At 67.1% G+C, this 54,399-nt stretch carries 62 protein-coding genes (1 of these 62 only partly in view); 30 read left to right on the top strand and 32 right to left on the bottom strand.

What is annotated here, in order from left to right:
* The 4 genes from A5699_RS09465 to A5699_RS09450 all read left to right on the top strand — a co-directional run.
* On the top strand, positions 1-1,199 hold the 3' portion of the coding sequence (locus A5699_RS09465; protein WP_067768509.1) for an acyl-CoA carboxylase subunit beta. The gene continues 430 nt to the left of window position 1, outside the view; only the last 1,199 of its 1,629 coding nucleotides appear in the window; its start codon lies off the left edge, out of view; the stop codon is at positions 1,197-1,199.
* A complete protein-coding gene (locus tag A5699_RS09460) occupies positions 1,196-1,468 on the top strand; it encodes an acyl-CoA carboxylase subunit epsilon (protein WP_067768508.1) in 273 nt (90 codons plus the stop codon). The genes A5699_RS09465 and A5699_RS09460 overlap by 4 nt, the downstream gene beginning before the upstream one ends.
* Positions 1,469-1,479: 11 nt before the next feature.
* Entirely contained in the window at positions 1,480-2,118 is a 639-nt protein-coding gene (locus A5699_RS09455) for a nucleoside triphosphate pyrophosphatase (RefSeq protein ID WP_067768506.1), read from the top strand.
* 78 nt (positions 2,119-2,196) lie between these two features.
* Positions 2,197-2,424 (top strand): acyl carrier protein, encoded by a 228-nt coding sequence (locus tag A5699_RS09450; protein WP_067768504.1) that lies wholly within the window; start codon positions 2,197-2,199, stop codon positions 2,422-2,424.
* A 20-nt stretch (positions 2,425-2,444) separates the two neighbouring features.
* On the opposite strand, the gene A5699_RS09445 is transcribed toward A5699_RS09450, so the two are convergent.
* Positions 2,445-3,551 (bottom strand): alpha/beta fold hydrolase, encoded by a 1,107-nt coding sequence (locus tag A5699_RS09445; RefSeq protein WP_067768502.1) that lies wholly within the window; start codon positions 3,549-3,551, stop codon positions 2,445-2,447.
* A 137-nt stretch (positions 3,552-3,688) separates the two neighbouring features.
* On the opposite strand from A5699_RS09445, the gene A5699_RS09440 reads away from it, so the two are divergent.
* Positions 3,689-4,528 carry an SDR family oxidoreductase gene (locus A5699_RS09440; RefSeq protein WP_067768500.1) on the top strand — a complete coding sequence of 280 codons (840 nt, stop codon included), beginning with the start codon at positions 3,689-3,691 and terminating at the stop codon, positions 4,526-4,528.
* 10 nt (positions 4,529-4,538) lie between these two features.
* On the opposite strand, the gene A5699_RS09435 is transcribed toward A5699_RS09440, so the two are convergent.
* A complete protein-coding gene (locus A5699_RS09435) occupies positions 4,539-6,179 on the bottom strand; it encodes an ATP-dependent DNA helicase RecQ (RefSeq protein ID WP_067768498.1) in 1,641 nt (546 codons plus the stop codon).
* Positions 6,180-6,531: 352 nt separating this feature from the next.
* On the opposite strand from A5699_RS09435, the gene A5699_RS09430 reads away from it, so the two are divergent.
* The 3 genes from A5699_RS09430 to A5699_RS09420 are packed head-to-tail and all read left to right on the top strand — an operon-like array spanning position 6,532 to position 8,111.
* Positions 6,532-6,759, top strand: coding sequence for a hypothetical protein (locus A5699_RS09430; RefSeq protein WP_231965657.1), 228 nt, complete (start codon positions 6,532-6,534; stop codon positions 6,757-6,759).
* A gap of 39 nt (positions 6,760-6,798) precedes the next feature.
* The gene (locus A5699_RS09425) at positions 6,799-7,695 is read left to right on the top strand and encodes a sulfurtransferase (RefSeq protein WP_067768495.1); all 897 of its coding nucleotides are present in this window, start codon (positions 6,799-6,801) and stop codon (positions 7,693-7,695) included.
* Positions 7,692-8,111 carry a SufE family protein gene (locus A5699_RS09420; protein WP_067768492.1) on the top strand — a complete coding sequence of 140 codons (420 nt, stop codon included), beginning with the start codon at positions 7,692-7,694 and terminating at the stop codon, positions 8,109-8,111. Before A5699_RS09425 ends, A5699_RS09420 begins: the two co-directional genes overlap by 4 nt.
* A 12-nt stretch (positions 8,112-8,123) precedes the next feature.
* Here A5699_RS09420 and A5699_RS09415 read toward each other — a convergent pair whose 3' ends face one another.
* Positions 8,124-8,849: a DUF6199 family natural product biosynthesis protein gene (locus A5699_RS09415; RefSeq protein WP_067768490.1), complete on the bottom strand. Its 726-nt coding sequence runs from the start codon at positions 8,847-8,849 to the stop codon at positions 8,124-8,126.
* Positions 8,850-9,050: 201 nt separating this feature from the next.
* Between A5699_RS09415 and A5699_RS09410 the strand changes: the two genes are divergently transcribed.
* Together A5699_RS09410 and A5699_RS09405 are read left to right on the top strand one after the other, a co-directional pair.
* The gene (locus A5699_RS09410; protein WP_067768488.1) at positions 9,051-10,847 is read left to right on the top strand and encodes an acetyl/propionyl/methylcrotonyl-CoA carboxylase subunit alpha; all 1,797 of its coding nucleotides are present in this window, start codon (positions 9,051-9,053) and stop codon (positions 10,845-10,847) included.
* Between the two features lie 83 nt (positions 10,848-10,930).
* The gene (locus A5699_RS09405) at positions 10,931-11,263 is read left to right on the top strand and encodes a hypothetical protein (protein ID WP_067768486.1); all 333 of its coding nucleotides are present in this window, start codon (positions 10,931-10,933) and stop codon (positions 11,261-11,263) included.
* Positions 11,264-11,294: 31 nt separating this feature from the next.
* Here the strand turns inward: A5699_RS09405 and A5699_RS09400 are convergent, their stop codons facing one another.
* Complete coding sequence (locus A5699_RS09400; RefSeq protein ID WP_067768484.1) at positions 11,295-11,852, bottom strand: NTP transferase domain-containing protein; 558 nt, start codon at positions 11,850-11,852, stop codon at positions 11,295-11,297.
* A gap of 212 nt (positions 11,853-12,064) precedes the next feature.
* On the opposite strand from A5699_RS09400, the gene A5699_RS09395 reads away from it, so the two are divergent.
* The gene (locus A5699_RS09395) at positions 12,065-12,487 is read left to right on the top strand and encodes an STAS domain-containing protein (RefSeq protein WP_067768482.1); all 423 of its coding nucleotides are present in this window, start codon (positions 12,065-12,067) and stop codon (positions 12,485-12,487) included.
* Here A5699_RS09395 and A5699_RS09390 read toward each other — a convergent pair.
* Positions 12,458-13,180, bottom strand: a complete 723-nt coding sequence (locus tag A5699_RS09390; RefSeq protein ID WP_231965661.1) for an RNA polymerase sigma factor SigF — start codon at positions 13,178-13,180, stop codon at positions 12,458-12,460. The genes A5699_RS09395 and A5699_RS09390 overlap by 30 nt on opposite strands.
* A gap of 26 nt (positions 13,181-13,206) precedes the next feature.
* On the bottom strand, positions 13,207-13,641 hold the full coding sequence (locus tag A5699_RS09385; protein WP_067768480.1) for an ATP-binding protein: 435 nt from the start codon (positions 13,639-13,641) through the stop codon (positions 13,207-13,209).
* A 202-nt stretch (positions 13,642-13,843) separates the two neighbouring features.
* Here A5699_RS09385 and A5699_RS09380 point away from each other — a divergent pair, with 202 nt between their 5' ends.
* Positions 13,844-14,407, top strand: coding sequence for a DUF6328 family protein (locus tag A5699_RS09380; RefSeq protein ID WP_067768479.1), 564 nt, complete (start codon positions 13,844-13,846; stop codon positions 14,405-14,407).
* Here A5699_RS09380 and A5699_RS09375 read toward each other — a convergent pair.
* Entirely contained in the window at positions 14,375-15,361 is a 987-nt protein-coding gene (locus A5699_RS09375; RefSeq protein WP_067768478.1) for an LLM class F420-dependent oxidoreductase, read from the bottom strand. The two genes, A5699_RS09380 and A5699_RS09375, sit on opposite strands and share 33 nt — an antisense overlap.
* A 51-nt stretch (positions 15,362-15,412) precedes the next feature.
* Here A5699_RS09375 and A5699_RS09370 point away from each other — a divergent pair, with 51 nt between their 5' ends.
* Positions 15,413-15,757: a hypothetical protein gene (locus A5699_RS09370; RefSeq protein WP_067768563.1), complete on the top strand. Its 345-nt coding sequence runs from the start codon at positions 15,413-15,415 to the stop codon at positions 15,755-15,757.
* 75 nt (positions 15,758-15,832) lie between these two features.
* Here the strand turns inward: A5699_RS09370 and usfY (A5699_RS09365) are convergent, their stop codons facing one another.
* The 4 genes from usfY (A5699_RS09365) to A5699_RS09355 all read right to left on the bottom strand — a co-directional run bounded on the left by usfY (A5699_RS09365) (position 15,833) and on the right by A5699_RS09355 (position 17,014).
* Positions 15,833-16,141 (bottom strand): protein UsfY, encoded by a 309-nt coding sequence (usfY, locus tag A5699_RS09365; protein WP_067768477.1) that lies wholly within the window; start codon positions 16,139-16,141, stop codon positions 15,833-15,835.
* A gap of 164 nt (positions 16,142-16,305) precedes the next feature.
* Positions 16,306-16,563, bottom strand: a complete 258-nt coding sequence (locus tag A5699_RS09360; RefSeq protein ID WP_067768561.1) for a Rho termination factor — start codon at positions 16,561-16,563, stop codon at positions 16,306-16,308.
* A 54-nt stretch (positions 16,564-16,617) separates the two neighbouring features.
* On the bottom strand, positions 16,618-16,773 hold the full coding sequence (locus A5699_RS29055) for a DUF6131 family protein (RefSeq protein ID WP_139335220.1): 156 nt from the start codon (positions 16,771-16,773) through the stop codon (positions 16,618-16,620).
* Positions 16,774-16,780: 7 nt separating this feature from the next.
* Positions 16,781-17,014, bottom strand: coding sequence for a hypothetical protein (locus A5699_RS09355; protein ID WP_076196506.1), 234 nt, complete (start codon positions 17,012-17,014; stop codon positions 16,781-16,783).
* A gap of 246 nt (positions 17,015-17,260) precedes the next feature.
* On the opposite strand from A5699_RS09355, the gene A5699_RS09350 reads away from it, so the two are divergent.
* Positions 17,261-17,689 carry an STAS domain-containing protein gene (locus tag A5699_RS09350; protein ID WP_067768476.1) on the top strand — a complete coding sequence of 143 codons (429 nt, stop codon included), beginning with the start codon at positions 17,261-17,263 and terminating at the stop codon, positions 17,687-17,689.
* A 12-nt stretch (positions 17,690-17,701) separates the two neighbouring features.
* On the opposite strand, the gene A5699_RS09345 is transcribed toward A5699_RS09350, so the two are convergent.
* A complete protein-coding gene (locus A5699_RS09345; RefSeq protein ID WP_157561171.1) occupies positions 17,702-18,043 on the bottom strand; it encodes an anti-sigma factor in 342 nt (113 codons plus the stop codon).
* A 235-nt stretch (positions 18,044-18,278) separates the two neighbouring features.
* Between A5699_RS09345 and A5699_RS09340 the strand changes: the two genes are divergently transcribed.
* Entirely contained in the window at positions 18,279-19,298 is a 1,020-nt protein-coding gene (locus tag A5699_RS09340; protein ID WP_067768475.1) for a DNA topoisomerase IB, read from the top strand.
* A 13-nt stretch (positions 19,299-19,311) separates the two neighbouring features.
* Here A5699_RS09340 and A5699_RS09335 read toward each other — a convergent pair whose 3' ends face one another.
* Genes A5699_RS09335 through A5699_RS29535 form a run of 9 tightly spaced genes read right to left on the bottom strand, consistent with a single transcriptional unit; the run spans position 19,312 to position 29,313 of the window.
* The gene (locus A5699_RS09335) at positions 19,312-20,604 is read right to left on the bottom strand and encodes a UDP-glucose/GDP-mannose dehydrogenase family protein (RefSeq protein WP_067768473.1); all 1,293 of its coding nucleotides are present in this window, start codon (positions 20,602-20,604) and stop codon (positions 19,312-19,314) included.
* The gene (locus A5699_RS09330; protein ID WP_082957637.1) at positions 20,601-21,596 is read right to left on the bottom strand and encodes a glycosyltransferase family 9 protein; all 996 of its coding nucleotides are present in this window, start codon (positions 21,594-21,596) and stop codon (positions 20,601-20,603) included. The genes A5699_RS09335 and A5699_RS09330 overlap by 4 nt, the downstream gene beginning before the upstream one ends.
* On the bottom strand, positions 21,566-22,252 hold the full coding sequence (locus A5699_RS09325; RefSeq protein ID WP_067768472.1) for an SDR family oxidoreductase: 687 nt from the start codon (positions 22,250-22,252) through the stop codon (positions 21,566-21,568). The genes A5699_RS09330 and A5699_RS09325 overlap by 31 nt, the downstream gene beginning before the upstream one ends.
* 15 nt (positions 22,253-22,267) lie before the next feature.
* Positions 22,268-23,632 (bottom strand): D-glycero-beta-D-manno-heptose 1-phosphate adenylyltransferase, encoded by a 1,365-nt coding sequence (rfaE2, locus tag A5699_RS09320; RefSeq protein WP_067768470.1) that lies wholly within the window; start codon positions 23,630-23,632, stop codon positions 22,268-22,270.
* Positions 23,625-24,221 carry an SIS domain-containing protein gene (locus A5699_RS09315; protein WP_067768467.1) on the bottom strand — a complete coding sequence of 199 codons (597 nt, stop codon included), beginning with the start codon at positions 24,219-24,221 and terminating at the stop codon, positions 23,625-23,627. Before A5699_RS09315 ends, rfaE2 begins: the two co-directional genes overlap by 8 nt.
* 5 nt (positions 24,222-24,226) lie before the next feature.
* A complete protein-coding gene (locus tag A5699_RS09310; RefSeq protein ID WP_067768465.1) occupies positions 24,227-25,252 on the bottom strand; it encodes a glycosyltransferase family 9 protein in 1,026 nt (341 codons plus the stop codon).
* 10 nt (positions 25,253-25,262) lie between these two features.
* Positions 25,263-26,750 carry an HAD-IIIA family hydrolase gene (locus A5699_RS09305; RefSeq protein WP_067768463.1) on the bottom strand — a complete coding sequence of 496 codons (1,488 nt, stop codon included), beginning with the start codon at positions 26,748-26,750 and terminating at the stop codon, positions 25,263-25,265.
* Complete coding sequence (locus A5699_RS09300) at positions 26,747-28,360, bottom strand: carbamoyltransferase C-terminal domain-containing protein (RefSeq protein ID WP_067768461.1); 1,614 nt, start codon at positions 28,358-28,360, stop codon at positions 26,747-26,749. Before A5699_RS09300 ends, A5699_RS09305 begins: the two co-directional genes overlap by 4 nt.
* 8 nt (positions 28,361-28,368) lie before the next feature.
* Positions 28,369-29,313: an NAD-dependent epimerase/dehydratase family protein gene (locus A5699_RS29535; RefSeq protein WP_067768459.1), complete on the bottom strand. Its 945-nt coding sequence runs from the start codon at positions 29,311-29,313 to the stop codon at positions 28,369-28,371.
* Between the two features lie 40 nt (positions 29,314-29,353).
* Between A5699_RS29535 and A5699_RS29530 the strand changes: the two genes are divergently transcribed.
* Positions 29,354-30,256: a glycosyltransferase family 2 protein gene (locus tag A5699_RS29530; RefSeq protein ID WP_197508244.1), complete on the top strand. Its 903-nt coding sequence runs from the start codon at positions 29,354-29,356 to the stop codon at positions 30,254-30,256.
* Between the two features lie 5 nt (positions 30,257-30,261).
* Here A5699_RS29530 and A5699_RS09285 read toward each other — a convergent pair whose 3' ends face one another.
* Complete coding sequence (locus A5699_RS09285) at positions 30,262-31,485, bottom strand: glycosyltransferase (protein ID WP_067768458.1); 1,224 nt, start codon at positions 31,483-31,485, stop codon at positions 30,262-30,264.
* Positions 31,486-31,502: 17 nt separating this feature from the next.
* Positions 31,503-32,474: a glycosyltransferase gene (locus A5699_RS09280; RefSeq protein ID WP_067768456.1), complete on the bottom strand. Its 972-nt coding sequence runs from the start codon at positions 32,472-32,474 to the stop codon at positions 31,503-31,505.
* Positions 32,475-32,528: 54 nt separating this feature from the next.
* Here A5699_RS09280 and A5699_RS09275 point away from each other — a divergent pair, with 54 nt between their 5' ends.
* From A5699_RS09275 to A5699_RS09250, 6 genes are all read left to right on the top strand, one after another.
* Positions 32,529-32,759 (top strand): hypothetical protein, encoded by a 231-nt coding sequence (locus tag A5699_RS09275; protein ID WP_231965656.1) that lies wholly within the window; start codon positions 32,529-32,531, stop codon positions 32,757-32,759.
* A gap of 52 nt (positions 32,760-32,811) precedes the next feature.
* On the top strand, positions 32,812-33,234 hold the full coding sequence (locus A5699_RS09270; RefSeq protein WP_142253775.1) for a hypothetical protein: 423 nt from the start codon (positions 32,812-32,814) through the stop codon (positions 33,232-33,234).
* Positions 33,234-34,463 carry an Nramp family divalent metal transporter gene (locus A5699_RS09265; protein ID WP_067768452.1) on the top strand — a complete coding sequence of 410 codons (1,230 nt, stop codon included), beginning with the start codon at positions 33,234-33,236 and terminating at the stop codon, positions 34,461-34,463. Before A5699_RS09270 ends, A5699_RS09265 begins: the two co-directional genes overlap by 1 nt.
* The gene (locus A5699_RS09260) at positions 34,460-34,825 is read left to right on the top strand and encodes a hypothetical protein (RefSeq protein ID WP_067768450.1); all 366 of its coding nucleotides are present in this window, start codon (positions 34,460-34,462) and stop codon (positions 34,823-34,825) included. Before A5699_RS09265 ends, A5699_RS09260 begins: the two co-directional genes overlap by 4 nt.
* The gene (locus A5699_RS09255; RefSeq protein ID WP_067768448.1) at positions 34,812-35,150 is read left to right on the top strand and encodes a PRC-barrel domain-containing protein; all 339 of its coding nucleotides are present in this window, start codon (positions 34,812-34,814) and stop codon (positions 35,148-35,150) included. Before A5699_RS09260 ends, A5699_RS09255 begins: the two co-directional genes overlap by 14 nt.
* 226 nt (positions 35,151-35,376) lie before the next feature.
* Positions 35,377-36,408: an iron-containing redox enzyme family protein gene (locus tag A5699_RS09250; protein ID WP_067768447.1), complete on the top strand. Its 1,032-nt coding sequence runs from the start codon at positions 35,377-35,379 to the stop codon at positions 36,406-36,408.
* Here the strand turns inward: A5699_RS09250 and A5699_RS09245 are convergent.
* Together A5699_RS09245 and A5699_RS09240 are read right to left on the bottom strand one after the other, a co-directional pair.
* Complete coding sequence (locus A5699_RS09245; protein WP_067768446.1) at positions 36,388-36,603, bottom strand: CDGSH iron-sulfur domain-containing protein; 216 nt, start codon at positions 36,601-36,603, stop codon at positions 36,388-36,390. The genes A5699_RS09250 and A5699_RS09245 overlap by 21 nt on opposite strands.
* Positions 36,600-37,274, bottom strand: a complete 675-nt coding sequence (locus A5699_RS09240) for a HemK2/MTQ2 family protein methyltransferase (RefSeq protein ID WP_067768444.1) — start codon at positions 37,272-37,274, stop codon at positions 36,600-36,602. Before A5699_RS09240 ends, A5699_RS09245 begins: the two co-directional genes overlap by 4 nt.
* Before the next feature lie 151 nt (positions 37,275-37,425).
* Here A5699_RS09240 and A5699_RS09235 point away from each other — a divergent pair, with 151 nt between their 5' ends.
* On the top strand, positions 37,426-37,668 hold the full coding sequence (locus A5699_RS09235; protein ID WP_067768443.1) for a CsbD family protein: 243 nt from the start codon (positions 37,426-37,428) through the stop codon (positions 37,666-37,668).
* A gap of 68 nt (positions 37,669-37,736) precedes the next feature.
* On the opposite strand, the gene usfY (A5699_RS09230) is transcribed toward A5699_RS09235, so the two are convergent.
* The 3 genes from usfY (A5699_RS09230) to A5699_RS09220 form a co-directional block, all read right to left on the bottom strand.
* A complete protein-coding gene (usfY, locus tag A5699_RS09230; RefSeq protein WP_067768549.1) occupies positions 37,737-38,045 on the bottom strand; it encodes a protein UsfY in 309 nt (102 codons plus the stop codon).
* Positions 38,046-38,058: 13 nt separating this feature from the next.
* The gene (locus tag A5699_RS09225) at positions 38,059-38,676 is read right to left on the bottom strand and encodes a flavodoxin family protein (protein WP_067768441.1); all 618 of its coding nucleotides are present in this window, start codon (positions 38,674-38,676) and stop codon (positions 38,059-38,061) included.
* A gap of 80 nt (positions 38,677-38,756) precedes the next feature.
* A complete protein-coding gene (locus tag A5699_RS09220; protein ID WP_067768436.1) occupies positions 38,757-39,440 on the bottom strand; it encodes a PAS and ANTAR domain-containing protein in 684 nt (227 codons plus the stop codon).
* Between the two features lie 73 nt (positions 39,441-39,513).
* On the opposite strand from A5699_RS09220, the gene A5699_RS09215 reads away from it, so the two are divergent.
* The gene (locus A5699_RS09215; protein WP_157561170.1) at positions 39,514-40,089 is read left to right on the top strand and encodes a restriction endonuclease; all 576 of its coding nucleotides are present in this window, start codon (positions 39,514-39,516) and stop codon (positions 40,087-40,089) included.
* Here the strand turns inward: A5699_RS09215 and lat are convergent.
* Entirely contained in the window at positions 40,067-41,401 is a 1,335-nt protein-coding gene (lat, locus tag A5699_RS09210) for an L-lysine 6-transaminase (RefSeq protein WP_067768434.1), read from the bottom strand. The two genes, A5699_RS09215 and lat, sit on opposite strands and share 23 nt — an antisense overlap.
* Positions 41,402-41,453: 52 nt before the next feature.
* A complete protein-coding gene (locus A5699_RS09205; RefSeq protein ID WP_067768432.1) occupies positions 41,454-41,918 on the bottom strand; it encodes an Lrp/AsnC family transcriptional regulator in 465 nt (154 codons plus the stop codon).
* A 53-nt stretch (positions 41,919-41,971) separates the two neighbouring features.
* Here A5699_RS09205 and A5699_RS09200 point away from each other — a divergent pair, with 53 nt between their 5' ends.
* Positions 41,972-43,522, top strand: a complete 1,551-nt coding sequence (locus A5699_RS09200) for an aldehyde dehydrogenase family protein (protein ID WP_067768430.1) — start codon at positions 41,972-41,974, stop codon at positions 43,520-43,522.
* Between the two features lie 9 nt (positions 43,523-43,531).
* Positions 43,532-44,335: an SDR family NAD(P)-dependent oxidoreductase gene (locus A5699_RS09195; RefSeq protein WP_067768429.1), complete on the top strand. Its 804-nt coding sequence runs from the start codon at positions 43,532-43,534 to the stop codon at positions 44,333-44,335.
* On the opposite strand, the gene A5699_RS09190 is transcribed toward A5699_RS09195, so the two are convergent.
* Both A5699_RS09190 and A5699_RS09185 read right to left on the bottom strand, forming a co-directional pair.
* Positions 44,315-45,739, bottom strand: coding sequence for a lipase maturation factor family protein (locus A5699_RS09190; protein ID WP_067768428.1), 1,425 nt, complete (start codon positions 45,737-45,739; stop codon positions 44,315-44,317). The two genes, A5699_RS09195 and A5699_RS09190, sit on opposite strands and share 21 nt — an antisense overlap.
* 79 nt (positions 45,740-45,818) lie before the next feature.
* The gene (locus A5699_RS09185) at positions 45,819-47,177 is read right to left on the bottom strand and encodes a cytochrome P450 (protein ID WP_067768426.1); all 1,359 of its coding nucleotides are present in this window, start codon (positions 47,175-47,177) and stop codon (positions 45,819-45,821) included.
* 71 nt (positions 47,178-47,248) lie between these two features.
* On the opposite strand from A5699_RS09185, the gene A5699_RS09180 reads away from it, so the two are divergent.
* The 4 genes from A5699_RS09180 to A5699_RS09165 form a co-directional block, all read left to right on the top strand.
* Positions 47,249-47,902, top strand: coding sequence for a TetR/AcrR family transcriptional regulator (locus A5699_RS09180; RefSeq protein ID WP_067768424.1), 654 nt, complete (start codon positions 47,249-47,251; stop codon positions 47,900-47,902).
* 35 nt (positions 47,903-47,937) lie between these two features.
* Positions 47,938-52,464, top strand: coding sequence for an ATP-dependent helicase (locus tag A5699_RS09175; protein WP_067768422.1), 4,527 nt, complete (start codon positions 47,938-47,940; stop codon positions 52,462-52,464).
* A gap of 12 nt (positions 52,465-52,476) precedes the next feature.
* Positions 52,477-53,229 (top strand): endonuclease VIII Nei2, encoded by a 753-nt coding sequence (gene nei2, locus A5699_RS09170; RefSeq protein ID WP_067768420.1) that lies wholly within the window; start codon positions 52,477-52,479, stop codon positions 53,227-53,229.
* Between the two features lie 382 nt (positions 53,230-53,611).
* On the top strand, positions 53,612-54,399 hold a 788-nt coding region (locus A5699_RS09165; RefSeq protein ID WP_157561168.1), incomplete at its 3' end, for a DUF222 domain-containing protein.

The following is a 54,399-nucleotide window of genomic DNA, read 5'->3' as shown; positions in this document are numbered from 1 at the left end:
ACGGCGCCGGCGCCCGCATCCAGGAGGGTGTGGTCTCCCTCGGTCTGTACAGCCGGATCTTCCACAACAACATCAAGGCCTCGGGCGTGATCCCGCAGATCTCGCTGATCATGGGTGCGGCGGCCGGTGGCCACGTGTACTCCCCCGCCCTGACCGACTTCGTCATCATGGTCGACCAGACCAGCCAGATGTTCATCACCGGCCCGGACGTCATCAAGACCGTCACCGGCGAGGACGTCACCATGGAGGAGTTGGGCGGCGCCCACACCCACATGGCCAAGTCCGGCACCGCGCACTACGTCGCCTCCGGCGAGCAGGACGCCTTCGAATACGTCCGCGACCTGTTGAGCTACCTGCCCCCGAACAACTACGCCGAGCCGCCGCATTACCCGGTGGCTCCGGTCGAAGGGGCGATCGAAGACACCCTCACCGACGAGGACATCGAGCTCGACACGCTGATCCCGGACTCGCCGAATCAGCCGTACGACATGCATGAGGTCATCACCCGCATCCTCGACGACGATGAGTTCCTCGAGGTGCAGGCCGGTTACGCGGGCAACATCGTGGTCGGCTTCGGCCGGGTCGACGGCCGCCCGGTGGGCATCGTGGCCAACCAGCCGACCCAGTTCGCCGGCTGCCTGGACATCAACGCCTCGGAGAAGGCCGCCCGGTTCATCCGGACCTGCGACTGCTTCAACATCCCGATCGTGCTGCTGGTCGACGTCCCCGGCTTCCTGCCCGGCACCGACCAGGAGTACAACGGCATCATCCGCCGCGGCGCCAAGCTGCTCTACGCCTACGGTGAGGCCACGGTCGCCAAGGTCACCGTCATCACCCGTAAGTCCTACGGCGGCGCGTACTGCGTGATGGGTTCCAAGGACATGGGCGCCGATGTGGTGGTCGCCTGGCCGACGGCTCAGATCGCCGTGATGGGCGCCTCGGGCGCGGTGGGCTTCGTGTACCGCTCCGAGCTCAAGAAGGCTGCCGCCGAGGGCCAGGATGTCGACGCGCTGCGCCTGGAGTTGCAGCAGACCTACGAGGACACCCTGGTCAACCCATACATCGCGGCCGAGCGCGGCTACGTCGACGCGGTCATCCCGCCCTCGCACACCCGCGGTTATGTGGCCAACGCGCTGCGGCTGCTGGAGCGCAAGATCATCCAGATGCCGCCGAAGAAGCACGGGAACATTCCACTGTGAGCGCCGAGGCGCAGGCCGACGTCGTCACCGACGAGGCACAGACCGAGCAGAAGGCCGACCACGAGGCACACATCAAGGTGCTGAGCGGTCAGCCCACCGACGAGGAGATGGCCGCGCTGATGGCCGTCCTGAGCACGGCCGGCGGCGGCGCTGCCGAGCCGGCGCTGCGCGATCGCAACATGTGGGGCCACCCGGTCGACAAGCTGCGGTACTCGATCTTCAGCTGGCAGCGGGTCACGCTCCTGGAGCGCACCCACATGCGGCGCTAGTGAGGATCTGAATGACCCGGGTCGTCCTGGGTTCGGCATCGACAGGCCGGCTTGGCGTTCTGCGCCAGGCCGGCCTCGATCCGTTGGTGGTGGTTTCGGGTGTCGACGAGGACGCCGTCATCGCGTCGTTGGCCGACGCCCCGCCCGAGCAGGTGGTCAGCGGGCTTGCCGCGGCCAAGGCCGACGAGGTGCTCGCTCACCTGCCCGCAGCGGTCGCTGCAGACTGCGTCGTCATCGGCTGTGACTCGATGCTGTTTCTCGACGGGCGACTGTGCGGAAAACCCGGCGACGTCGATACCGCGCGGCGGCAATGGCAGGCGATGTCGGGACGGACTGCTCATCTCTACTCGGGCCATGCGGTGCTCGTCGTCCATGACGGAGCCGTCACCCATCGCCTTGCCGATACCGGGATCACCGCGGTGCATTTCGGCTCGCCGTCCGAGGCGGATCTGGAGGCCTACCTCCAAAGTGGCGAACCCCTCGGGGTCGCTGGCGGTTTCACGCTCGACGGACTCGGTGGCTGGTTCATCGACGGCATCGACGGCGACCCGTCCAATGTGATCGGGCTGAGCCTGCCGCTACTGCGCCGGATGTTGTCCGAGGCCGGGCTGTCGGTCGCACAGCTGTGGGAAGGTTCGGCGCGGCCCTGAGGCTGCGCAGTCTGTTTGACGACGCCCCCACTGGGTAGTACCGCGACATCCGACAGAGCGTTCACGATTGGAGTTGCCATGGCCACCGGAGAAACCGGGTTCAGCGACGTGATGTTCGATTTGATCTCGGTGCAATACCACTCACTGAAGGCCGGTCACGACTACGGCCAGTACGTCCGCGATGCTCGCAATGCCGGCCTCGACGACGTCGCATCCTTCTTCGAACAGGTGATGTCCGAAGATTCTCAGCGCGCGAAGTACTGCCACGAGTTACTCAGCAAGCTGCAGGGTTCGCCGGCCGCCTGACCGGTATCGGCATACGAACCTCACGCGGTACGCGGAACCCGCGTTCGTGCCGCCGGGCGGGCCGAGGCGATGTGCGTCACCGTCTTTGACTGCCTGGTCCGTCGGAAGAGTTCCATCTCGACGCGCCGGGGTTTGTCGGCGCCGACCGTCTTGGCGCCGGCACTGAGCCGACGCAGCCAGGCACCCGGTTCGATCAACGTCTCTTCCCACGCCTGCGCGTCGCGCCAGTCCTCGATGCCGATCGACACTGCCGTATCGCGCAAGACGTCACCGAGTTCGCGCTCGAGAAGTTGACGTACCGCGTCGGCTCCGCGCCATGGATCGTTGATGAGCCAGGAGTGGTACGCGTCGGGTATCCGGTACAACGTCGCGTCGGCCTCGTCGGCCAGTTCGAGGGCACAGTCGAACGGCACGATGCCGTCACTTCCGCCGTGCAGCACCATGGTCGGGATCTCCCGTTCCCGCAGCGCCCGAAGCAGCGCGGCGCACTCGCCCGAGCGCATGAGGGCCTGCGCCGCACCGACGAACCCGCTGGGCGGCAGGAACCTGCCCATCGACGCCGCCGTCAGCATCCGCAGATACCGGTTGGCCGCGGCCATCTTCATGCGGAGCGGGTCGCGGTACATGTCGCAGACCGCGCCGAAGATCGTGCGGGCCATCTGCAGCGGAGAGCGCATCACGGTCTCAAGGGCAGCGTCGAACGATGCCCCTGCGGCCGCATCGAACAACAGCGCCGCCAGCACACGATCGGGCGCGGTCGCGGCCAGTTGAATTGCCATCCGGCCGCCCATCGAATGGCCGGCGAAGACCGCTCGCCGGATGCCGAGCGCATCGAGCGTACGCATCACCAGATCAGCCCGGTCATCCAATTCGGCTGCGTCGCAAGGAAGGTCGCCGGTGTCACCATGACCGGCGACGTCGACGGCCACCACGAGAAACCCGAGTGCGGCGATCCGGTCGAGCACGCGGAGATAGTGACGCCGGTTCAGTCCGAGGCCGTGCAGGAACACCATCGGCACACCGTGCCCACCGATCGAAACCCCTACCCGATGCCCGTCGTCGAGGTCGAGCACGTGGTGCGCGAACCGCACTCTCCGGCCCGCCAGATCGGTTGCCACCGCGTTCATCCCGGCTCCTTCATTTCGCAAGCGGTATACCCGGCTGGCGCGGTGGTAAACAGCGCAGGTCGACGGCACGTTTCGGCTGCCAGTGCCGGGGTACTCCGCGCGCGAAACCACGCGAAACCATATGGAGGGAGCAGCGCATGGGCTTTCCCGATCAACAACAGTCGGTGCCCGGCCTACAGAGCCGGATGAACCCGGTACCCGATTGTGGTGAAAGCAGCTACCGCGGTTCCGGCAAGCTCGCCGGCAAGAAAGCCGTCATCACCGGCGGTGACAGCGGGATCGGCCGGGCCGTGGCCATTGCTTACGCCCGGGAAGGGGCCGACGTGGCGATCTCCTACCTCAACGAGGACGAGGACGCCGAGTCGGTGGCGCAACTGGTGAAGGAAGAAGGACGAACCTGCGTCCTGATCCCCGGTGATCTGTCTGATCCCGAGCACTGTCGTACGGTGATCGCCCGCGCGGTGGAGGAACTGGGCGGCATCGACATTCTCGTCAACAATGCGGCGTATCAGATGACGCACGAGACGTTGGAGGAAATCGACGATCAGGAATGGGATTACACGTTCAAGGTGAACGTGGGCGCCTACTTCCACTTGGTCAAGGCGGCATTACCTCATCTGGCACCCGGCTCGTCGATAATCGGTAGCTCGTCGGTCAATTCGGACATGCCCTCACCGACGCTGGCCCCGTACGCCGCCACCAAGGCGGCGATCGCGAACTTCTCCGCGAGCCTCGCGCAGCTTCTGGGAGACAAAGGTATCCGGGTGAACAGTGTTGCGCCGGGGCCGATCTGGACTCCGCTCATTCCGTCGACCATGCCGTCGAAGAAGGTCCAGTCGTTCGGCGACGACACCCCGCTCGGCCGCGCCGGGCAGCCGGCCGAATTGGCCCCTACCTACGTGCTGTTGGCTTCCGACGACGGCAGTTACATCTCCGGTGCCCGGGTGGCGGTCACCGGCGGTCGGCCGATCCTGTAGCGCTCGGCGCTCAGGGGTCGTGTCGGCGGCTGAGCACCTGGTTCTCCCGGATCACCGACAGCGACAAGGTCCGATAGCCGTATCGGTCGAACAGTACGGTGAGCGTGTCACGGTCACCGCCCATCACGACGCCGGCGCCCCACTGAGCGTGTTCCACCGGGGTGTCGATCGGCACCGGCGAACTCCCGGCGTCCACTTCAGCTTCGGGCTGCTCGGTGCACCGGTCGCAGTTACCGCAGGGCTGCGCCAGTTCTTCGCCGAAGTAGCCGAGCAGGTTTTGACGCCGGCAGTTCCTGGTTTCGGCATAGCCGCGCATCATCTCGACCCGGCTCCGGTCGACCCGCTCACTACTGTCGGCGATCTCCACAGCGCGACCGACCGCCGTCGCGACATCCTCACTACCCACGCGAAAACCCTTGCGCCCCGCCGTCACTGCGCGTGCCTGCTCCAATAGATTGACGGCGGTGGTCAGCCTTCTACCGCGGATGCCGAGTTCGGCCCGCAGATCTTTCAACCGTTTCGGTTTGTTTCCCAGGGCGCGGTACACCGCGGACAGCAAAGCCTCATCCGGATGATGCGTGCTGAAGAATCGGCCGAGGGACAGGTCCTCCGGTCGGTAGAACAAGCGGGCACAGGCCACCTCGCCGTCGCGGCCGGCCCGGCCGATCTGCTGATAGTAACTGTCTACCGAATCCGGCACCGATGCATGTATCACCGTGCGCACGTTGGGTTTGTCGATACCCATGCCGAACGCCGATGTGGCGGCGACGACGTCGATCTCGTCGTCGATAAACTGCCGATGTACCCGATCACGTTCACCGGCCCGCAACCCCGCGTGGTAGGCCGCGACCGCGAGCCCGCGGCGTTCCAACTCGTCGGCGTACCGTTGCGTATCGGCTCGCGTCGAGGTGTAGAGCAACACCGGTTTGTCCAGTGCCACAACACAGGACAGGACGGCGTCCCTCTTGTCCTCATCGCTCGTGTGCCGCTCGACCTCCAGCCGTAGGTTTTCCCGGTCGAAACCGCTTGCGATGACCAGTGCGTCGCGCAGCCGCAACCGTTCGACGATCTCTCGGCGCACCATCGGTGAGGCCGTTGCCGTCAAGGCCGCGACCACCGGACGGCCCAGTCGCTCGATCACATCACCCAGACGCAGGTAGTCGGGGCGGAAATCATGACCCCAGGCCGAGACGCAGTGCGCCTCGTCGACCACGATGAGTGAGACATCCACTGCGCCAAGGCGCGACAGCGTCTCTTCCTTGGCCAACTGCTCCGGCGACAAGAAGACGTACTCGACTTGCCGGTGTTCGACGGCCTGCCAGTTTCTGTCGGTCTCCCCCGCGGACTGACGGGAATTGATCGCGACCGCCCGGGGCGCGTCGGCATCGGCGAGATGGTCGATCTGATCGCGTTGCAGCGAGATCAGCGGCGAGATCACCACGGTGACGCCCTCCTTCAGCACCGCGGGAACCTGGTAGATCGCCGACTTCCCGGCCCCGGTCGGCAGCACCGCGAGAACGTCACGCTCAGACATGATGGCTTCCATCGCGGCCAGCTGTTCGGGACGCAGTTCGGACCAGCCGAACACGCGCCCGGCGACGTCCTCGAGCCGGCCCCGAACCGTGTTATCCACCAAGGGTTTCTTGCGCATGGGCCTGCCATCGCCGCTGTTGCCGGGTTTTCGCCCACGTGCTTGTCCAGGCCAGCACCCAGCCCGCGTCCGCTGCCGCGTCAAGGAGATACCTGCGGCCGAGCCGACACGCCTGGCGGGCAGCGACGGAGTCTGCGGGAGTGGACAGTTGCGTGGCTCCGTGCAGCCGTGCCAACCTCGCCGCGGCGAAAGCTTCGCTCATCCCGAGGGGCATACCCGGCAACGGACCGCACAAACGCCCGGCCCGAGAGCCGGTGCGGTACGCGGCGTGTCCGGATCGCAACACAACCGCAACCCGCCCGCGCCGGACCGGTTGCCCGGAACCGGCCCGCGGTCGGCGGACACTCGCTGCATGCCAGTCGAAGAAACAATGTGGGATGTTCGCGTGGCACGCGACTTCGAAACATGCGATCTGGAGCGGTTGCGCGCCGCATTTGCCGACATCATCACCAAGCGCCTGTCGCCGGGTAAGCGTCTGCTGCGGGTGGTGACGTGGTCCCAGAACGGGGGCTCGCTGTTCCGCGCGAACAACGGTGCCCGCCGCTACGCGGTGGCCTACGAGGTGGCGTTCACCGCATAGGCGCAGCGTCGGCTACCGGGCCGACGGTAGGCTCATGGTGTGCCGCTGCCTGCTGATCCCAGCCCCACCCTCGCCGAGTACGCCCATCCGGAGCGCCTGGTCACCGCCGACTGGTTGGCCAGCAACCTGGGCCGGCCCGGCCTGGCCATCGTCGAGTCCGACGAGGACGTCCTGCTCTACGACACCGGCCACATCCCGGGTGCCGTCAAGATCGACTGGCATCTGGACCTCAACGATCCCAACGTCCGCGACTACATCGACGGCGAGCAGTTCGCCGAGTTGATGGACCGCAAGGGCATCAGCCGCGACGACACCGTCGTGATCTACGGCGACAAGAGCAACTGGTGGGCCGCCTACGCGCTGTGGGTGTTCACCCTGTTCGGCCACCCGGACGTGCGCCTGCTCGACGGCGGCCGCGACCTGTGGGTCTCCCATGGCCGCGACACCACCCTCGAGGTGCCCACCCGCCAGTCCAGCGGCTATCCGGTGGTAGAGCGCAACGACGCCCCGATCCGGGCCTACAAGGACGACGTCCTCGCCATCCTCGGCAAGCAGCCGTTGATCGACGTCCGCTCGCCGCAGGAATACACCGGCGAACGTACGCACATGCCCGACTACCCCGAAGAGGGTGCGCTTCGCGGCGGCCACATCCCCACCGCAAAGTCGATTCCGTGGGCCAAGGCCGCCAAAGACAGCGGTCAGTTCCGCAGCCGCGCCGAACTCGAGGAGCTGTACAGCTTCCTCACGCCCGAGGACGAGACGGTGGTGTACTGCCGGATCGGCGAGCGGTCCAGCCATACCTGGTTCGTACTGACTCACCTGCTCGGCCTGCCGGGGGTGCGCAACTACGACGGCTCCTGGACCGAGTGGGGCAATGCCGTCCGGGTGCCGGTCGCGGTCGGCCCTGACCCAGGTGACGCCCCGGGCGCCTCATGAGTTCGATGCCGACCGCCCTGGCGGAGGTCGTCTCCGACTTCCAGGAGGTGGCCGGCCAGGACAAGCTGCAGTTGCTGCTGGAGTTCGCCAACGACCTGCCGCCATTGCCGACCCACCTCGAAGAGGCGGCGATGGAGCCCGTCCCGGAGTGCCAGTCACCGCTGTTTCTGGACGTCGACGCCTCCGACCGGGGCAATGTGCGGTTGTTCTTCAGTGCTCCCCCGGAAGCCCCGACCACGCGAGGGTTCGCCGCGATCCTGGCCACCGGACTGGACGGACAGTCAGCCGACGACATCCTGGCGGTGCCCGACGACTTCTACACCGCACTGGGACTGGGCGCATTGATCAGCCCGCTGCGGTTGCGCGGCATGTCGGCCATGCTGGCCCGGATCAAGCGGCGGTTGCGCGCAGGCTGAGGACCCCAGCCTTTACCGGTTCGTCCGAAGTTTCGCGGAGAGTTTCGGAACGGAGTTGCCGGGCGTCGCGGGCCGGATCTCGGTTCCGTTTGGATCGATGATGGCTGAGTCGGTGACGACGGTGGTGCCTACCGCAGCATCGTCCACCTGGACTGCACGGACAGCAAGACCCTCGCCAGGTCGACAGGCGCCCACCTTTGACATGTCACCCAATTTCTCTGGCGCCCAAATGAGTTCGGGCGAAACCGTAATCCGCTCCTCGCCAGCCGGATTCACGATGGGCGAGGTGTAACAGGGATAGCTGTCGCCATTCGACATAGAGCGGAAGTATTGGTCCACAGCGATAGCGGGCGCTTGGTAGTACACCGTGATCGTGGCGCCTCGGGCTGTCGGTTCGGCGAAGTATCCGATCACCGGCAAGGGCCCACGCTGCTCCGGCGGCGGCACCACGAAGGCGGCCTCGGCGGCCCGCTGCTGCGCTTCAGCCTCGCGCTGGCGTTTGTCGGCCGCTGACTTCGATATCTCGTCACCGATGAAGACGCCACCGAGAACCAGCGAAACGATGATCACGAAAACCCCACTGGCCCGGGTCATTCCGTAAGCGATGTCGCTGGGTTCGTTCGCTTCTGGGTTCTTGAACTTCCAGGACTGCATGGCCCACCACAGGCGACGGGGTGAGGCCGCGAGGGCCCCACCGACCAACACGCCGACAACGATGACGAAGATCCCCGCGCCCATGGAAGAAGAGTAGTGGGGTGCGACGGCCGGTGAACGCGGCAAATCTGCTCGTCAACAGGAGAGATGGGACAGCTGACAGATCCGTGCAGAAAGCTACTCACCGGTAACCGACACCGGTTTCAGAAGCCTCAAGGTGCGGCGCATAAACTGCCCGCGATAGATTCTTAAAGACGTTTCTTAGAGAACTGCCGAGGAGGCACCGTGGCCAACCACGCCAGCTCAAAGATCTCCAAGGTGCTGGTCGCCAATCGCGGGGAGATCGCGGTCCGGGTGATCCGCGCCGCCAAAGACGCCGGACTGGCCAGCGTGGCCGTGTACGCCGAGCCGGACGCCGATGCACCGCACGTACGACTCGCCGACGAAGCCTTCGCCCTGGGCGGCCAGACTTCAGCCGAGTCGTACCTGGTCTTCGAAAAACTTTTGGACGCCGCCGCCAAGTCCGGCGCCAACGCCATCCATCCGGGTTACGGCTTCCTGTCGGAGAACGCCGACTTCGCCCAGGCTGTGCTCGACGCCGGGCTGATCTGGATCGGGCCGAGCCCCCAGTCCATCCGCGACCTGGGTGACAAGGTCACCGCCCGCCACATCGCCGCCCGCGCCAAGGCGCCGCTGGTGCCGGGTACCCCGGACCCGGTCAAGGACGCCGACGAGGTCGTCGCGTTCGCCAAGGAGTACGGCGTGCCGGTCGCGATCAAGGCCGCCTTCGGCGGTGGCGGTCGCGGCATGAAGGTGGCCCGCACGCTTGAGGAGATCCCCGAGCTGTTCGAGTCGGCGACCCGTGAGGCGATCGCGGCTTTCGGCCGCGGTGAGTGCTTCGTCGAGCGCTACCTGGACAAGCCGCGCCACGTCGAGGCCCAGGTCATCGCCGACACCCACGGCAACGTCGTCGTCGCCGGCACCCGCGACTGCTCACTGCAGCGCCGCTTCCAGAAGCTGGTCGAAGAGGCCCCGGCCCCGTTCCTGACCGAGGCGCAGCGCAAGGAGATCCACGAGTCGGCCAAGCGCATCTGCAAGGAGGCCGGTTACTACGGTGCGGGCACCGTCGAATACCTGGTCGGCCAGGACGGCCTGATCTCCTTCCTGGAGGTCAACACCCGCCTGCAGGTGGAACACCCGGTCACCGAGGAGACCTCCGGCATCGACCTGGTGCGCCAGCAGTTCAAGATCGCCAACGGCGAGGCGCTGGACATCACCGAGGACCCGACCCCGCGTGGACACTCCTTCGAGTTCCGGATCAACGGTGAGGACGCCGGCCGCGGCTTCCTGCCCGCCCCCGGACCCGTCACCCGCTACGACATCCCCACCGGTCCCGGTGTGCGACTGGACTCCGGTGTCGAGGCCGGTTCGGTCATCGGTGGCCAGTTCGACTCGATGCTGTCCAAGCTCATCGTCACCGGCGCCACCCGTGAAGAAGCGCTGGACCGCTCGCGCCGGGCCCTGGCCGAGTTCCACGTGGAGGGTCTGGCCACCGTCATCCCGTTCCACCGCGCCGTGGTCTCCGACCCCGCCTTCATCGGTGACGGCGAGAAGTTCGACGTGCACACCCGGTGGATCGAGACCGAGTGGAACAACACCGTCGAGCCGTTCACCGGTGGCGACCCGATCGAGGAAGAGGACACCGTCCCGCGCCAGACCGTGGTCGTCGAGGTCGGTGGCCGTCGTCTCGAGGTCTCGCTGCCCGGCGACCTGGCGATCGGCGGTGGCGGCGGTGCCGCGGCTCCCGGCGTCGTCCGGAAGAAGCCCAAGGCCCGCAAGCGCGGCGGCGGTGGCGGTGCGGCGGCCTCCGGTGACTCGGTGACCGCGCCGATGCAGGGCACCGTGGTCAAGGTGGCCGTCGAAGAAGGCCAGGAAGTGGCCGCCGGCGACCTCGTCGTGGTGCTGGAAGCCATGAAGATGGAGAACCCGGTGACCGCCCACAAGGACGGCGTCATCACCGGCCTGGCCGTCGAGGCCGGTGCCGCCATCACCCAGGGCACCGTGATCGCCGAGATCAAGTAACACATCCGTCGAGTGGCCACTTACGGCACGGATTCTCGTCAATCCTGTGCCATAAGTGGCCATTCGGCTTTCTTGGAGGTCCCATGGAACCCGTAGAGATCAACAACGGCCAGTGGTACCTGCGTGGGCTGCGCGCCGACGACCGGGTCGACGACCGGCCTGCGCTGGCCGATCTGGGTGAGGACGACCTGGATTACGTGCACGACGCCGCCGACGGCTGGGCCGATGACACCCGCTACACGTGGGCGGTCTGCGAACCGACCACCGGCGAACTACTCGCCGAGGTCATCCTCGATCCCGTCACCGGATACCTGAGCAGCCGCGGGCGCCCGGGCTTCGAGGACGCCGCCGCGATATCGGAAGACACCGTGCGCCGGTACGCCGCGGCCGTACTCGGGCTTGAGGTGCACACCTGAGCGGATACGCGTTCCGCTGACTCCGATCACCTCAACGCTCGTCGACGTCGAGGCCGGTGGCCAGATCACCGCACTCGACGACGGCGACGTCGTCGCGTCCGCGCAGAAACACCCTTGCGCCCTGGTCACCGTGCAGGGTCGCGATGAGCGCCGCAAGATGCCGGCGGGCCACGACAACCGGATGCCCCGGCCGGCCCCCGTAGCCGGCGCGGGCCAGACCGGAACCGCCCGCGCGCGCCGCGCTCAGCACCCGGGCCACCACGTCGGCGCCGATGTCGGGGGTGTCGACGGTATGCAGGACAACCCATTCCGCTGCGCCTGCGGCCGCCACGCCCTCACGCACGGAGGCACTCATGCCCTCGTTCCATTGTTCGGCAATCACCGCGCGTGCCGGTTCAGGCACTCCCACCACTGCCGCACCCAACACCACGATCACATCGTCGCAGCCACCGTCGTCCAACGCGGCTACCGCTCGCTTGAGCCAAACACCGTCCCCGGCAAGGACTTTCGGCATCCCGAACCGGCTCCCCGCGCCGGCGGCCAGGACGATACCGGTGACCGTGGCAGGGTCCGGCTTACCATTCGACATACCGGTAAGTCTGCCCGCGGGAGTCCGGCGACCTGAGCAGGGCTTAAGAATCCGGCCGAACCAATTGGCGGGTGACATGGACAGCGGTAGGGTTCGAGACAGGTTGAGTTCACAGCCGCGGCACGTTGTCGACAGCCCGGGAACTTGCACCATCGTCGACTGACGCCGCACCAACAGTACGAATACATGTATTACGACTGATGGAGCCACACATGTCTGTCATTTCAGGAAACGCCCTGATCAACCACTCCGAGGACTCACCCGCCGCATTCGCCACCCGTCGGTTGCCGCCCGCGACGGCGGTGATCAGCGCCCGAGGCGAAATCGACGCGGCAAACGCCACGGCGTTCGCCGAGTACGCACTGCGGAACAGCGCCGATTCCGAACGGCTCGTGGTCGACCTGGCGAATGTCGATTTTTTCGGTACGGCAGGATTCTCCGCCCTCAGAACCATCGCGGACCACTGCTCGGCCGACGCCGTCGACTGGGTGTTGGTGCCCAGTAAATCCGTGAACCGGCTGCTGCGGATCTGCGATCCCGATTCCGGGATACGCGCGTGCTACAACGTGGCTGCGGCACTGTCCGCACTGAACGGCAAGACGCCGTTACTGCAGCTGGTCACGAAGTCGCGCTAGCGATTTCGCCAGCAGTCGCGATACGTGCATCTGTGAGACGCCGACCCGTTCGGCGATCTGCGTCTGCGTCATGGATTCGAAGAACCGGAGCACCAACACGGTCCGCTCCCGCTCGGGTAGTTGGGCCAGCAACGGGCGCAGAGTCTCCCGGTTATCGATCTGGTCCAGACCGGTATCCATGTCGCCGAGGGTGTCGACGATCGCCGGCGCATCCTCGTCGCCGCCGCCACCGCTGTCGATCGACAGGGTGTTGTACGAGCTGCCCGCGACGAGGCCTTCCACCACCTCTTCACGGTCCATGTCCAGTTCGGCGGCCAGTTCAGAGGCCGTCGGTGCCCGCCCCAACCGCTGGGACAGCTCGGCCGTCGCGGCGCCCAGCCGCAGATGGAGTTCTTTGAGCCGGCGCGGAACTTTGACCGACCAGCTGTTGTCGCGGAAATGACGCCGAACCTCGCCCATGATCGTGGGCACGGCGAACGACACGAAGTCCGACCCGGCTTCGACGTCGAACCGGTTCACCGCGTTGACGAGACCGACACGCGCCACCTGCACCAGGTCCTCGCGGGGCTCCCCGCGTCCGTCGAAACGCCGAGCGATGTGATCGGCCAGTGGGAGGCAGCGCTGCACGATCCGCTCGCGCTGCCGTTCGAATCCCGGCGCGTCCTCGGACAGTTCGCTGAGTTCGCGAAACATGTCGCGAACGTCTGCATATTCCGAACTCACCGCAGCAGGCTCGCTCGTCTCGTCGTCAGACTGATGCCGAACACCCTGCCGGTGTCGGGCCCGTTACCGTCGGCGAACGTCTTGACCTCGTCGGTCAGCGAGCTGAGCACGTGCCAGCTGAAGCTCCCGGGCTCCACCACCGCAGCACCCGCGCAGGTGGCCGAGGCGGTGATCACCACCGCGTCCTCGCCCGGCTCGATCGTCAGTTGCAGATTCGCCTGCGGTAACGCGGCGCGGATCAACGCCGTGCAGGCCTCGTCCACGGCCAATCGCAGATCCGCGACGACGTCGAAGTCGAGGTCTTCGAAGGTTGCCACCGCGGCCACCAACGTGCGCACCACGGCCAGGTTCTCCAGCCTGGCGGCAACCCGAATCTCGACCGACCGCTCCGTGCGGTTCGTCTGCTTCAGTTGGCCTGGTTCGTCGGCCATCTCACCTCCCGGCGTCTCGGAGCGACAGTATCGTAGGCGGGACGTTCGGCTCACGACGGCATCCGATGACACGACTTCGATCTCGACTTCTGCACTGCGGCACTTTCTCCTGCACCCTAGCCTCATCCCACACAGATTCCCGCCAGGGATGCCCATCCGTTCGCTACCGGAAACCTGTTCACGACGTGGGATTATCGAAGGTATGGATCCGGACCGTCCCGACGTGGATCAGCGCTGGGACCGAACGGCCCGCCACGAGACGGAAGCCGAACGGCTCGACCGCAACTGGACCAGTTTGCTCCAGGAGCTGCGGGTCGTGCAGACCGGTGTGCAGTTGCTCACCGGCTTCCTGTTGACCCTGCCCTTCCAGGAGCACTTCCCGATGCTCGACCGGCCGATGCGGGTGGTCTACCTCGTGACGGTCGCCTGTTCCGTGGCTGCCACCGGGCTCCTGATCGCTCCGGTCGGCATGCACCGCCTGCTGTTTCGCCGGCACCGGGTGAACCTGTTGGTCGCCGCCGCCCACCGATGCGCGTTCGCCGGGTTGTTGTTGCTCGGTCTGGCCATGGCCGGGGTCGCCGAGTTGATCTTCGACACCGTCGCCGGCCGCGAGGCCGGCATCATCGCCGGCACGCTCGCGCTGCTGTTGTTCGTCAGCATGTGGCTGGTGGTGCCCTTGACAATGCGGCGTGGTGAGCCGATGCGGCTGGGCGAACCGATGTCGACGGGGCCCTCAGTCCAACTCGGCACGCAACGCGGCGAGTAGCGGCTTGGCGGCCTCGTCGAGGAATCGCTGTTGCCCCTCGTCGCCGATCTGCACCAGGGCGATGTCGGTGAACCCCGCCTCGCGGTAGGGCGCAACGGCTGCGACGATCGCGTCCAGGTCGGGACCACACGGGATGGCCTCGGCCACGTCCTCGCGACGCACGAACCGGGTCGCCGCGGCAAAGCCCGCGGGCGTCGGCAGATCCGCATTGACCGACCAGCCGCCGGCGAACCAGCGGAACTGGTCATATGCCCGTTCCACCGCGGCGTCGCGGTCGGGATCCCAGCACACCGGAATCTGGCCGATCACCTTTCCCTCGGGCAGCAGGCCGGTCGCCTGACGGCGTTGTTGCCAGCCGTCGACGATGTCGGCGTCAGGGGCGACGTTGATCAAGTGGTCGGCAGCCAACGACAGCTTCTCGACGGCTCTCTCACCGGCCATCGCCACCGCGATGGTGAGCGGCACTTCGGGGAGGTCCCAGATCCGCGCGGAGCTCACCTCGAAGAATTCGCCACGGAAGTCGATGAGATCGCCGGTGAGCAGTTCACGGATCAGCTTGATCGCCTCGGCGAGCATGTCGTGACGACGGTCAACCGTGGGCCAGCCCCGGCCCACCACGTGTTCGTTGAGGTTCTCGCCGCTGCCCAGTCCCAGGGTGAAGCGGCCGTCGGACAGGATCTGCACGGTGGCCGCCTGCTGAGCGACGATCGCCGGGTGATACCTGATCGTCGGGCAGGTCACGTAGGAATACAGCTGCACGCTACTGGTGGCGTGCGCCACCGCGCCCAGCACCGGCCACGCGTTGGGGGCGTGACCTTGGCTGGCCAGCCACGGACTGTAGTGGTCGCTGCAGACCTCGAAGTCGAAACCTGCCTGCTCGGCTGCCATCGCGTAGTCGACGAGCTGACGGGGTCCGCTCTGCTCGGTCATTAGGGTGTATCCGAATCTGGCCATGCCACCTGGGTAACCCGTGCAGAACGGGACAAAACTGGGTATGCGATGGCCATGACCGAATCACAGACGGTGCAGGCACCGCCCGGCGACGAGCGGCCGGCACGTACTTCGATGACCTGGGTACTGGCCATACTGACCATCCCCGCCGCCATCGCGGTGTTCCTCTACGGCATGGGTGCGGTGATGAGCATGGCCGGCTGCACCGGTGAGGTGTGCGCCGACAAGGGACCGGGAGAATTCTGGTTCGGGGTGTTGTTCTACGGAGCGCCCGTGGTGCCGGTGGTGGTGATCCTGTTGACGATGTTCATCTCGCGTTGGCGCTACAGCGTGCTGGTGCCGATCGTCGGGTTGGCCCTTCTGGCAATCGATTTCGCCGTCCTTGCGGCTACATTCTGAGACCGCGCCGAAGCCCAGCCGACAGCGAGACACCGACCCGGCCGTGCAGGCGGCCGGGTTGGCGCGCGTCCGGGTTCAGCTGCTGGGGTGCTGCCTCATGACGCCGGGATGGTCTGTGTACCAGCGATCCTCGATTCGACGGACCCTCATGTGCTCGATCGCCAGCCACACCGACCCGATGAGGAAACCGGCCGCGGACAGAGCGCCGACGGTGAATCCGACGTCGGAGTTGCCGGTGGCGAACGCGGCCAGGGTGCCGACGAACAACACCAACGCCATCAAGATCAACACCACCGCCGGCATGATGACGTTGTCCTTCATGGACTCACCGGCATGCGGTCGGGTCGTCCGGGCGTGGTCAACTGGATCTTTCGGACCCTTCATGGCTGCTCCTTCCCGCCATTGTCGCCCTACCTGCCGTATCGGGCTGTCTCCACGGTAGATCGCGACGGCTGCTCTGGCCAGGAAATACGGCGATCACCCGGCCCTGGAGTCCGGCAGATAAGAAGACCCCGCCGCCGGTGGCAGCGGGGTCGCGGACAGCTCGATCAGTGATTGCGCAGCATGCCGATCAGCTGACCCTTGTTCTTGTCGGAATATCCTTTGATACCAAGCTCTTTCGCGCGACGCTTGAGATGGTCGACGGTCCAGTCGTCATAGGAGCCGGATTTTCCACCCGAGCGTCCGACGCTCGAACGCCCCCTGGCGGCAGCAGCGTTGGAGATTCGAGCCGCCTTCTCCTTGGAATTACCTTCTTCTCGCAGCTCCTCGTAGAGCTTCTCGTCCTTGATCGACGAATTCGGCATCATGCACCTCCCTTGTTGTCAATGCCAGTTTCGTTGTCAATGCCAGTTTCGTTGTCAATACCAGCTTCGCCGGCCCGCGACCGGGCGCCCGATCATGCCGAGCAGCCAGAACACGGCGCCGATCACCAGCAGGATCACGCCCACCACCCAGAGCAGGTAGACGTCGAGGATCAGGCCGAGAATGAGCAGAATTGCCCCGAGCACAATCATGACAACCTCACTTCACGACGGCGATGGAATCCATCGCACTGGGTTGCGGCAAACGGCATTCGTCCACCTTCGGATTGACGCCCGCATAGTTCAACGGCCCGGCCAGGACCGTGAGTGCAATGGCGCCGGCAGTTGCACAGTTCGTTGATCCACCATGGAAATAGTCGCGCTGCCAGGCCGCGACGACGCCGATCAACAACCAGATGAGCACGAGCGTTCCCAATAATCCACCGATCCTCATGACGCCTCGGTTACCCGATTGACGCCCTGGTCAAACAGCGGTGCCGCGCAAAAGAAGAGGATCCTGAGAAACGCCGAACTTCGATTGTTGCAACTCGTGATCGGGCGTAAAGTCCACTTCAGGTTGAGTGCACAGCCGCCCGGAATCGTCATCGAGTGTCAGGGCCGCCAACTCCCTACACTCAGGGGTTTTGAGCCCACAGAGCCACGTGGCGTGACCACAGTATTTCTACTGAGGGAGTCACAAATGCCGACAATCAGTGTCGCGAGGCGCACTACCACGACACCCAGCGACCACACCCGTGCGCAGTTCGATGCGCAATGGCTCTGGCCGGCCACCACGGTGGTCAACGTCCACGGTGAGCTGGACGCGTCGAATGCCGCCGAGTTGACGGAGTACGGAACTCAGCACGCCCGGCCGAGTGGTCAACTGGTACTGGACATGACGGCGGTGAAATTCTTCGGCGCCTGCTGCTTCGCCTGCCTGCACACGGTCAATGTCCGGTGTGCCGCTGAGAACATCGACTGGGTTTTGATTCCCGGCAGCGCGGTCTCGCGGGTGCTGCGCATCTGCGATCCGGAGGGAACCTTGCCGGTTTCCACCGGCCTACCCGCCGCTCTGACCAAGCTGCGCAGCCAACCGCGACAGCTCGAGTTGGTCGATCTCGAACGCTGACCGCCTGCCGATTCAGCGCCGCACGGTCAGGGCGATGCCGAACAGTGTCCCGGCGCAACGATTGTCACTGCCGTCAATATCTTCGGTGAAGGTCTCGACACCATCAACCAGTGCGTGCAGCACGCGTCGGCTGAAGCCCCCCAGAGTGGGTGGCACCGGATCGTCCACCGCCGCGTCACAGATCGTCGACAGCCGCACCGTCACTTCGCGATCGCGCGGTTCTTCGGTGAGCGTGAGACCCGCACCGGCAGCGGCCATGTCGATCAACACGGTGCAGGCCTCGTCGACCGCCAGGGCCAACTCGGCAGCGGTATCGGTGTCCAACCCCTCGTAGTTGGCCAGCGTGTCCGTCATCGTTCTCACCACCGCCAGCGCGTCCACGTGAGCCGGCACCTTCAGCTCAACAGCTCGAGACCTGGGCGTGTGATCGTATCCGGGGTGGGGTATCCGCTCGCCGTGAACCAGAGTCAAGACCGGCCGCGCGCGACGATGCCGACGGACTTCCTCTTTGCCCGACCGGAAACCGCCCGACAATGACATATTTGCCACGTACCCACCGCACACGGCTACCTAAACCGAGGTGTCGGCAATGAGATTGCGCCGCAGCGTCGTCCGCGGCCCGGGGATACAACGGATACGCCGCGGGCGCGGCTTCAGCTACCGCGACGACACCGGGACCACGGTCACCGACGCCGCCACCCTGCAACGCATCGAGGAGCTGGTGATCCCGCCGGCCTGGAAGAGCGTCTGGATCTGCTCGTACCCGAACGGGCACATCCAGGCGGTCGGCACCGATGTCGCCGGCCGCCGCCAATACCTGTACCACACCCAATGGCAAGAGGAGCGCGGCGAGGAGAAGTTCGACCGCGTGCTGGAAATGTCTGGCTCCCTTGTTGATTGGCGTACCGGTATTGCGACCGACCTGCGCCGTCGTGGGCTGACCCGCGACCGCGTGCTGGCCTTGGGGCTGCGGCTGCTGGACCTCGGCTACTTCCGGGCCGGCGGCGACCAATACGCCGAGGAGAACAACTCGTTCGGCATCGCCACGCTGCTTCGTGAGCACATCACCCTGCGCCCGGATGCGGTCGAGTTCGATTACCCGGCCAAGAGCGGGGTACGGCGGACCCTGCGCGTCGAGGACCCGGCCGTGGCCCGCGCCGTCCGCTCACTGCAACGGAGCCGGGCCGACGGCGAACGCCTGTTGGCCTACCGGCGCTCGTCCGAGTGGATCGACGTGCATGCCGAGGATCTGAACGTCCGGTTCAAAGAGATGGTCGGCGACGACTACACGGTGAAGGATCTGCGGACGTGGCACGGCACGGTGCTGGCCGCCGAGGCGTTCGTCGACGCCGATCCGCCGGTCGACGACAAGGTGATCAAGCGCGTGGAATCGGCGGTGATGCGCGAGGTTTCCGAGTCGCTGGGCAACACCCCGGCGGTGGCCCGCAGCGCCTACGTCGATCCGCGGGTGGTAGAGGCCTACCGCGACGGGATGACCATCGCCGCCGGGGTACGGCGGGCGGCGCGTGTGCGCGACAGTGACAAACGGCAGGCGATCCTGGAGGGCAGCACTGCCCGGATGATCCGAAAGGTGGGCCGACGGAAATGACCGAGCCGACCGGTCAGAATCCGTTCGGTCGCCCGTTGCCGAGGTAGCGCAGGCCGGCTTCGGTCACCTGCTGCGGATCGAGCACGTTGCGGGTGTCGACCACCACCGCCGACGGGGCCTGTTCGGCGATGCGGGGCCAGTTCAGGCCGACGAACTCCGGCCATTCCGTGAACACCACGATCGCATCGGAATCCTTGGTGGCCAGGTATGGATCATCGGCCGTGGCGATCCCGGCCCGGCGCACGGCGCGTAGGTCCAGGGCGGCCAGCCGTGGGTCGTATCCGGTGAGCTGGGCACCCGACCGGCCGAGTTCGGCGCCGACCGCCAATGCCGGGGAATCGCGCAGGTCGCAGGTCCCGGCTTTGAACGTGAGCCCAAGGGCGGCGATCCTGGCCTCTGCGAGCGGAACCGAGATCGTCCGTTGCAAGGTGTGCCGGATCCGGCCGGCCTGCGCGGCATTGGTCGCACATGCCGAGGACACCTCGCCCAGCTCGATGCCATGGCTGCGGGCCGTGTGCAGCAGTTCGGCGGTGTCTTTGGGCAGGCACGAGCCACCCCAGCCGGGGCCCGGAGCCAGAAAGTGCGGCCCGATACGGACGTCGGCTCCCATGCAGCGGGTGACATCGTCGATGTCGGCCCCGACCTGCGCGCACAACCTGGCCAGTGAGTTGGCGTACGAGATCTTCACGGCCAGAAAGGCGTTGCTGGCATATTTCGCCAACTCTGCGCTCTCCGGGCTCATCCGCAGCCTCGCGCCGCCGACGGTCCCGTAGAGCTGCTCGACGGCCTCGGCCGCGTCGTCGTCGTCCGCGCCGATCAGGATCCGGTCCGGATGCCGGAAGTCGTAGACGGCGTGACTCTCGCGCAGAAACTCCGGATTGGACACCGCGCGGACTTTCCTGGGGCCCAGCCGCTCGGTGACCCGGCGGGTGGTGCCCACCGGCACCGTGGACTTCATCGCCAGCACCGCCCCCGGACGGAGCACACCGGCCAGGTCCTCGACGACGGCCTCCACAGCGGTCAGATCGGCCGACCCGTCACTGCCGCTCGGCGTGGGCACGCAGACGAACACCACGTCCCGGTCTGCCAAGACACCACAGTCCTCGCTGAATCGCAGTGTGCCCGAATGGAGCCCGGACTCCAGAAGTTCCGCCATCCCGGGCTCGTCAAGCGGTGTGATCCCGTTGGCCAACCGACCCACCCGGTCGGTGTCGATGTCGACACATACCGTGTCGTGCTCGCGCTCGGCCAGACACACCGCGGTGGTCAGGCCGACATACCCGGCACCGACGACGCCGACCTTCATGTCGACTCCCCCAGCATCTGGTGCACCGCGTCGAGCACGCGCGGCACGGTGATCAACAACAATCCCCGGTGCGGTTCAGCGCCGTGCGGATCCCCGCAGTCCCCCGCCCACAGCGCCACGTGCGGCCCGGCACCGCGCGGCCCCCACCGACTCGGCGGGGTGGGTCCGAACAGCAGCACGGAGGGGGTCCCGGTTGCGGTGGCGACATGGCCCACGCCGGTGTCACCGCAGATCAACAACCGGCTGTCGCTGATCAGCGCAACCAGCCCGAGAAGATCGAGAGTGCCTGCCAACATGGCGGATTCGGGTAGACCGGCCCGGTCGACGACACTGGCTGCCAGCTCCGTCTCCTTGGCATCGCCGGTTACCACCACCTCGTACCCGTCCCCGTGTAACGCGGCCGCCACGGCCGCGTAGCGCTCCCCGGGCCATCGGCGGGCACCGAATGCCGCCCCGGGATGGATCACCACCACACCGGATCGATCGGGATAACCCGCGGGCCGGTCGATCGCCAGATCCTGCGGATCGCAGTTGATCCCGTGCCACTCCATCAGATGACACCAGCGGTCCACCTCGTGCAGATCGGCCCGCCAGGGCGGCCCGGCCAGTTCCGGATATCCGGCATGGCGATGGCTCAGCATCGACTTCGGTTGCAGCGCCATCAGATCGGCGATGCTCTCGGGGCCGCTGCCGTGCAGGTTGACCGCCATGGCCGGGGCCCGACGCGGATGCACGTGGCCCAGGCCCGGGGTGGGGTCGACGTCGGTGACCGCGCCGGACAACATCGCCAGGTCGCGAAACCGCTCCGGTGCGGCCAGCACGATCCGCTCGGACGGGTAGGTGCGTCGCAGACCGCGAAGCGCCGGGAGTCCGGTCATCAGATCACCGAGCCCCAGTGCACGTAGCACAAAGATCTCGTCGGCGTCCGAATCCGCCTGCGCGGCAGGATCGGGCGCGATCGTCACGGCCACGACGACTCCGTGGAGGCACATACCACCAGTTCCCGCACCTCACATCCGGCGGGCTGCGACAGGGCGAACACCACGGTCTCGGCGACATTGGCCGGCTCGTTGAGCAGGGCATCGGCCGGGGGCTTGTACTGTTCGTCGCGTCCGTCGAAGAACGGGGTGTACATTCCGCCGGGGATCAAGGTGGTCACCCCGACCTCCCCGGCCAGTTCCGCAGCCAAGGCCCGGGTGAAGCCGACCACCGCAAACTTGGACGCGCAGTAGGCCGTTGCATCGCTGACGGCCTTGATACCGAGTGTCGAGGCAACCGTCACGATCCGTCCACCGCTGGCCTTCAGAAACGGCAGCGCCGAGCGAATCACCGAGACGGTGCCGAACAGGTTGACGTGCACCACCCGCTCCCAGTCCTTGGCCGGGACATCGGTGAGCTTGCCGCACGAATCGATACCCGCCGCGGTGAACACCCCGTCGACGACACCGCCGGCTCGCTCGGCCAACGCCCGCACCGCGGCGTCGACCGCTTCGGTGTCCGCCAAGTCGGCGCGCTCGAAGTCCACGTCCCCGGCGGGTGCATTCCGATCGATGACCAGCGGCGTGCCGCCGTGGCGCACAACAGCTTCCACCGTGGCGGCACCGAGACCCGAGGCACCGCCGGTGATGATGATATTGCCCAGTTTCACGAAAGACCCTTTCGGTCACGACCGCATCGCGGCGATCAGCTTTGACGATGAGTAACCGGCAACCGTCGGCAGTAAAACCACTTCCCCGCCGTGACTGCGCACCACCGGTGCCTCCGGCAGGTCTGCCTCCGTGTAGTCGCCGCCCTTCACCCACACATCCGGACGCAGCGCTTCGAGTTGCTGTTCGGGCGAGGACTCGTCGAAGATCACCACGGCGTCCACACAGGCCAGTGCACAGAGCACCCGCGCGCGGTCGGCCTGCGCCATCACCGGACGGCTGGGACCTTTCAGGGCACGCACCGAGGCGTCGGAGTTGAGCAACACCACCAGCGAGTCGCCCAATTGGCGGGCCTGATGCAGCAGCCGCACGTGCCCGGTGTGCAGCAGGTCGAAGCAGCCGCCGGTGGCCACGAGCCTTCCGCCGCGCCGGCGCAACTGCTCCCGAACCTCGGTGACATCACCGAGAATCGCGGTGAATTCGGCGGATACGCCACCGACAGCACCGATCCGGCCGGGGCTGGAGACGCCGACGGCTCCCCCGGTGGCGACGAACCGGCTTGCCGCATCGACAGCCTCGCCGACCGCGTCGACGATCGACCTGCCCTCGGCCAGAGCCAGCGTGGCCGCCACCGCGAATCTGTCGCCGGCACCGCAGGTGTCCGAATGTGCCGAGCCGCCGACGTTCGAGACGGGCACGGCAACGTTGGTCACCTGACCGTCGTCGGTGGACACCGTCGCACCTCGAGCGCCGAGCGTCACGCTGACTCCCCGGGCATCCCACTGCCGGCGCAGGTGTTCGGCCGAGACAGACTGGGCTTCGGCTTGATTCGGGGTGACCAGCCAACACCCGGGAACCGGAGTCGCCCCGCGCGGGTGCGGATCCCACACCAGCGGGACCCGAGCGGCGATGCGTTCGAGCTCTCGGCGCAACCCTGGGTGGGCGCTCACGCCGTGGCCGTAATCGGCCACACAGACCGCACGGGCGTCGCCGAGCACCGCAGCCACCGGGGCCGGTAGATCCTGTCCTCCGGCGATCCCGTCCCCGTGGTCGAGGCGCAGCATCGACTGCCCTGACGCGCGAATCCTGGTCTTACACACCGTGCTCCCGGCCATCGGCAGGGCCACCACGGTGACCCCGGCGGTGGCGAGCAGCTCGGTGAGCCGTCGACCGTCGTTGTCGTCGGCGACAGCGGTCACCAACACCACGTCGGATTCCACCCGCGCCGCCAGCACTGCCGCCAGACCGGCGCCACCGGGCCGCTGCCAGACCCGGTCGGCATCCACGACCGCTACCGGCGCTTCGGGGCTCAGTCGCGTGGCGTGGCCTTCGATGTCCACATCGAGCATGCTGTCGCCGACGATCACCAGCGGCCTAGTCATCGGCGCCTCCCCGGGTTGCCGGCATGCTGCCGTTCTGACGCAGCGCATCGTCGAGCGCGATGCACAACGAGTGGACCAACAGCAGATGGATCTCCTGGACGGTGGCGGTACTCGAGGCCTCCACGCATACGGCGTCATCACACATCGCCGCCAAGGGATTGGGTGCCGGACCGGTCAGCGCCCAGGAGGTCAACCCCGATTCGTGAGCGGCCTTAACCGCGGCCAGCACATTGGGGCTCGTCCCGCTCGTGGACAGCGCCACGAGCACGTCGCCGCTGCGGCCGTGCGCGCGCACGCCCCGGGCGAACATCTCGTCCACCCCGTAATCGTTGGCCACCGCGGTGAGCGCCGAGGTGTCGGCGTGTAACGAGATGGCCGACAACGGCATTCGTTCATCGCGGAAGCGGCCCACCAGTTCGGCGGTCAGGTGCTGCGCCTCGGCGGCGCTGCCGCCGTTGCCACAGGCCAACAAACGACCGTCACCGGTGAGCACCTCGGCAAGGTGGCGTCCCCAACCGGTCAACCTCGCCGCCTCGACGTCGACACGTTCGACCGCTTGGGCCAACGCCGCGATGTGTTCTGTGATCATCGTTGTTACCTCCCACTCGTTGCGCCGAGGCGTTCCACCGCGGCCACCAGTGCGGCATCGCTGATCCCGTCCAGACAGGGATGGCCGGGAATCGGACAGGTACGGGCCCGGGTGCCCTGGCACGGGGCAGTTTGGTCGCCGAGCAACACCATCTGACGCGTGTACGGGCTCCACTGCGTCGCCGGCACGACCGGGGCGAACAGCGAGACCACCGGAACCCCCACGGCCGCAGCCAGATGCGCCGGTCCGGTGTTGGGCGCGACCACGACGGATGCGCCGGCGTAGACACCGGCCAGCGTGGCCAAGGTGGTCTCGCCGCCGAGATCCACCGCGACGCCGTCGGCGACCTGTGCGGTCAGCGCCCGTTCACCTTCACCCCCGGACACCACGACGCGGTGACCCGCGCGCGCCAGCGCCCGGACCATCTGTGCGCTGCGGGCCGGGCCCGGTTGGCGCGCGGGCACCGCCGCGCCCGGGTGAAACACCACATACGGTGCGGTACCGAGTTTTTCGGCCAGCTCGTCGGGCAGCGACGGGAGGGTCTTGACCCGCAACATCCCGTCGTCGCCGGCGGGGGGTTCGATACCGGCGGCGCGAACCAGCGACAGCGCGCGTTCGGGTTCCGGTATGCCGGGTTCGACGTGGTGGCGAAGATCGAGCAGGGTGCCCGGATAGTCCTCACTGATTGCGCCGACCCAACCGATCTCGGCCATTCGGCACAGCAGCGCCAGCGGCAGCGGAGACTGATGGAAGGAGGTGAAGACGAACACCCGGTCCGGCGCGAGATCACGCAACTGCTTGATCAGCGCTGCCGCATGATCCGGGGTCAATTCGGGCGAATCGAAATCCACCCACGGCGCCTGCCATTCGATGACGTCGTCCACGCCGGGCAACAGTTCGGCGGCGGCCCGGCCGCGGGGCCCGGCCAGGAAGGTGACCGAGTCGTGCACGGCGGCGACGGCGCGCACGGCCGGACCGGTGATCAACACGTCACCGGCACTGTCGAGCCTGGCCACCAGTGCCCGCGTCATCCTCGGCTCCTCATCGGGCGTCCTTGAGCACAAGTGCCACCGCGGCCTGCAACGTCGGCGCCACCCGGGCGCGACGGTGGGCGTGGGTGATCTCCTGTGGCAGTGTCCGTTTGGTGGGGACCAGCACCGCATCGGCTTCGGCCGACAGCGCGGCCTGCACATCACCACCGGTGTCGCCGATCAGCACGCACCGCGACGGGTCGACGCCGAGTTCGGCGGCAGCCGCTCGAACCATGCCGGGTTCGGGCTTGCGACAGGCGCATCCTTCTCCGGCGTCATGCAGGCAGACCTGCCACGAGTCGAACGGCCCCAACAGCTCGTCCACCCGAGCGTTCACCGCGTCGAGTTGTCCCGTGCTGATCAACCCTTTGGCAACACCCGACTGGTTCGTCACCACGGCCAGCAACAGGCCCCGTTGACGCAGCCGATCGAGCGCAACGGCCGCTCCGGTCACCGGTCGGACACCGGCGGGGTCACTGAGGTAGGGGCCGTCCTCGATGATGGTGTCGTCGCGGTCCAACAACACGGCCAACGGTGGGTCACGGTGTGCCGAACGGAATTTCCACTCACCGACCAGCCGATGAGCCACCGCCACGGGCGGGATCAGCACGCTCGTGACGAGCATCCGCACGGCTTCGGCGACCGTACGCCGCCCGGCCAGAAACCGGCGCACCGCGAACTCCGCGGTCATGGCCAACCAAGCGGCAAATGCCCATCTCGAGACGGTACGACGACGCAGCGCCGACGACGCGAGTGCCGCCAGCCCGGCCGCGGTGGTCAGCACGTGAGCCGGCATGCGCCCCCGGCCTTCACCGATCGCGGGTCGCCACCCGGGGCCGAACTTGCGCCGCAGCAGCGCATCGTCGCGGTTGCCCCGTTGTGCGCGCACACTGCTCGTGAACGTCGCCGGTGCGACCGGATGGCGGGTACGCCGCGCGCCCGACACGATGTGATGGCCGGCCATTGTGATCCGCAGCCCCAGGTCCGAATCCTCCCGGTACGCACGAGGAAACCGCTCGTCGAACCCGCCGACCTGAACCAGGGCGGAGCGCCGGTAGGCCATGTCGGCGGTGATCCACTGGGCGTCGGCCAGGCGCTGGGTGCGCCGCTCGTCGTCGGTGCTGCGCCGGCCGGAGCGCACCGGCACATCGATCACCGCCTGCGAACCGGCAGCACCGCACTCCTCGGCGGCACGCAGGTCCTCGGTCAGTGCGGCCAGCCAACCGGGATAGGGCAGCACATCGTCGTCGAGAAAGCAGATCCATCGCGATCTCGCATGCCGCCAGCCGACATTGCGCGCCGCGGCGGGACCCCGTCCGCCGCTGTGCAACACCGTGACCGGAAGACGGGTCACGAGCACAAGCGGCGGGTCGGCCCGGGGCCGGTCGTCCACCACGACGACGGCCTCCGGCGCGGGACCTCCGGAACGCTCCAGGGTGGTCAGCAACCGCTGCAACGACGGTCGGCCGATGCTCGGGATCACGATGGTGAAGCTCATCGCGGCCTCCGCACCACGTACGGTCCGATCGCCAGCAGGTCGATCGGCGCACTGCCGAAGCACTCCAGCGCATCCCGCGGACTGTCGACCATCGGGCGGCCCGCGGTGTTGAAGCTGGTGTTGACCACGACCGGCACCCCGGTGCGTTGTGCGAACCGGTCAATCGTGGCGTACATCAGTTCGTCGGCCGGGTCGATGGTCTGGATGCGTGCGGTGCCGTCGACATGGGTGACCGCCGGGATCCGGGTCTGCCACTCGGGCGCGACGTCATGCACGAACAGCATGTACGGGCTGGGAATCGGCCCGCCGGAGAAGATTTCGGCGGCCCGGTCGGCCAGCACCATCGGCGCCACCGGGCGAAACTGCTCGCGGCCCTTCACGGCGTTGAGCCGGTCGAGGTTGTTCTTGTTGCGCGGGTCGGCGAGCAGGGACCGACGGCCCAGCGCCCGGGGTCCGAACTCCGAGCGGCCCTGGAACCAGCCGATCACCTGGTCGTCGGCCAACGCGTCCCCCACGACGGCGGCCAGGTCGTCGGGCCGTTCGTGCGGGACGGCCGCCTCGGTGAGCACCGCACCGATCTCGTCGTCGGACCAACTGCGGCCCAGCGCTGCCGAGGGCATCGGGGTGAGTGGCTCGCCCGCCTCGGCGGCCAGCGCCAACGCCGCACCGAGTGCGGTGCCGGAGTCACCGGCGGCCGGCTGCACCCAGATGTTGCCGAAGATCCCGCTGCGGTGCAGCGTGGAGTTCGCCACACAGTTGAGCGCGACTCCCCCGGCCAGGCAGAGGTTTTCGTGATCGGTGCGGGTGTGTAACCAGCCCACCAGCTCGAGCAACACTTCCTCGAGTACCTGTTGCACGCTGCACGCCAGATCCACCCGGTCGTCCCACTCGCTGCCGAATGCCGACCAGTCCACCGCCTCGGTACGGAAACCGCCGTCGCCGGTGGCGTAGACCAATTCGCGGAACTGGTCGGCGAATCGCGGTTTCCCGTAGGACGCCATCGCCATCACCTTGTACTCGTCACTGGAACGTTTGAAGCCCAGGTGTTGGGTCAGGTCCTCGTACAGCAGGCCCAGCGAATGCGGGAGTGCCTGGGTGGCCAGCACATCGAGCTTGTGGTCGGTGTATTCGCCGGCCAGCATCGAGGTGCGTTCTCCACGGCCGTCGACCACGAGCACCGCACAGTCCGGATGCGGCGAGGCCAGCGCGCTGGAGGCGGCATGCGCGACGTGGTGGCGCACGAATTGCACGACCGAGGAATCCAGACCGGGCAGCGCCGATTGCAGGAACCGCGGCGCCCGCTCGGCATAGAGCGTGCGCAGGTATTCCCAGTCGCGGTCCAGTCCGGCGGTGTCGGAGTCGCCCTCGGCCATCAGCCGCGGGTCGTAGGAGTATCCGACGGCATCGATGTCCGACGGCGACAGACCGGCCTGCTGCAGACACCAGCGTGCCGATTGCACCGGCAACTCCCAGGTCGAGAACGCCACGGCTTCCTTGCCGTGCTTGCGCCGGGTGAACCGCTCCTCCTCGGCGGCGGCGAGGACCTGCCCGTCCACCACGAGCGCTGCAGCCGGATCGTGGAAAACTGCATTGACTCCGAGTATCCGCACGTATCCTCCTAAAGCCCTTGCCGGGCAAACCATTCGAGTGTTGTCGCGAGCCCGTCCTGACAGTCGATACGTGGCTGCCAGCCGAGTTTCCGGTGCGCTTCGGTGATGTCGGGGCAGCGCCGTCGTGGATCGCCGGCGGCCGCAGGCATGAACTGGATCGGTGAATCGCTGTGCGCCAGGGACTTGATGATCTCGGCGATCTCCAGTACCGACAACTCCCGCGGGTTGCCGATGTTGATGGGCCCGGTGCAGTCGCTTCTGGCCAGTGCGACCATCGCCTCGACGGTGTCGTCGACGTAACACAGCGAGCGGGTCTGCCGGCCGTCGCCGTGCACCGTGAGCGGCTCGGCGGCCAGCGCCTGACGACAGAAGGTGGGCACGATCCGCCCGTCGTCACCACGCATCCGCGGGCCATAGGTGTTGAACAACCTGGCCACCGCGATGTCCGTCGACCGCTCACCGTGGTAGGCGAAGGTCAACGCCTCGGCGAACCGCTTGGACTCGTCGTACATGCTGCGCGGGCCGACCGGATTGACGTTGCCCCAATATGTTTCGCGCTGCGGATGTTCCAGCGGATCTCCGTACACCTCGCTCGTGGACGCCAGCACGAACCGGGCCTCACATCGATCGGCGATATCCAGGGCGTTGGCGGTACCCGACGCACCGGTGCGCATGGTCTGCACCGGCATTCTCTGGTAGTCCACCGGGGACGCCGGGGAGGCCAGGTGAAACACGGTGTCCACGTAGGGCATGTCGGGGAGCGGGCTGGTGATGTCGTGGCGGAGGAACCGGTATCCGGTCTCCTCGGCCAGCAGCTCGTCGGCGCCCGGTGCGCTGGTGGACAGATCGTCGACGGCGAGCACTTCGACGCCGTCGTCGAGCAGCCGCCGGCACAGGTGGCCGCCGACAAAGCCGGTACCGCCGGTGACCAGAACCCGTTTGAGTTCACGCATGCGCGTTTTCCTCTCGCCGTAACGGGTAGTTCGCCCGGTTATGACTGCTCCAGAAGCCACCGGCCTCCAGGCCAAGATGTCGTTCGTGATCGCCAGCCGGAATCGCGCCGACGAGTTGACCACGGTGGTCACCCGGCTGCTCGAGACCACCGAGTGCCCGATCATCGTGGTGGACAACGACTCCGACGATCGCTCGGTGCCCGCGATGCGAGCCGTCGCAGCACGGTCGGCAGACCGGGTGACGCTGCTCGAACTCGGAACCAACCTGGGCGCAGTGGCCCGCAATGTCGGGGTGGCCGCCTGCCGTACCCCGTATGTCGCGTTCTGCGACGATGATTCGTGGTGGGAGCCCACCGCCCCGGCGCTCGGCGCGCAGATCTTCGATCGGTACCCACAGACCGCGGTTCTGGCCGCGCGCACCGAGGTGTGGCCGCAGCGACGCGACGATCCGATGGTGGCAGAGCTGGCCAACAGCCCCCTGGGACAACGGGCCGACCTGCCGGGTCCGTCCATCCTGGGCTTTCTGGCTTGCTCGGCCATGGTGCGCAAGTCCGCGTTCGAGGCCGCGGGCGGATTCAGCCCGATCCTGCACTTCCGCGGCGAGGAGACGCTGTTGGCGCTGGATCTCGCCGCGTCCGGATGGGACCTCTGCTATTGCCCGGAGCTGACCGCCATTCACCATCCGTCGGTGCACCGGCCGCCCAATGCGGCCCAGGATGCACGCAGCGTGCGCAATGCGGTCCTGACCACCTGGCTGCGACGGCCACTGCCCCACTGTGCCCGCGCCTCGCTCCAGTTGCTGACGGCGGCCACTCGCGACACCGAGCATGCCCGCGCCGCCGTCGAGGCCGCCATGCGACTGCCCGCGGTGCTGACGCACCGGCGGCGTCTGCCATCCACGGTCGAGCAGGCATTGGCGGTTCTGGAGCACGGTCATCGCTGACTCCGTCAGCCCGACGACGAGACAGTGGCCGCAGGCGGCAGATACGCCGAAGGTTCCAGCCGGTCGTAGACCCGCAGGGTGTCCGCGGCGATCCGGTCCCAGGAATAGCGCGACCGGGCCCGATCGCGTCCGGCCGCGCCGAGCCCCTGCCGACGGAAGTCGTCGCGCAACAACGAGTTCAGCGCGTCGGCCAGTAGGTCCGGCCGTTTCGGCGGCACCAGACGCCCGGTGACGTCGTCGACCACGGTGTCCAACATCCCGCCCACCGCCGAGGCGACGACCGGAACCCCACAGGCCATCGCCTCCAGCGGCACGATGCCGAACGGCTCATACCACGGCGTGCACGCCACGATGTCCGCCGATCGCAACACCGCGGGCATCTCAGCGCGGTCGACCGAGCCACACAGCTTGACCCGGCCCGCGACGCCGACCTGCTCCGCCAGCTGACGCAACCGGCAGGCCTCGGGATCACGCGCGAGTTCGGCTCGTGGTGGACCGCCCACGATCACCAATTCCGTCTCGGGCACAGTGGCCAGGGCGCGGATCGCCAGGTCGAAGCCTTTGCGCGGAACAAATCTGCCGACGCTGACGATGCGGTGCTCGGCGCGGCGGCGGAGGTGTGGCCCCTCGGGGTGGAACAAATCCAGATCGACCCCGCACGGCACCACCGACGTCCGCGACCGGGACCGCCCGAGCCTCATCAATTCGAAGACCTCGTCGGTGCATGTCGCCGCCACCCAGGTGGCCCCACGCGCCACCATCGCTTCCAACTTGAGACGCTCGGGCGGGCTCGTGTCATCGGCTCCCTGATGCCGGCGCTTGACGACACCGAGGGCGTGAAAGGTCTGTACCGCGGGCAGATTGAGGTGTCGGGCGGCGAGTTGGCTGGCCACGCCGGACATCCAGAAGTGCGCATGCACGACGTCGGGGCGATCCTCTGTCCAGCTGGCGTCCAGGAACCGGGCGAACTCGCCCATGTAGTGGAGCAGTTCGTCTTTCGGGATGTGTTCGGCCGGCCCGGCCGGCACGTGCACCACGGTGTAACCGTCGGGAGTCTTGACCCGCCCGGGTAAGTCAGGATCGTCTCGGCGCGTGTAAACGGTGACCCGATGACCCCGCCGGGCCAAGGCGGCAGACAGCGCGGCCACATGCACGTTCTGTCCACCGGCGTCCACGCCGCCAAGTGCCGCCAACGGGCTGGCGTGCTCGGAAACCATTGCGATCTTCATTCACTCCTCCTCGAATCTCACGCACACCAATCGGCGATCACTTGTTCCCAGTCGCGCACGAACCGCTCCAGACCGAAATGAGCGAGTGCGTACTCTCGGGCGGCTTTACCGGCGACGGTGGCGGCCGACAGATCGGTGACGAATCCCTGCAGCGCATACGCCAACGTCTTGACGTCTGCGCTCACCACGCCGGCGTCGGCCCGTACCGTCAGCGGCGCAGCGGTGGATCCGACCGCCACGATCGGCATACCCAGCAGCATCGCCTCGATGAGCGACAACCCCAGCGATGTCCAGCGTGCGGTGTGCAGGTAAACGCGTCGCCGCGCGACCTGACGCATCAGGCGGGCATGCGCCACGTCCCCCTTGCCGCGTACGGTGCCTCGCCAGCTGCGGTCGTTGAGTTCGAGGGTGTCGATGCCCCACACGTCGATGGGCACCTCGCGGCTGAGCTCGGACAGCAGGTCGGCACCCACCGTCCGCCACCGGCGCAGCGGCTCGTTGATCATGGTGGCCGCCGAGGCCACGTCGCCGGTGTAGAGATGGCCTGGGTCGGCCACCCCGTGTTGGATGACCTGTGTCGGCGCCGCCCCGTTGTCCCACATCAGGCGGTTGAAGTCGGTGACGTGTACCAGGAGGATGTCGCTGCGATCCGACAATGGGTGGCTGCTCTCGGCGGCGTACGGCCGCGGCGCGTTGTGCTCCACATAGATCGCGGGAACGTCGATGCCCGGCCGCCGTCCCAACCAGTTCTCGGTGAGTGCGATCTCCTCGGGTCGCTGCAGAACCACCAGATCCACATCGGCATCCCGCAATTCGCCCACCGGAACCTCTTGGGCCGCTGGCCAATTGCGTCCGCAAAGACCCCGGCCGTCAGCGTCCCCGGCGTCGTTGACGGGGATCAAATAGCGGTGCGGACCCGCGACGAAGGCCTCCATCCAGGAACCGTGCACGTGCCACGCCAGGACGGACCGTGGTGGGTCTGGGTTCATGCCGCGGAAGTACCCGAGCAGAAGTCACTTAAACACTCGAAGAGTTTGATCGAGATGGCTGCGTGGTACTCCCGCCAGATGCCCCGCGACGACGTACCCGATGAAGTCCCGGTGGCCGACGCGCTCGAACAGCGACGCGACTACGGCGAACCGGTTGTCGACCGTGAAGTCTCCGTGACAGATCGGGACAGTCCTCCACTGGAAGCCACTGATCAGGACTGGCAGGAGCAGCGGGAGGCGGTCCCGGACGACTCCGAACTCGACGAGTTCGACCGTGACCGGTGACCCAGAGGCAGAAGAAACAAGGGTAGACAGACCACGGAGCGCCAAGGCGCTCGTGTCGGTCGCCCTGCTGCTTGCCGGACTGGGCCTGCTGCTGACGTGCTGCCCGGCCAACCGCGACGGGATGCCCGGGCAGCTTGCCCAGGCGATGGCGGAAACCGCGGCCGCCGCGCGCAGCGGCGCGTATGCGCTCGACCTGCGGATGCGTGACCGGTCCAGCCCACAGCTGGTCAGTGTCCAGATATCGGCGGCACGCGAAGACATCGCCAAGGCGTATCAGGGCATCGCCGATCTGCGCGCCGAGGATCCCGTCGACCTCGAACGGCAGAAATACCTCACCGAAGCCATGACCACGATGATCGCCCAGCTGAACACCGCATCGGCTCGGGTCCGCGGGGTCGCCGCCGAACCCGAGCTGAGCGCCCTGCGCTCCCAGCTGTTGGCATCGGCGGACGCCCTGGAAGCGGGATACCGCTGATGAAGAAATTCTTTGCCGTGGCGTTGGGCATCCTGACCGCGATCGGCGGGTTCCTCGACATCGGCGACCTGGTGATGAACGCCGTGGTCGGTTCGCGGTTCGGTTTGGCGCTGGCCTGGGTGATCCTCGTCGGTGTCGTGGGAATCTGTCTGTTTGCCCAGATGGCCGGTCGGGTGGCGGCGGTCAGCGGCCGCGCCACCTTCGAGATCATTCGCGAACGGCTCGGTCCGCGCACCGCGGCGGCAAACCTGGCGGCGTCGTTCCTGATCAACCTGATGACACTGACCGCCGAAATCGGTGGTGTGGCGCTGGCACTGCAGTTGGCCACCGACGTCGGGCGGATGATGTGGATCCCGGTGGCAGCAGTGGCGGTGTGGCTGGTGATCTGGCGAGTCAAGTTCTCGGTCATGGAGAACACGGCAGGACTCATGGGGCTGTGCCTGATCGTCTTCGCCGTCGCGGTCTTCGCGCTGCAACCTCAGTGGGGCGAGCTGGCCCACCAGGCGGTCCAACCGGCGATCCCGGAATCCGAGTCCTCGGCGACCTACTGGTACTACGCGATCGCACTGTTCGGCGCCGCGATGACCCCGTACGAGGTGTTCTTCTTCTCTTCGGGCGCTGTCGAAGAACATTGGACCGTAAAGGATCTCGGAAAGTCACGGATCAACGTCCTGATCGGGTTCCCGCTCGGCGGCATCCTGTCGGTGGCGATCGCGGCCGGCGCCACGCTGGTGCTGCTGCCCGAGCGGATCGAGGTCACCTCGCTGTCACAGGTGGTGATGCCCGTCGTAGAGGCCGGCGGCAAGCTCGCGCTGGCCTTCGCCATCGTCGGCATCGTCGCGGCCACGTTCGGTGCAGCCCTTGAGACGACGCTGTCCAGTGGCTACACCTTGGCGCAGTTCTTTGGCTGGACGTGGGGGAAGTTCCGTCGTCCCGCCGAGGCTTCGCGCTTCCACGTGGTGATGTTCGTGAGCATCGTGGTGGGTGCCGCCGTCCTGTTCACCGGCGTGGACCCGGTGATGGTGACCGAGTACTCGGTGGTGTTCTCGGCCATCGCCCTGCCGCTGACCTACCTGCCGATCCTGATCGTGGCCAACGACCCGGAGTACATGGGCGACAAGACAAACGGAAGGCTGCTCAACGTGTTTGGATCGGTGTATCTGGTGATCATCCTGGCCGCCTCGCTGGCCGCCATACCGCTCATGATCGTGACGGGAGCCGGACAATGAGGCCCTTGGACGCACGCCTACACCTGCTGGGCCACCAGTTGCTCGACCATGACGGCGATCCCGCCGGCATCGTCGATGACCTCGAGCTCGACGGAGTGGAACTCGAGGTCGACATCAAACCAGGAAGCCCACCGCCGCGCGTGGTGTCCCTGTTGTCGGGCCAAGTGGTGATGACCCGAATCCTCGGGGGCGCACCCCCGCGGTCGCTGTTACACGAAATACCGTGGAAGCTGGTCGATTCCGTGGGTGTGACGGTGCAGTTGACCCCGGTCGAACTGCCGTCCGACGCCGACTGGGTGGAACGTTGGCTCCGCGATCACATCGTCTCGCGCATTCCCGGAGGACGTCATGCAGCTGAGTAACCTCCTGGGGCTGCGGGTGGTCGACGCCGGCCACCACCGGGTCGGGACGGTGATCGACGTACGGCTGAGGCTCGACGAGGCGCGTGGCGATCATCCGCCCTGCCCCGAGGTCGTCGGGCTGGTGGTGAGCCCGCGAACCCGATCGTCCTACCTGGGCTATGAACGCAGGGGCATCAACGCCCCGGCGCTCATCGCCGCCATCGCCGCGTGGCGGCATCGCGACACGTTTCTCGCCGCGTGGGAGGACGTGGCCCGGATCGGATCAGAACGCGTCACGCTGCGCGCGGGGTATACGCGTCATTCTGCGGCGTTACGCACGCAGTGATCCGCTCGTCGCCATCCAGCCACTGCCGTACCAGTTCGGCGACGGCTTGCTCGCCAAGGGCGCGCCGGCACTGGGTTTCGATGATCTCGGAGATACGCCCGAACAGGCCGTCGAGCCTACGTTGGGTTGTCATGGCTCACCTCGCATCCAATGGATAGCTGATACCCGCCCGACCCTTCGGACAAACCGTTTACCTACCGCCACGACCGGGAATAACTGCGACGAAATGACCACTGTTCCATCCGGACTCCCGTCCAGCACCCAGCCTCGGCTCCCGCATGCGCAGGGACCCGTCTCTGCCGCGGTGATCGAACGACTCGGCGACCGCGCACCCCACAATCACCTCGAACCGGTGTGGGTTCCGCTGCGCGACTCCGATCCGCTCGGGCTCGATGTGCAGCTCGCCCTGTACATCTGCTACGAGCTGCACTACCGCGGTTTCGCCGACGTCGATTCCGACTGGGAATGGAACGCAGGTCTTCTGCACCTACGGTCGCAGTTCGAACGGATCTTTCTCGCCGCCGTCCGTCGCGAGGTCGGCCCGATCGATCCCGAAGACACTGCCGAACAGGAAATGGCCCGGCTGTCGGTGGAACCGGCGGGCGGGACGGGACCGTCGTACTACCTGCGTGACGAGGGCAGCTGGGACCAGATGCGCGAATATTTCGTGCATCGGTCGCTGTATCACCTGAAAGAGGGCGATCCGCATGCCTGGCTGATCCCCCGCCTGGGCGGCCAGGCGAAGGCCTCCTTCGTCGCGGTCGAGTTCGACGAATACGGGGCCGGCTCGGGTGCCCGTCTGCACCAACGACTGTTCGGCGACCTGTTGACGGCCGCCGGGCTGGACTGCAGCTACCTGGGCTATCTGAATGTGGTCCCCGCCGAGTCCCTCGCGGTGGTGAACCTGATGTCGATGTTCGGGTTGCACCGCCGGCTGCGCGGCGCGGCCGCAGGACATTTCGCCGCCACCGAGATCACCTCCTCCCCCGGCTCACAGCGGCTGATGGCCGCACTGCAGCGGATGGAGGCGCCCCAAGAGTGCGTGCACTTCTACCGCGAACATGTCGAAGCCGATGCCGTCCATGAGCAGGTGGTGCGCCGCGATGTGATCGGCGATCTGGTTCGGCGGGAGCCCGAATTGGATGCCGACGTGGTGTTCGGCATCCGGGCTTTCAACGCTTTGGAGGGCAGGCTGGCCGACCACCTGATGAAATGCTGGTCGGCCGACCGCAGCTCGCTATGCCGAGCGCTTGCCTGACCCTTTTCCACCACGCAGCACCTTACGGTGGCTGGTATCGCACAACGGATATGTCTTGGACCGGCGACACGTGCAGATCGCCACCATGAACCGGTCCGATTCGACGGTCGTCCCATCGGGCAGTTCGATCCGCACCGGCCCCTCGACGAGGATCGGGCCGCCTTGGACGACCCGCACCTCCCGCCGGTCGGTCATCGCTTGTCCGCCCGGATCACGACGAGTTCTTCCTCGGCCCTGCTGTGCGTCAACCGCCCCGTCTCGCGCAGCCATTGGGCCTGAGAATGCAGCACCGGGCCGAACGGGATCTGCCGGGTGGCGCAGACGTCGGCGTCCAGACCACCGTCGCGCAACAAGGTGAGCGACTCTTCGACATCGGAGAACTCGGACTGCACGAGGAACAGCGAGCCGCCGTCGGCCAACATGGCCGCCGCCGAGCGGCACAACGGATCCAGGACGAGCCTGCCGTCGAGACCACCGTTCCACGAGACCATCGGACCGGCCAACGGGATCGATGCGGGGGTGTCCGGGCCGACGGGGACGTAGGGCGGATTGCACACCACGACGTCGAACGGCTCGTGTTCGAATGCCTGAGTCCACGAGCCGAGCTTGGCCTCGACATCGACCTGTGCGGCAAGCGCATTGGCCTGAGTGCATCGCATCGCGCTGGGCGAGACGTCCAGCGCGGTCACCCGGGCGGCACCCAACTCGGCCGCAGCGATGGCCACGACGCCGCTGCCGGCGCACAGATCCACCAGCCGGCGGCCCGCCACCGCGTCGCTACGTTCGAGCGCGTCGATGAGCAGCCACGAATCGTGCTGTGGTTGGTAAACATCCTCGGCGCCAACGGCAATGGTCTCAACGGCCATTCTTGCTCCCTTCCCGGAGTAACTCCTATTCGATACCCATACCGGGGATGGGCAAACCGCCAGGTTTAGCGGCGGGGTATCCGGGAATCCAGCGGTTGCGTGGAGAAGCCGCGTGGAACCACCAATCCACTCCAGTAGCGGAAAGGTAAGCATGACCGAGAAGAACTCAGGACCTGAAGAAGCCATCAAGGGCACCGTCGAGGATGTCAAGGGCAAGGCCAAGGAGGCCGTGGGTACCGTCACCGGGCGAGAAGATCTCGTTCGAGAGGGTAAAGCTCAGCAGGACAAGGCCGATGCCCAGCAGGATGCCGCCAAGAAGGAGGCCGAAGCCGAGTCAGCCTGGGCCGGAGCCAAGGCAGCCGAGAAGCGCGAGCAGGCCAGTCAGCGGCCGTAGATCGCAGACTCATACCGGGTTAAGAGATGGCCCAGCCCTGGAGGGCTGGGCCATCTTCTTTGTGCAACTCAGCTGTTCGGCGTCTGCCTTATGACATCCGGATGCTCTGCGTACCACTGCTTTTCGATTCGCCGGACACGCTGGTGTGCGATGGCCAGCCAGAGCCCGCCGCCCAGGATGCCGATGGCCGCCAGCACCGCCAGCACCACCGCCACCCCACTGTTGCCGGTGGCGAAGGCAAACAGGCACGCGACGAACAGCACCACGCCGACACCGATCATTGCCAGCGCCGGCATGGAGCGGTTGTCCTTCATCGTCTCCCCGGCGTGCGGCCGGGTCGTCCTGGTGTGGTCAACAGGATCGTCAGGGCCTTTCATCATTCACTCCCTCTCATTGGTAACGCGGGTATTGCCCGGTCTTGAGCAGTCCGGCCAGATGTGCCGCATTGCGCGCGGCAGCGCCGGTGGCATCGGCGACGGCACTGGGTACCTCGTCGAGATCCTTGTAGTCGGTGCCGTGCATCGCCTCACCGTTCCAGTACGTGCAACCCTGAGCCGGGATGCTGTAGCCGACGTCGTTGAGGCCCTGAAACAGATCGGCGACCGTCTTGTGCGCGCCGTCCTCGTTGCCCACTACCGCCACCAGGGCCACCTTGCCCGCCAGCACCGGGCGTCCGGCGTCGTCGGTGTTGGACAGTTCGGCGTCGAGCCGTTCCAGAACCCGCTGCGCGATGCTCGACGGGTGGCCAAGCCACACGGGCGTCGCCAGCAACAGGATGTCCGCGTCGAGGACCTTCGTGCGGATTTCCGGCCATTGGTCATCCCCGCCCATGTCGGGCTCGACCCCGGGTTCGATCGTGTAGTCGGCGCACCGCAACGATTCGGTGCCGACGCCGAGCACGGTGAGGTGTTGGCAGACCTGATCAGCGATCAGCGAGCTGCTGGACTCGGCCGGAGAGCGTTTGAGGCTGCAAACGAGGGCGAGTGCCGACAAGGTTGGAGCGGTCATCGACCCGGTCCTCTCGCCATTGCACAACTCCCCGCATCGCTACGACTCAGCGGAGGGGGTTTTCCCTGGAAGAGGGCGTTCTAAACCTCGGCGACCCGCAAGTGGCTGGTCAGCAGCAGCCGGTCGAACACCACACGGTTGGGAAAGACCTCGGTGTAATCCAGGTCGAGGAAGTCGTTCGCCAACTGCTCGGCCAGCAGCCGCAACTTGGTGTTGGTTTCCTGTGAACGCCACTTCAGCAGCTCGAACGCCGCGTCGGCGTTGATCCGGTAGATCAACATCAACATGCCTTTGGCCTGCTCGATGGCGCTGCGGGCCTCGGCGATCTCGGCAACCACCTCGGTGACGGCCCGCTCGTGTGCCTGCGCCACCGATGGCGAGACATCGACATAAAAGCCGTGGGTGCCGATGACCGCACCGGCGTCGTCGAACAACTGATCGCCGACCACGACGACATGATGGACATCGCCCGCGGTGTCGACGATGCGGTGCCGCGTACTGAAGGCACCGGAGGTACGCCGGATTTCCTCCAGCGTGGCGGCCACCTGTCCGTAATCCTCGGGGTGCTTGTGCGAGAGCACCAGGTCGGTCGTCGGATGCGCGGTGCCCGGCTCGTACCCGTGCATCCGCTCGACTTGCGGCGACCATTCCCAGCGCTCGTCGGCGAAATAGAACCGGAACCATCCGACGCGCTGCGGTTCGCCGCCGGCAAGTGCATGCTCGATCGGCGACTCGAAGTCCTCCGCGGCCGGTTCACTGGTCACGGGTCGAGAGTAGCGCGCTTAGCTGGAGGTAGGTGGGGCGAATTGTCAGCGCCGGTCTCTAGCATTTCCGGCTGTGAGACGGCTTCGGATCAAGCTCTACCTCGCAGCCGGGGTGGCGGCGGCGATGGCGTGCCACCTGGCCGGCGTGGAGACCGGGTGGAGTCTGGCCACCGGCGCGGCGGTTTCCCTGGGGATCGCCTGCGCCCCGGGTTTTGTGCGGGGGGCCTTCGCGGGGGCAGGTACCCCGACCGCGCGGGAACAGGCGGCCACCGAGATGACCGGATTGCAGTTCGAGGACCACGTGGCCCATGTGGCACGACGCTGCGGGTTGCCGGTCATCATGACGCCTCTCACGGGTGACTGGGGCGTGGATCTGATCGTCGGACATCGCCCGAACCGGGTTGCCGTGCAATGTAAACGATTGTCCCGTCCGGTGGGCACCGCCGCCGTCCAGGAGGTTGTCGCGGGCGCGCCGATGCAGGACTGCGCCCGGACGATGGTGGTCACCAACAACGAATTCACCCCGGCCGCACGCAAACTCGCCGAGTTGCACGGCTGCGAGTTGGTTGCCGGGGCAGATCTACCCCGGTTGAAATCGATCTTGCGGCGGGCTGCCTCCGCCGCCCCTAGCCTCCCAGAGGACGGCTGAGCGCGTCCCGGATGGCGTCGAGGCAGGCGTCGATCTCGCCGGGCGTCACCGTCAGTGCGGGCCGGAACCGTACCGAATGGGTACCGCTCGGCAGCATGATCACGCGGCGGTCCCACAACCGGCGCACGAGCTCGTCACGCGCAGCCGTCGAGGGAAGGCTGAACGCACACATCAAACCTCGTCCGCGTGGGTCGAGTACCGCGCCCGCGAAATCGTCGGCCAACTGCCGCAACTGACCGAGCAGGTAGCTGCCTGTCACCGCGGCATTGCCGAACAGATCCTCGGACTCGATCACCTCCAGGATGCGCCGTGAACGGACCATGTCGACCAGGTTGCCGCCCCACGTGGAGTTGATCCGCGAGCTCACCGCGAAGACGTTGTCGGCGACCTCGTCCGTGCGGCCGCCGGCCATCACCCCGCACACCTGTGTCTTCTTCCCGAAGGCGACCACATCCGGTGTGACACCCAATTGTTGGTAGGCCCAGGCAGTTCCGGTGATACCGCAGCCGGTCTGCACTTCGTCGAAGATCATCAGGGCGTCGAACTCGTCGCACAGCTGACGCATCGCGGCGAAGAACTCGGGCCGCAGATGACGGTCACCGCCCTCACCCTGGATCGGTTCGGCGATGAAGCAGGCGATGTCGTGCGGGTAAGCCTCGAACGCCGTCCGCGCCGCGCGCAGCGAATCGGCTTCGAGCGCAGCGATATCCACGCCGGGCCGAAGATACGGAGCCTCGATCCGTGGCCAGTCGAACTTCGGGAAGCGGGCCACCTTGACCGGATCGGTGTTGGTCAGCGACAAGGTGTATCCGCTGCGGCCATGGAACGCTCCACGCAGGTGCAGCACCCTGGTCCCCAGGGCAGGGTCGATCCCCCGGGCCTCGTTGTGCCGGCTCTTCCAGTCGAATGCCACCTTGAGCGCGTTCTCGACCGCCAGCGCCCCGCCGTCGACGAAGAACAGGTGCGGCAGCCGCGGATCACCGAGCACGCGGCGGAAGGTATCGACGAACCGGGCCAACGGCACGCTGTAGATGTCGGAGTTGCTGGGTTTGTTGACCGCGGCCGCGGCGAGTTCGGCGCGGAAACTTTCGTCATCGGCCAGCGCGGGGTGGTTCATCCCGAGCGCCGACGAAGCGAAGAACGTGAACATGTCCAGGAAATGTTCGCCACTGCGCGCATCCACCAAGTGCGAGCCGCGGGAGCGGTCCAGGTCGAGGACGAAGTCGAAGCCGTCGGTCAGGATGCTGCGCGCCAGGACCGCATGCACCTGGTGGGCGCTCACCTGTGCCGGGGACGTCAGCACTGCAGTCATGACGCCACTTTAGCGAAATTTGTACGGCCATTCCCGCTTATAGCCGCAATCGTTACGGAATATAATCCCGACCACTGTAAAATGTCTGCAGAATGATCGTGCTGCGCGTGCGGACATCGGCCGCTGTCCGGATGCGTTGGAGCAAGTCCTCCAAGGCCCGGGCCGAGGCGACCCGGACCAGCAGGACATAGCTCTCTTCGCCCGCCACCGAGTGGCACGATTCGATTTCGGGGATGTGCTGCAGCCGGGCGGGGGCATCATCGGGTTGGGACGGATCGAGAGGGGTGATGGCGACGAACGCCGAGAGCATGTGGCCCAGCGCTTCGGGATTGAGCCGCGCTGCATATCCCGTCACCACGCCCCGCGACTCCAGTCGACGCACCCGGGCCTGCACCGCCGACACCGACAGCCCGGCCACCGACGCCAGCTGCGCCAGGGTCGCCCGGCCATCCGCGACCAGCGCGCGGACCAGGATCCGGTCGGTGTCGTCGAGCACGTGTCCGTCGGCTTCGCCCATGGCCCGCACTGTAACCCCTCACCCGGCCTGAACTGACCCCAGAAAGGCAGCCGATGACCACCACCGAACGGACCGAGCTCCCCACCGCCGAGCAGTTGCGACGACGGGTACGGCACGCCCTGGATGCGGTTGGTGCCCGCGCCGAGTTGGGTGAACCGACCGCCGCGGGCAGTGGCCTGACCGCCAGCACCCCGATCAGTGGAGACGTACTTTTCACGCTTACCGAACAAGGTGCGGACGACGTCGACGCCGCGATCGCCGATGCGGCGCAGGCATTCTCGACCTGGCGCACCACACCGGCGCCGGTGCGCGGCGCGTTGGTGGCCCGCCTGGGCGAGTTGCTCGTCGAGCACAAGGCCGATCTGGCGACGCTGGTGACGATCGAGGCGGGCAAGATCACCTCCGAGGCCCTGGGCGAGGTGCAGGAGATGATCGACATCTGCGGGTTCGCCGTCGGCCTGTCGCGGCAGTTGTACGGCCGCACCATCGCTTCCGAGCGGCCCGGGCACCGGCTGATGGAGACCTGGCACCCGCTGGGCGTGGTCGGGGTGATCACCGCGTTCAACTTCCCGGTTGCGGTGTGGTCATGGAACACCGCGATCGCACTGGTCTGTGGTGACACCGTGGTGTGGAAGCCCTCCGAGCTGACCCCGCTCACCGCGATCGCCTGCCAGGCCCTGATCGAACGGGCCGCCTCGGACGTGGGTGCGCCGGCGAGCGTGGCCCGACTCATCCTGGGTGAGCGTGAGCTGGGTGAGCAACTGGTCGACGATCCGCGGATCGCCCTGGTCAGCGCGACCGGTTCGGTGCGGATGGGCCAACAGGTGGCGCCACGGGTGGCGGCCCGGTTCGGCAAGGTGCTGCTGGAATTGGGTGGCAACAACGCCGCGATCGTGACGCCCTCGGCGGATCTGGACCTGGCGGTGCGCGCCATCGTGTTCTCGGCCGCGGGTACTGCCGGGCAGCGGTGCACGACGTTGCGCCGGTTGATTGTGCATTCCTCGATCGCTGATGAGGTGGCCTCGCGCATCGTCGCGGCGTATCGCAGCCTGCCGATCGGTGACCCCAGCGCCGAGGACACCCTGGTGGGGCCGCTGATCCACACCCGCGCCTACCGGGACATGGTCGGTGCCCTGGAGCAAGCCGGGGCCGACGGCGGTGAGGTGTTCGGAGGTGAACGCCATGACCTCGGCATGGAGGGCGCGTTCTACGTCGCCCCCGCGGTGGTGCGGATGCCCGCTCAGACGGCCGTCGTGCACACCGAGACCTTCGCCCCGATCCTCTACGTCATGACCTACGACACCTTCGACGACGCCGTCGCACTGAACAATGCGGTACCGCAGGGGCTTTCGTCGTCGATCTTCACCACCGACGTGCGGGAGGCCGAACGGTTCCTGGCCGCCGACGGATCCGACTGCGGCATCGCCAATGTCAACATCGGGACCTCCGGCGCCGAGATCGGCGGCGCATTCGGCGGTGAGAAGCACACCGGCGGTGGCCGCGAATCCGGTTCGGATGCCTGGAAGGCCTACATGCGTCGCGCCACCAACACGATCAACTACTCCTCGGAACTGCCGTTGGCCCAGGGCGTGCATTTCGGATAAGAACTGCTCATGGACATCGAACAGAAGGTGGTTGTCGTCACCGGCGCCGGATCGGGAATCGGCCGGGCCCTGGCCGCGTCGTTCGCCACCGCCGGCGCCCGAGTGATCGCCGCCGACCTCGACGGCGAGTCGGCCGAACAGACTGCCGCACAGATCCATTCGGCCGGCGGCAAGGCCCTCGGAGTGCGGGCCGACGCCGCCGCCTCCGCGGACATCGAAGCGCTAAGCGCCACCGCGCTCGGCCCGGTGGACATCTACGTCGCCAACGCCGGCATCATCGGGGCGCCCGGTCTGGCCACGGACCAGGAGTGGGACGTCATTCTCGACGTCAACCTGCGGGCCCATGTCCGGGCCGCCCAAGTGCTTGTCCCGCAATGGCTGTCGCGAGGTGGCGGCTACTTCGTGTCGGTCGCCTCGGCAGCCGGTCTGCTGTCTCAGATCGGGGCGGCGGGGTACGCGGTGACCAAGCACGCCGCGGTCGGCTTCGCCGAATGGCTGGCCATCACCTACGGCGACGACGGCGTCGGGGTCAGCTGCGTGTGCCCGCTCGGGGTGGACACGCCACTGCTGGATGCGGTGCGCGGCGCCACGGATCCCGACGTCGCGGCCGGCGCGGCGTCGATCGTGGGGTCCGGTGAGGTGATCAGTGCCCAGGACGTGGCGGCAGCCACGGTGGACGCGGTCAAGGCAGACCGGTTCCTGGTACTCCCCCATCCACAGGTCCTCGACATGTACCGCCACAAGGGCTCGAATTACGACCGCTGGATCGCCGGGATGCGCCGCTACCAGCGGTCACTGCGCGCCGGCCGATGAACGCCCCGCCGACGGCAACGACTGCGGCGGAACATACACACCCAGCGAGATGCGTCGCCACCAGACATGGTCGCGGCGCAGTTCGGCCCAAGTGCTGAACTCGTACCGGTACAGCACGGCGCGCACGTAGCGGGGCGGCTGGTCGGTGAATGGGTTGTACCGCAGGAGTTTCAGGGTGGCGCGGTCGTTCTCGAGCAGTCGGGTCAGCAATGTCCGCAGCCAGCCCTGGGCGTATGCCGGCGAGATGGCCGCGAACCACATCAGCCAGTCCAGCCTCAGGTGATACGGCGCGAACTGCCGAGGCCACCGTCGAACATCACCCGGTTTGCCCTTGAACTCGTATTCCTTCCACACCGTGTGCTCACCCAGCTCGGAATCCGTCGTGCCCTCCAACACCACCTCGTCGCGGGTGCGTCCGACCGTGCCGAACGCCCCGTAGGAATTCACCAGGTGATAGCGGTCGTAGGAGGCGTTCATCCGCTGCCTCTTGGAGAACAGATTGCGCGCCGGCCGGTAGCTCAAGACGACCACCGCGGCAGCGAACGCGATCACCACGACGACGAACCACACTGGGGTCGGCCCGGATTGGCGTGGCGAGACCGCTATTGCACTGAACGCCAGGACGATCGTGATCCAGTTCAGCCAGGCGAAGTTGCCCGATATCACCAACCACAGTTGGGTGACGATCACAATGGCCGCCGCCACGCTCGCCACGGGCTGCGGGGCAAACAGCGCGAACGGCACGACGAGTTGGGCAAAGTGGTTGCCGGCCACCTCGATCCGGTGCAACGGCTTGGGCAGGTGATGGAAGAACCAGCTCAACGGCCCGGGCATGGGCTGAGTCTCGTGGTGGTAGTACAGACAGGTCAGGTTGCGCCAGCACGGATCCCCGCGCAGCTTGATCAACCCCGCGCCGAACTCGACACGGAACAACAGCCAGCGGGCCAGCCACAACACCAGCAGCGGGGGTCCGACGTCGTCATTGCCCAGAAACGTCATCAGGAACCCGGCTTCCAGCAGAAGCGATTCCCAACCGAACGAGTACCACGTCTGCCCGACGTTGACGATCGACAGGTACAACGCCCATACCGACAGCCAGGTCAGCATGGCGGCCCACAACGGAACGACATCTCCGAACCCCGCCAGCAGGGCCGCCGAGAGTAGCGCTCCGACCGCACACACCGCGGCGAAGAACCGGTCCGAATAGTGGAAGTGGAACAGGCTCGGCGCCTGCCGGAACGAGGTGGCCGCCAGGAATCGGGGTATCGGCAGCAGACCCCGGGTGCCGAGCAGGGCACGGAACTGCCGGGCAGCCGCGATGAACGCGACCAGATAGATCGCGGCGGTCCCCCGCTGCAATACCTGGCGGGCCAGCCAGTATTCGTCTGCGATGAACCATTCCATACGCGGACCTGTCAACGATGCGGTCTGTCCACGATGACGGTACCCCGAATCGGACGCCTTCACGCCTGCCGCTGCCGAATCAGCGGCGGCGCAGCCCCAACCGGAAACCGTAGGGCATCATGGTCAGCCGCTCCTGAACCTGCAGCCGGTAGCCCGGATCGGCGATCAGGTCGTAGCGCCGGATCAGCACGGCCAACAGCAACACCGCCTCGTGCAGCGCGAACTGTCTTCCGATGCACGCTCTTTCACCGGTCCCGAACGGCTTGTACAGCCCGCCGGGACGAGACCGCATCTGCTCCGGACAGAAGCGGTCCGGGTCGAACGCCTCGGGGTCAGGCCCCCATCGGGGGTCGCGGTGCAGGGTCGAGGTGAGCGCCAATGCCCAGTCGCCCTTGCGCATCGGCAGGATTCCGGCCAGCACGGTGTCCTCACGGGCCGCGCGGTAATACGCCGGCACCGTCGGCTGTAGCCGCAGCGACTCGTCGAGGACCCGCCGCACGTACCGCAGTTTGGCGATCTTCTCGTACCCTGGCCGCGGTTCGTCACCCCAGACCGCGTCGACCTCGGCGCGGGCCGACGCGAACACCTCGGGATGCCGCGACAGGAAATAGAGCGCGAATGACAGTGCGCCCGAGGTCGTTTCATGCCCGGCGATCAGGAAGTTGATCAGCTGGTAACGGATGTTCTCGGCGTCGAGATCCGACTCCAACATGATCTGCAGCAGATCGTCGTGGTCGCCCGACCGCTCAGACCGGCGCTCGGAGACGATGTCGTCGGCCAGTGCGTGCAGGTACTGCGCGTCGCGGCGGATCCGGCGCTCGTAGCGCCGGTAGGCGAGGCTCGGCAGGAAGGTTTGCCGCAGCACGCCGAGGCGGTCGGCCCCCAGCAGCGCGGACACCATGTGTGTGACGAACGGGTGCGTGGCGTCGGACTGAAAGCACCCGAACGAATAACCGGCCGCACAGCGCCCGATGGTCTCCAGGGTGACCCGGGTGGTGTCGGCCGAGACATCGACGGTCGCCCCGTCCCCGGCCTGCTGGTCCCACCGGTCGGTCAGCTCACCGGCGACGTCGAACATCGTCGCGTGGTAGCGCCGCATCGCAGCCTGGCTGAACGCCGGCATCAGCAGCTGATGGGCCCTGAGCCAGTTCGGCTCGTCGTTGTAGGCGGTGAAAAGCCCGTCGCCTCCGACGATTCGCAGGGCCTCGATGTCCGGGCCGACATGCTTGCAGAACCGGGTCTCGTCGTTGAGGTCGGCAACGGCATCGGCACCGGCGGCCACCACATAGCGGGCCCCGAGGAACGTGAATTCACAAATCGGTCCGAGCTCGGCCATGCCCATCGCGGCCTGCATCGACGAATCCGACTGCAGACTCAAGACATCCCCGAGAAACGGCACCCGGCGCGGTGGATGCGGCAGTGTCCCCACGACGGTCATGACTTCAGGATTCCGGCCTTGTTATACATGTGTCAAGTAAGCCTCGGGGCGCTGCGGGTTAGGCTGCACCCGTGGGTGCCGAGTCGAGACGCCGGCTGTCCCCCGCCGACAGACGCAACGAGCTGCTGGCGCTGGGGGCCGAGGTGTTCGGTCAGCGTCCGTACGACGAGGTCCGCATCGACGAGATCGCCGAGCGCGCCGGGGTCTCACGGGCCCTGATGTACCACTATTTCCCCGACAAGCGGGCCTTCTTCGCCGCCGTGGTGCGCGCCGAGGCGGAGCTCCTGTTCGAGGCCACCAGCACCCCGGCCGAGCCGGGGCAGAGCCTGTTCGGTCAACTACGCGCCGGCGTGCTGGCCTATCTGCGCTACGACGAGGAACATCCGCACGGCGCCTGGGCCGCCTACATGGGGATGGGCCGCACCGATCCGGTGCTGCGTGGTGTCGACGACGTCGACAACGACCGCCAAGCCGACCGCATCATGAGCCGGATCGCCGAGGCCGTATCCGAACCGCTGGACGCCAAAGTCGAACGCGATGTGCGGGCCACCGTCTACGGCTGGCTGGCCCTGACCTTCGAGATGTGCCGGCAACGGCTCATCGACCCGTCGATCGACGCCGGTTTCGTCGCCGACAGCTGCGCACACGCCCTTCTGGACGCCCTCGGGCGGGTATCGGGGTTGCCCGCCGAACTGGCCTCTGCCGCCGCCCCTGAGCACCGCTGACACCACTTGTCGGTGGCGCGCGGCAGTATGGCTGAGTGCCCTCCGCGCCGGCCGATCCACTGGCCCGGTTCAGTGCGCTGACCCGGGAGTGGTTCACTGCTGCCTTCCCGGCGCCGACGGCTGCCCAGGGCCAGGCCTGGTCAGCCATCGCCGAGGGGCACAACACCCTGGTCATCGCACCCACCGGCTCCGGCAAGACCCTGGCGGCGTTCCTGTGGGCGATCGATGAGTTGGCCCAGTTGCCACCTGATCCTCGGCCGGGCACGACGGTGCTGTACGTGTCACCGCTCAAAGCGCTGGCCGTCGACGTCGAGCGCAACCTGCGCACCCCGCTGACCGGCATCACCCGCGTCGCCGAGCGCCACGGAGTGCCCGGCCCGTCGATCAGCGTCGGCGTCCGCTCCGGGGACACCACCCCCAGCCAACGCCGCGCGATGTTGAGCAAGCCGCCCGACATCCTGATCACCACACCGGAATCACTGTTCTTGATGCTGACGTCGGCAGCCCGCGAGACATTGGCGAACGTACGGACCGTGATCGTCGACGAGGTCCACGCCGTCGCCGCCACCAAACGCGGCGCCCACCTGGCCCTGTCGCTGGAGCGGCTCGACCAGTTGCTCGACAAGCCGGCCCAGCGGATCGGCTTGTCGGCGACGGTGCGCCCACCCGAGGAGGTGGCCCGGTTCCTGTCCGGGCAGGCCCCCACCACGATCGTCGCGCCGCCGACCGCCAAGACCTTCGATCTGTCGGTCCAGGTCCCGGTACCGGACATGGCCGCGCCCGACAACCAATCGATTTGGCCCGACGTCGAGGAGCGCATCGTCGATCTGATCGAGGCGCACCAATCCTCGATCGTGTTCGCGAACTCTCGCCGGCTGGCCGAACGGCTGACCTCACGGCTCAACGAGATCCACGCCGAGCGGTGTGGGATCGAACTCGCGCTAGACCACAACCCACAGGTCGGAGGCGGTGCACCGGCCCAACTCATGGCCAGCGGCCAGGCCAACGGCGCACCGACGCTGCTGGCCCGGGCCCACCACGGTTCGGTCAGCAAGGAGCAGCGGGCCCAGGTCGAAGACGATCTCAAGAGCGGCCGGCTGCGCGCCGTGGTCGCGACCTCCAGCCTGGAACTCGGTATCGACATGGGCGCGGTCGATCTGGTGATCCAGGTCGAGTCACCGCCGTCGGTGGCCAGTGGACTGCAGCGCATCGGACGTGCCGGGCATCAGGTCGGCGAGATCTCCCAGGGCGTGTTGTTCCCCAAGCACCGGACCGACCTGATCGGCTGTGCGGTGACGGTGCAGCGCATGCGCGCCGGTGAGATCGAGACCATGCACGTCCCGGCCAATCCGCTCGACGTGCTGGCCCAACACACCGTGGCGGTGGCGGCCCTGGAACCGGTCAACGCCGACGCCTGGTTCGACGCGGTGCGGCGCAGTGCGCCATTCGCCACGCTGCCGCGCAGCGCGTTCGAGGCGACGCTGGATCTGTTGTCGGGCAAGTATCCGTCCACCGAGTTCGCCGAGCTCCGGCCGCGGCTGGTGTATGACCGCGACACCGGAACGCTGACCGGGCGCCCGGGCGCGCAACGCCTGGCCGTCACCTCCGGCGGGGCGATCCCCGACCGCGGGCTGTTCACCGTCTACCTGGCCACCGACTCCGAAAAGCCGTCGCGGGTGGGTGAACTCGACGAGGAGATGGTCTACGAATCGCGTCCCGGCGACGTCATCTCACTGGGTGCCACCAGTTGGCGGATCACCGAGATCACCCATGACCGGGTGCTCGTGATCCCGGCCCCCGGGCAGCCGGCCCGGCTGCCGTTCTGGCGCGGTGACAGCGTCGGCCGGCCCGCCGAGCTGGGCGCCGCAGTCGGTGCATTCACCGGGGAGCTGGCCGCGCTCGACCGCCGCGAATTCGATACACGTTGCCAGACAATGGGTTTCGCCGGGTTCGCCACCGACAACCTCTATCAGCTGCTGCACGATCAGCGTACGGCCACCGGCGTCGTCCCCAGCGACAGCACGTTCGTGGTGGAGCGCTTCCGGGACGAGCTCGGCGACTGGCGGGTGATTCTGCACTCTCCATACGGCCTACGGGTGCACGGACCGTTGGCATTAGCCGTGGGCCGCCGGCTGCGGGAACGCTACGGCATCGACGAAAAGCCCACCGCCTCTGACGACGGCATCATCGTGCGGTTGCCCGACAGCGGCGAGAACCCTCCAGGCGCCGATCTGTTCGTGTTCGAGGCCGACGAGATCGAGCCGATTGTGACCGCGGAAGTGGGCGGTTCGGCACTGTTCGCGTCCCGGTTCCGCGAATGCGCGGCGCGGGCCCTGCTGCTGCCTCGCCGGCATCCCGGCAAGCGTTCTCCGTTGTGGCACCAACGACAGCGCGCTGCACAGCTACTCGACATCGCCCGCAAGTATCCGGACTTCCCGATCATTCTGGAGACGGTGCGCGAATGCCTGCAGGACGTGTATGACGTCCCGGCCCTGACCGAGTTGATGCGCCGGGTGGCCCAGCGCCGGCTGCGGGTGGTGGAGGTGGAAACCGCCACCCCGTCACCGTTCGCGGCTTCACTGCTGTTCGGCTACGTCGGCGCCTTCATGTACGAGGGCGACAGCCCGTTGGCCGAGCGACGAGCCGCGGCGCTTGCGCTGGATACCGTGTTGCTGTCCGAACTCTTGGGCCGCGTCGAGCTGCGCGAATTGCTAGACCCGGCGGTGGTCGCCTCGACGTCAGCCCAGCTGCAGCACCTCACCGAGGAGCGGGCAGCCCGCGACGCCGAGGCAGTGACCGATCTGCTGCGGATGCTCGGCCCGCTCACCGAGGCCGAGATCACCGACCGTTCCACCGCCGACACCATCGGAGGGTGGCTCGAGGGGTTGCATGCCGCCAAGCGCGCACTTCCGGTGACCTATGCCGGGCAAACCTGGTGGGCCGCAGTCGAGGACATCGGCTTGCTGCGTGACGGGGTCGGTGCGCCGGTGCCCGTCGGGGTTCCTGCCGCGTTCACCGAATCCGTCGACGATCCACTCGGGGATCTGATCGGCCGCTACGCCCGCACGCACGGGCCGTTCACCACCACCGAGGTGGCGGCCCGCTTCGGGCTGGGCCTGCGGGTGACCGCAGATGTGCTGGGCCGCATGGCCGTTGATGGCCGGCTGGTGCGCGGTGAATTCGTTGACGACCTCCCTGGCGATCAGTGGTGCGACGCCGAGGTCTTGCGCATCCTGCGTCGTCGTTCCCTGGCTGCCCTGCGCGCTCAGGTCGAACCGGTGAGCACCGCAGCATTCGGCCGGTTCCTGCCGTCGTGGCAGCATGTCGGTTCCTCCCACAGTTCTGGGATCGACGGGCTGGCTGCGGTGATCGAGCAGTTGGCCGGGGCGCTCGTCCCGGCATCGGCGGTGGAGTCTCTGGTGTTCGGCCAACGCGTCCGCGACTATCAGCCGGCCATGCTCGACGAGCTGTTGGCCTCCGGCGAAGTCATGTGGTCGGGCGCCGGCCAGATCGGCGCCAGCGACGGCTGGGTGGCGTTCCACCTGGCCGACTCCGCGCCGCTCACACTGGCCGCCCCCGCCGAGATCGAGTTCACCGATACCCACCGGGCAATCATGGAGACCTTGGGGCACGGCGGGGCGTATTTCTTCCGTCAACTGACCGATCAGGCCGCTGAGTCCGAGCTGAAAACCGCGTTGTGGGAACTGATCTGGGCCGGGTGGGTCACCGGGGACACCTTTGCCCCGGTGCGGGCGATGCTGTCCGGCCTGGCAGGTTCAAGACGATCCGGCACGCCCGCGCACCGACAGCGCCAGCGCCCGCCACGGCTCAGCCGCTACAGCGTCGCACGCCCACAGAGCCGCGCGGCCGATCCGCTGGTGTCCGGACGGTGGTCGGCTTTGCCTGCGGCCGAACCGGATTCGACCGTGCGAGCGCATTTCCAGGCGGAGTTGCTGCTCAACCGGCACGGGGTGCTGACCAAGGGAGCGGCGGCCGCCGAGGGGGTGCCCGGCGGGTTCGCCACGTTGTACAAGGTGTTGAGTGCATTCGAGGACGCCGGCCGCTGCCAGCGCGGCTATTTCGTCGAATCGCTGGGCGGGGCCCAGTTCGCCGCCGCATCGACGGTTGACCGATTGCGTTCGTACCTCGACGGCGTCGACCCCCAGCGGCCGGAATACCACGCAGTGGTGCTCGCGGCGACCGACCCGGCCAACCCCTACGGAGCGGCGCTGGCCTGGCCCGAGCGCGCCGGCGACGACACCCACCGGCCCGGCCGAAAAGCCGGAGCCCTGGTCGCACTGGTCGACGGGAAACTGGTGTGGTTCCTAGAACGCGGTGGCCGGACCCTGCTGAGCTTCACCTCCGATGCCGAGACCCAACGAGCGGCCGCGGCCGCGCTGGCCGATCTGGTGAGCACCCGACGGATCCCGTCACTGTTGGTGGAACGGATCAACGGTGTCGCGGTGCTCGATCCCGGGGTCGACGACGACCGCGCCGCCGTGCAGGACGCATTGACCGGTGCCGGATTCTCGCGTACCCCGCGTGGGCTGCGACTTCGGTAAGTTCGTGGTGCCATGCCTGAAGGTGACACCGTCTTCCACACCGCCACGGCGCTGCGCGATGCCCTGGAAGGAAAGACGTTGACGCGCTGCGACATCCGTGTGCCGCGGTACGCCACTGTCGACCTGAGCGGACATGCCGTCGACGAAGTTCTCAGCCGGGGCAAACACCTGTTCATCCGCGTAGGCCCGGCCAGCATCCATTCCCATCTGAAGATGGAGGGCAGCTGGCGTATCGGGTGGTCCAAAGTCGCACCGCACCGGATCCGTGCTGTGCTGGAGACCGCAGACAGTCGAGCCACCGGGATAGATCTGGGTGTACTGGAAGTGCTGGACCGCGACAACGATATGGCGGCCGTGGAGCACCTGGGCCCAGACCTGCTCGGCCCGGACTGGGATCCACGCACCGCGGCCGCCAATCTCACTGCCGACCCGGACCGCGAGTTGGCCCAGGCGTTGCTCGATCAGCGGGTGATGGCCGGCGTCGGCAATGTGTACTGCAACGAATTGTGTTTCGTGTTCGGTCGACTGCCCACCTCGCCCGTCGGCAGGCTGACCGATCCGCTACGCGTGGTACAACGGGCCCGGGACATGCTGTGGCTCAATCGGTCCCGCTGGAATCGCACCACGACCGGTGACACCCGGACCGGGCGGCAACTGTGGGTGTACGGCCGCGCCGGCGAGCCATGCCGACGCTGCGGAACCCTGATCCAGACCGACTGGGGCGGTGAACGGGTGACGTACTGGTGCCCGAGCTGTCAGACGTGAGTCTGTGGGCCGGCGGCCAGCCATCACCGATGTGATGAGAATGAGTGCGCGTGTCGGCCGTTGCCGACGTATTGGATGCAGGGTGCGGGGCGGATGCGCTCGGCGAGGGCCTCGCCTTGCAGGTCGGTGATGATGTCGCGTCGCCGGTGCTGACGAGAAGGCGTCCACGACGCTGGCGTCGATCGTCGAAGCCCTCGTCGCGGTCGGTGGTTTCTGGCGATGCCGGTTGACCGGATGGCCTGCCGCGAGAAGCATCATCGCTCGAGCCTGGGACCAGAGGTGTCAACCACCACAGCAGTGTCACCGATGTCCTGATGCAGAAATGTCACCGATGTGCTGAGAAATCCCGCGGGCGTCGGTGGGTGGTGGCATAATCGAACATGTGTTCGATACTGATTCCGATGCGGCCCTCATCGACGCGATGAGCGCGGCGGCGCGGGCAGAATCCGCGGCGATCGCCGCGCGGCTGGCCGCCATCGGTGCGTTGGACACCCGCCGCGAACACGAACTGGCCGAAACGGTGTATTGGCGCACCGACCCGTTCGAAGCGGTCGCCGCCGAAATCTCGGCAGCGTTGAACATCAGCCGCCACCGCGCCGGTGAACAGATCCGCCACGCCCGCGTGTTGCGTGACCGGCTTCCCCAGGTGGCGGCCCTGTTCGCCTCCGGGGCCATCGACATGCGCATGGTGTTGGCCATCATCAACCGCACCGACACCGTCGACCCCACCGCCTGGGCCGCTGTCGACGAAGCCCTGGCCGCCCGCGCCGGCACCTGGATGCGGTTATCGAAACGCAAACTGCGTGACCGCATCGATCAATGGGTGGCCCGGCTGGACCCCAATGGTGAGCGCGTACCCCCGCAGATCGATGAGGGCCGGCATTTCAGCGTCGAGGCCGGCACCATCCCGGGCATGGCCACGGTGTGGGGCAATCTACGGGTCGGGGATGCCGCCGCCCTCGATCAACGCCTCGACGCCCTGGCCGCCACCGTCTGCCCTGATGATCCCCGCACACTGGATCAGCGCCGTGCTGATGCCGCCGGGGCGTTGGCCCGACTGCAAGACCACCTGCCGTGCCTGTGCCGCACCCCAGACTGCCCGGCAGCAGGCACCCGGGCTGCTGCCGATGCCGCGGTGGTGCACCTGCTGGCTGAGCAAGCCACCCTCGA

Origin of the sequence: Mycobacterium sp. E802 (assembly GCF_001666875.1) — a bacterium.
In the GTDB taxonomy this organism is placed as follows: Bacteria; Actinomycetota; Actinomycetes; order Mycobacteriales; family Mycobacteriaceae; genus Mycobacterium.
This window is presented reverse-complemented; position numbering and strand designations above follow the sequence as displayed.

Coding starts and splice junctions, on each gene's coding strand:
- A5699_RS09385 (WP_067768480.1), bottom strand. CDS start 13,641: ATGGCCGACGAACCAGGCCAACTGAAGCAGACGAACCGCACGGAGCGG.
- A5699_RS09350 (WP_067768476.1), top strand. CDS start 17,261: ATGCCGACAATCAGTGTCGCGAGGCGCACTACCACGACACCCAGCGAC.
- A5699_RS09245 (WP_067768446.1), bottom strand. CDS start 36,603: ATGACCGACCGGCGGGAGGTGCGGGTCGTCCAAGGCGGCCCGATCCTC.
- A5699_RS09240 (WP_067768444.1), bottom strand. CDS start 37,274: ATGGCCGTTGAGACCATTGCCGTTGGCGCCGAGGATGTTTACCAACCA.
- A5699_RS09370 (WP_067768563.1), top strand. CDS start 15,413: ATGACCGAATCACAGACGGTGCAGGCACCGCCCGGCGACGAGCGGCCG.
- A5699_RS09310 (WP_067768465.1), bottom strand. CDS start 25,252: ATGACGCGGGCACTGGTGGCCAGGCTCGACAGTGCCGGTGACGTGTTG.
- rfaE2 (WP_067768470.1), bottom strand. CDS start 23,632: ATGACTAGGCCGCTGGTGATCGTCGGCGACAGCATGCTCGATGTGGAC.
- usfY (WP_067768549.1), bottom strand. CDS start 38,045: ATGAAAGGCCCTGACGATCCTGTTGACCACACCAGGACGACCCGGCCG.
- A5699_RS09255 (WP_067768448.1), top strand. CDS start 34,812: ATGCAGCTGAGTAACCTCCTGGGGCTGCGGGTGGTCGACGCCGGCCAC.
- A5699_RS09275 (WP_231965656.1), top strand. CDS start 32,529: ATGGCTGCGTGGTACTCCCGCCAGATGCCCCGCGACGACGTACCCGAT.
- A5699_RS09265 (WP_067768452.1), top strand. CDS start 33,234: ATGAAGAAATTCTTTGCCGTGGCGTTGGGCATCCTGACCGCGATCGGC.
- A5699_RS09185 (WP_067768426.1), bottom strand. CDS start 47,177: ATGACCGTCGTGGGGACACTGCCGCATCCACCGCGCCGGGTGCCGTTT.
- A5699_RS09435 (WP_067768498.1), bottom strand. CDS start 6,179: ATGCGCAAGAAACCCTTGGTGGATAACACGGTTCGGGGCCGGCTCGAG.
- A5699_RS09200 (WP_067768430.1), top strand. CDS start 41,972: ATGACCACCACCGAACGGACCGAGCTCCCCACCGCCGAGCAGTTGCGA.
- A5699_RS09260 (WP_067768450.1), top strand. CDS start 34,460: ATGAGGCCCTTGGACGCACGCCTACACCTGCTGGGCCACCAGTTGCTC.
- A5699_RS09395 (WP_067768482.1), top strand. CDS start 12,065: ATGTCTGTCATTTCAGGAAACGCCCTGATCAACCACTCCGAGGACTCA.
- nei2 (WP_067768420.1), top strand. CDS start 52,477: ATGCCTGAAGGTGACACCGTCTTCCACACCGCCACGGCGCTGCGCGAT.
- A5699_RS29530 (WP_197508244.1), top strand. CDS start 29,354: ATGACTGCTCCAGAAGCCACCGGCCTCCAGGCCAAGATGTCGTTCGTG.
- A5699_RS09360 (WP_067768561.1), bottom strand. CDS start 16,563: ATGCCGAATTCGTCGATCAAGGACGAGAAGCTCTACGAGGAGCTGCGA.
- A5699_RS09330 (WP_082957637.1), bottom strand. CDS start 21,596: ATGTGCCTCCACGGAGTCGTCGTGGCCGTGACGATCGCGCCCGATCCT.
- A5699_RS29535 (WP_067768459.1), bottom strand. CDS start 29,313: ATGCGTGAACTCAAACGGGTTCTGGTCACCGGCGGTACCGGCTTTGTC.
- A5699_RS09400 (WP_067768484.1), bottom strand. CDS start 11,852: ATGTCGAATGGTAAGCCGGACCCTGCCACGGTCACCGGTATCGTCCTG.
- A5699_RS09285 (WP_067768458.1), bottom strand. CDS start 31,485: ATGAAGATCGCAATGGTTTCCGAGCACGCCAGCCCGTTGGCGGCACTT.
- A5699_RS09405 (WP_067768486.1), top strand. CDS start 10,931: ATGGAACCCGTAGAGATCAACAACGGCCAGTGGTACCTGCGTGGGCTG.
- A5699_RS09340 (WP_067768475.1), top strand. CDS start 18,279: ATGAGATTGCGCCGCAGCGTCGTCCGCGGCCCGGGGATACAACGGATA.
- A5699_RS09390 (WP_231965661.1), bottom strand. CDS start 13,180: ATGTTTCGCGAACTCAGCGAACTGTCCGAGGACGCGCCGGGATTCGAA.
- usfY (WP_067768477.1), bottom strand. CDS start 16,141: ATGAAGGGTCCGAAAGATCCAGTTGACCACGCCCGGACGACCCGACCG.
- A5699_RS09420 (WP_067768492.1), top strand. CDS start 7,692: ATGAGTTCGATGCCGACCGCCCTGGCGGAGGTCGTCTCCGACTTCCAG.
- A5699_RS09440 (WP_067768500.1), top strand. CDS start 3,689: ATGGGCTTTCCCGATCAACAACAGTCGGTGCCCGGCCTACAGAGCCGG.
- A5699_RS09445 (WP_067768502.1), bottom strand. CDS start 3,551: ATGAACGCGGTGGCAACCGATCTGGCGGGCCGGAGAGTGCGGTTCGCG.
- A5699_RS09315 (WP_067768467.1), bottom strand. CDS start 24,221: ATGATCACAGAACACATCGCGGCGTTGGCCCAAGCGGTCGAACGTGTC.
- A5699_RS09250 (WP_067768447.1), top strand. CDS start 35,377: ATGACCACTGTTCCATCCGGACTCCCGTCCAGCACCCAGCCTCGGCTC.
- A5699_RS09430 (WP_231965657.1), top strand. CDS start 6,532: ATGCCAGTCGAAGAAACAATGTGGGATGTTCGCGTGGCACGCGACTTC.
- A5699_RS09280 (WP_067768456.1), bottom strand. CDS start 32,474: ATGAACCCAGACCCACCACGGTCCGTCCTGGCGTGGCACGTGCACGGT.
- A5699_RS09195 (WP_067768429.1), top strand. CDS start 43,532: ATGGACATCGAACAGAAGGTGGTTGTCGTCACCGGCGCCGGATCGGGA.
- A5699_RS09190 (WP_067768428.1), bottom strand. CDS start 45,739: ATGGAATGGTTCATCGCAGACGAATACTGGCTGGCCCGCCAGGTATTG.
- A5699_RS09345 (WP_157561171.1), bottom strand. CDS start 18,043: ATGACGGACACGCTGGCCAACTACGAGGGGTTGGACACCGATACCGCT.
- A5699_RS09205 (WP_067768432.1), bottom strand. CDS start 41,918: ATGGGCGAAGCCGACGGACACGTGCTCGACGACACCGACCGGATCCTG.
- A5699_RS09225 (WP_067768441.1), bottom strand. CDS start 38,676: ATGACCGCTCCAACCTTGTCGGCACTCGCCCTCGTTTGCAGCCTCAAA.
- A5699_RS09235 (WP_067768443.1), top strand. CDS start 37,426: ATGACCGAGAAGAACTCAGGACCTGAAGAAGCCATCAAGGGCACCGTC.
- A5699_RS09305 (WP_067768463.1), bottom strand. CDS start 26,750: ATGAGCTTCACCATCGTGATCCCGAGCATCGGCCGACCGTCGTTGCAG.
- lat (WP_067768434.1), bottom strand. CDS start 41,401: ATGACTGCAGTGCTGACGTCCCCGGCACAGGTGAGCGCCCACCAGGTG.
- A5699_RS09380 (WP_067768479.1), top strand. CDS start 13,844: ATGGATCCGGACCGTCCCGACGTGGATCAGCGCTGGGACCGAACGGCC.
- A5699_RS09450 (WP_067768504.1), top strand. CDS start 2,197: ATGGCCACCGGAGAAACCGGGTTCAGCGACGTGATGTTCGATTTGATC.
- A5699_RS09415 (WP_067768490.1), bottom strand. CDS start 8,849: ATGGGCGCGGGGATCTTCGTCATCGTTGTCGGCGTGTTGGTCGGTGGG.
- A5699_RS29055 (WP_139335220.1), bottom strand. CDS start 16,773: ATGATTGTGCTCGGGGCAATTCTGCTCATTCTCGGCCTGATCCTCGAC.
- A5699_RS09375 (WP_067768478.1), bottom strand. CDS start 15,361: ATGGCCAGATTCGGATACACCCTAATGACCGAGCAGAGCGGACCCCGT.
- A5699_RS09335 (WP_067768473.1), bottom strand. CDS start 20,604: ATGAAGGTCGGCGTCGTCGGTGCCGGGTATGTCGGCCTGACCACCGCG.
- A5699_RS09355 (WP_076196506.1), bottom strand. CDS start 17,014: ATGAGGATCGGTGGATTATTGGGAACGCTCGTGCTCATCTGGTTGTTG.
- A5699_RS09455 (WP_067768506.1), top strand. CDS start 1,480: ATGACCCGGGTCGTCCTGGGTTCGGCATCGACAGGCCGGCTTGGCGTT.